This is a genomic window from Streptomyces sp. NPDC057743 (assembly GCF_042798755.1).
Lineage (GTDB): Bacteria > Actinomycetota > Actinomycetes > Streptomycetales > Streptomycetaceae > Streptomyces.
Genome location: NZ_JBHVJX010000005.1, coordinates 111487 through 168951, shown reverse-complemented (window position 1 = coordinate 168951; position 57465 = coordinate 111487). Strand labels below are relative to the sequence as shown.

At 71.0% G+C, this 57465-nt stretch carries 45 protein-coding genes and 2 pseudogenes (2 of these 47 cut by a window edge); 31 read left to right on the top strand and 16 right to left on the bottom strand.

Annotation, left to right across the window (positions count from 1 at the left end):
• The 4 genes and pseudogenes from ACFVFQ_RS07600 to ACFVFQ_RS07585 form a co-directional block, all read left to right on the top strand.
• Positions 1 to 776, top strand: the final stretch of a protein-coding gene (locus ACFVFQ_RS07600) for an NACHT domain-containing protein (protein WP_383410390.1). Its footprint begins 1906 nt before the window's first position; the window shows 776 of its 2682 coding nt (coding positions 1907-2682); the start codon falls outside the window, past its left edge; it ends in the stop codon at positions 774 to 776.
• Positions 704 to 949 (top strand): annotated as a pseudogene (locus tag ACFVFQ_RS07595) (RHS repeat domain-containing protein); the annotation flags it as partial. The gene ACFVFQ_RS07600 and the pseudogene ACFVFQ_RS07595, both read left to right, overlap by 73 nt.
• The gene (locus ACFVFQ_RS07590) at positions 888 to 1583 is read left to right on the top strand and encodes a hypothetical protein (protein ID WP_383410386.1); all 696 of its coding nucleotides are present in this window, start codon (positions 888 to 890) and stop codon (positions 1581 to 1583) included. The pseudogene ACFVFQ_RS07595 and the gene ACFVFQ_RS07590, both read left to right, overlap by 62 nt.
• Complete coding sequence (locus ACFVFQ_RS07585) at positions 1538 to 2425, top strand: SAM-dependent methyltransferase (RefSeq protein ID WP_383410383.1); 888 nt, start codon at positions 1538 to 1540, stop codon at positions 2423 to 2425. The genes ACFVFQ_RS07590 and ACFVFQ_RS07585 overlap by 46 nt, the downstream gene beginning before the upstream one ends.
• Positions 2426 to 2664: 239 nt before the next feature.
• Here the strand turns inward: ACFVFQ_RS07585 and secD are convergent, their stop codons facing one another.
• Positions 2665 to 5004, bottom strand: coding sequence for a protein translocase subunit SecD (gene secD, locus ACFVFQ_RS07580; protein ID WP_383410380.1), 2340 nt, complete (start codon positions 5002 to 5004; stop codon positions 2665 to 2667).
• A gap of 683 nt (positions 5005 to 5687) precedes the next feature.
• Between secD and ACFVFQ_RS07575 the strand changes: the two genes are divergently transcribed.
• Entirely contained in the window at positions 5688 to 6530 is an 843-nt protein-coding gene (locus ACFVFQ_RS07575; RefSeq protein ID WP_383410377.1) for an SAM-dependent methyltransferase, read from the top strand.
• A 159-nt stretch (positions 6531 to 6689) separates the two neighbouring features.
• On the opposite strand, the gene ACFVFQ_RS07570 is transcribed toward ACFVFQ_RS07575, so the two are convergent.
• Positions 6690 to 7232 carry an ATP-binding protein gene (locus ACFVFQ_RS07570; protein ID WP_383410374.1) on the bottom strand — a complete coding sequence of 181 codons (543 nt, stop codon included), beginning with the start codon at positions 7230 to 7232 and terminating at the stop codon, positions 6690 to 6692.
• Between the two features lie 197 nt (positions 7233 to 7429).
• Here ACFVFQ_RS07570 and ACFVFQ_RS07565 point away from each other — a divergent pair, with 197 nt between their 5' ends.
• Positions 7430 to 7666, top strand: a complete 237-nt coding sequence (locus tag ACFVFQ_RS07565) for a DUF397 domain-containing protein (protein WP_274917907.1) — start codon at positions 7430 to 7432, stop codon at positions 7664 to 7666.
• 182 nt (positions 7667 to 7848) lie between these two features.
• Positions 7849 to 8760, top strand: coding sequence for a helix-turn-helix domain-containing protein (locus tag ACFVFQ_RS07560; protein ID WP_383410371.1), 912 nt, complete (start codon positions 7849 to 7851; stop codon positions 8758 to 8760).
• A gap of 88 nt (positions 8761 to 8848) precedes the next feature.
• Here the strand turns inward: ACFVFQ_RS07560 and ACFVFQ_RS07555 are convergent, their stop codons facing one another.
• Positions 8849 to 9838 (bottom strand): NADP-dependent oxidoreductase, encoded by a 990-nt coding sequence (locus ACFVFQ_RS07555; RefSeq protein WP_383410368.1) that lies wholly within the window; start codon positions 9836 to 9838, stop codon positions 8849 to 8851.
• Between the two features lie 70 nt (positions 9839 to 9908).
• On the opposite strand from ACFVFQ_RS07555, the gene ACFVFQ_RS07550 reads away from it, so the two are divergent.
• Entirely contained in the window at positions 9909 to 10895 is a 987-nt protein-coding gene (locus tag ACFVFQ_RS07550) for a GlxA family transcriptional regulator (RefSeq protein WP_383410365.1), read from the top strand.
• Positions 10896 to 11202: 307 nt separating this feature from the next.
• Positions 11203 to 11964, top strand: a complete 762-nt coding sequence (locus ACFVFQ_RS07545; protein WP_383410362.1) for an SDR family NAD(P)-dependent oxidoreductase — start codon at positions 11203 to 11205, stop codon at positions 11962 to 11964.
• Between the two features lie 167 nt (positions 11965 to 12131).
• Here ACFVFQ_RS07545 and ACFVFQ_RS07540 read toward each other — a convergent pair whose 3' ends face one another.
• Complete coding sequence (locus tag ACFVFQ_RS07540; RefSeq protein ID WP_383410359.1) at positions 12132 to 12620, bottom strand: hypothetical protein; 489 nt, start codon at positions 12618 to 12620, stop codon at positions 12132 to 12134.
• Between the two features lie 148 nt (positions 12621 to 12768).
• Between ACFVFQ_RS07540 and ACFVFQ_RS07535 the strand changes: the two genes are divergently transcribed.
• Entirely contained in the window at positions 12769 to 13302 is a 534-nt protein-coding gene (locus ACFVFQ_RS07535; protein ID WP_383410357.1) for a DUF1648 domain-containing protein, read from the top strand.
• A gap of 87 nt (positions 13303 to 13389) precedes the next feature.
• On the opposite strand, the gene ACFVFQ_RS07530 is transcribed toward ACFVFQ_RS07535, so the two are convergent.
• Positions 13390 to 13917, bottom strand: coding sequence for a CGNR zinc finger domain-containing protein (locus ACFVFQ_RS07530; protein WP_383410354.1), 528 nt, complete (start codon positions 13915 to 13917; stop codon positions 13390 to 13392).
• A gap of 166 nt (positions 13918 to 14083) precedes the next feature.
• Here ACFVFQ_RS07530 and ACFVFQ_RS07525 point away from each other — a divergent pair, with 166 nt between their 5' ends.
• Positions 14084 to 14998 carry an NAD(P)-dependent oxidoreductase gene (locus ACFVFQ_RS07525; protein WP_383410352.1) on the top strand — a complete coding sequence of 305 codons (915 nt, stop codon included), beginning with the start codon at positions 14084 to 14086 and terminating at the stop codon, positions 14996 to 14998.
• A 3-nt stretch (positions 14999 to 15001) separates the two neighbouring features.
• On the opposite strand, the gene ACFVFQ_RS07520 is transcribed toward ACFVFQ_RS07525, so the two are convergent.
• On the bottom strand, positions 15002 to 15676 hold the full coding sequence (locus ACFVFQ_RS07520; RefSeq protein WP_383410349.1) for a class I SAM-dependent methyltransferase: 675 nt from the start codon (positions 15674 to 15676) through the stop codon (positions 15002 to 15004).
• 261 nt (positions 15677 to 15937) lie between these two features.
• On the opposite strand from ACFVFQ_RS07520, the gene ACFVFQ_RS07515 reads away from it, so the two are divergent.
• From ACFVFQ_RS07515 to ACFVFQ_RS07505, 3 genes are all read left to right on the top strand, one after another.
• On the top strand, positions 15938 to 16414 hold the full coding sequence (locus ACFVFQ_RS07515; protein ID WP_383410347.1) for a GNAT family N-acetyltransferase: 477 nt from the start codon (positions 15938 to 15940) through the stop codon (positions 16412 to 16414).
• 170 nt (positions 16415 to 16584) lie between these two features.
• Positions 16585 to 17277: a sensor domain-containing protein gene (locus tag ACFVFQ_RS07510; protein WP_383410344.1), complete on the top strand. Its 693-nt coding sequence runs from the start codon at positions 16585 to 16587 to the stop codon at positions 17275 to 17277.
• A gap of 131 nt (positions 17278 to 17408) precedes the next feature.
• Positions 17409 to 17663 (top strand): MerR family DNA-binding transcriptional regulator, encoded by a 255-nt coding sequence (locus ACFVFQ_RS07505; RefSeq protein WP_383410341.1) that lies wholly within the window; start codon positions 17409 to 17411, stop codon positions 17661 to 17663.
• Positions 17664 to 17831: 168 nt separating this feature from the next.
• On the opposite strand, the gene ACFVFQ_RS07500 is transcribed toward ACFVFQ_RS07505, so the two are convergent.
• Both ACFVFQ_RS07500 and ACFVFQ_RS07495 read right to left on the bottom strand, forming a co-directional pair.
• Entirely contained in the window at positions 17832 to 18032 is a 201-nt protein-coding gene (locus tag ACFVFQ_RS07500) for a DUF397 domain-containing protein (RefSeq protein WP_383410338.1), read from the bottom strand.
• Positions 18029 to 18859, bottom strand: a complete 831-nt coding sequence (locus ACFVFQ_RS07495; RefSeq protein ID WP_383410335.1) for a helix-turn-helix transcriptional regulator — start codon at positions 18857 to 18859, stop codon at positions 18029 to 18031. Before ACFVFQ_RS07495 ends, ACFVFQ_RS07500 begins: the two co-directional genes overlap by 4 nt.
• 111 nt (positions 18860 to 18970) lie before the next feature.
• On the opposite strand from ACFVFQ_RS07495, the gene ACFVFQ_RS07490 reads away from it, so the two are divergent.
• Both ACFVFQ_RS07490 and ACFVFQ_RS07485 read left to right on the top strand, forming a co-directional pair.
• Positions 18971 to 19186 (top strand): hypothetical protein, encoded by a 216-nt coding sequence (locus ACFVFQ_RS07490; RefSeq protein ID WP_383410332.1) that lies wholly within the window; start codon positions 18971 to 18973, stop codon positions 19184 to 19186.
• A gap of 91 nt (positions 19187 to 19277) precedes the next feature.
• Positions 19278 to 19505, top strand: coding sequence for a hypothetical protein (locus tag ACFVFQ_RS07485; protein ID WP_383410329.1), 228 nt, complete (start codon positions 19278 to 19280; stop codon positions 19503 to 19505).
• 426 nt (positions 19506 to 19931) lie between these two features.
• Here the strand turns inward: ACFVFQ_RS07485 and ACFVFQ_RS07480 are convergent.
• A pseudogene (locus ACFVFQ_RS07480) lies at positions 19932 to 20138 on the bottom strand (VOC family protein); the annotation flags it as partial.
• Between the two features lie 138 nt (positions 20139 to 20276).
• Between ACFVFQ_RS07480 and ACFVFQ_RS07475 the strand changes: the two are divergent.
• Entirely contained in the window at positions 20277 to 21050 is a 774-nt protein-coding gene (locus ACFVFQ_RS07475; protein ID WP_383410325.1) for a CPBP family intramembrane glutamic endopeptidase, read from the top strand.
• 79 nt (positions 21051 to 21129) lie between these two features.
• On the opposite strand, the gene ACFVFQ_RS07470 is transcribed toward ACFVFQ_RS07475, so the two are convergent.
• The 3 genes from ACFVFQ_RS07470 to ACFVFQ_RS07460 all read right to left on the bottom strand — a co-directional run bounded on the left by ACFVFQ_RS07470 (position 21130) and on the right by ACFVFQ_RS07460 (position 26023).
• Positions 21130 to 22344: an MFS transporter gene (locus ACFVFQ_RS07470; RefSeq protein WP_383410318.1), complete on the bottom strand. Its 1215-nt coding sequence runs from the start codon at positions 22342 to 22344 to the stop codon at positions 21130 to 21132.
• Positions 22341 to 23261 carry an NAD(P)/FAD-dependent oxidoreductase gene (locus tag ACFVFQ_RS07465; RefSeq protein ID WP_383410315.1) on the bottom strand — a complete coding sequence of 307 codons (921 nt, stop codon included), beginning with the start codon at positions 23259 to 23261 and terminating at the stop codon, positions 22341 to 22343. The genes ACFVFQ_RS07470 and ACFVFQ_RS07465 overlap by 4 nt, the downstream gene beginning before the upstream one ends.
• A gap of 152 nt (positions 23262 to 23413) precedes the next feature.
• Positions 23414 to 26023, bottom strand: a complete 2610-nt coding sequence (locus ACFVFQ_RS07460) for a LuxR C-terminal-related transcriptional regulator (RefSeq protein WP_383410312.1) — start codon at positions 26021 to 26023, stop codon at positions 23414 to 23416.
• A gap of 378 nt (positions 26024 to 26401) precedes the next feature.
• Between ACFVFQ_RS07460 and ACFVFQ_RS07455 the strand changes: the two genes are divergently transcribed.
• The 7 genes from ACFVFQ_RS07455 (at position 26402) to ACFVFQ_RS07425 (ending at position 46439) form a co-directional block, all read left to right on the top strand.
• Complete coding sequence (locus tag ACFVFQ_RS07455; RefSeq protein ID WP_383410309.1) at positions 26402 to 30595, top strand: amino acid adenylation domain-containing protein; 4194 nt, start codon at positions 26402 to 26404, stop codon at positions 30593 to 30595.
• Between the two features lie 35 nt (positions 30596 to 30630).
• On the top strand, positions 30631 to 35166 hold the full coding sequence (locus ACFVFQ_RS07450) for an amino acid adenylation domain-containing protein (protein ID WP_383410306.1): 4536 nt from the start codon (positions 30631 to 30633) through the stop codon (positions 35164 to 35166).
• A 6-nt stretch (positions 35167 to 35172) separates the two neighbouring features.
• Complete coding sequence (locus ACFVFQ_RS07445; RefSeq protein WP_383410302.1) at positions 35173 to 36756, top strand: GMC family oxidoreductase; 1584 nt, start codon at positions 35173 to 35175, stop codon at positions 36754 to 36756.
• Positions 36753 to 37532 carry a thioesterase II family protein gene (locus tag ACFVFQ_RS07440; protein ID WP_383410299.1) on the top strand — a complete coding sequence of 260 codons (780 nt, stop codon included), beginning with the start codon at positions 36753 to 36755 and terminating at the stop codon, positions 37530 to 37532. Before ACFVFQ_RS07445 ends, ACFVFQ_RS07440 begins: the two co-directional genes overlap by 4 nt.
• Positions 37529 to 45214 carry a type I polyketide synthase gene (locus ACFVFQ_RS07435; protein WP_383410296.1) on the top strand — a complete coding sequence of 2562 codons (7686 nt, stop codon included), beginning with the start codon at positions 37529 to 37531 and terminating at the stop codon, positions 45212 to 45214. The genes ACFVFQ_RS07440 and ACFVFQ_RS07435 overlap by 4 nt, the downstream gene beginning before the upstream one ends.
• A 103-nt stretch (positions 45215 to 45317) precedes the next feature.
• Complete coding sequence (locus ACFVFQ_RS07430; RefSeq protein WP_383410293.1) at positions 45318 to 45968, top strand: TetR family transcriptional regulator; 651 nt, start codon at positions 45318 to 45320, stop codon at positions 45966 to 45968.
• Between the two features lie 15 nt (positions 45969 to 45983).
• Complete coding sequence (locus tag ACFVFQ_RS07425; protein ID WP_383410290.1) at positions 45984 to 46439, top strand: DUF5990 family protein; 456 nt, start codon at positions 45984 to 45986, stop codon at positions 46437 to 46439.
• Here ACFVFQ_RS07425 and ACFVFQ_RS07420 read toward each other — a convergent pair.
• Positions 46414 to 47904 (bottom strand): amidase, encoded by a 1491-nt coding sequence (locus ACFVFQ_RS07420; RefSeq protein ID WP_383410287.1) that lies wholly within the window; start codon positions 47902 to 47904, stop codon positions 46414 to 46416. The genes ACFVFQ_RS07425 and ACFVFQ_RS07420 overlap by 26 nt on opposite strands.
• Before the next feature lie 93 nt (positions 47905 to 47997).
• On the opposite strand from ACFVFQ_RS07420, the gene ACFVFQ_RS07415 reads away from it, so the two are divergent.
• Positions 47998 to 48660, top strand: a complete 663-nt coding sequence (locus tag ACFVFQ_RS07415; protein WP_383410284.1) for a TetR/AcrR family transcriptional regulator — start codon at positions 47998 to 48000, stop codon at positions 48658 to 48660.
• Positions 48661 to 48700: 40 nt separating this feature from the next.
• Here the strand turns inward: ACFVFQ_RS07415 and ACFVFQ_RS07410 are convergent, their stop codons facing one another.
• Entirely contained in the window at positions 48701 to 49597 is an 897-nt protein-coding gene (locus ACFVFQ_RS07410) for a LysR family transcriptional regulator (protein ID WP_383410796.1), read from the bottom strand.
• Between the two features lie 179 nt (positions 49598 to 49776).
• Here ACFVFQ_RS07410 and ACFVFQ_RS07405 point away from each other — a divergent pair, with 179 nt between their 5' ends.
• Positions 49777 to 51003 (top strand): MFS transporter, encoded by a 1227-nt coding sequence (locus ACFVFQ_RS07405; protein WP_383410278.1) that lies wholly within the window; start codon positions 49777 to 49779, stop codon positions 51001 to 51003.
• A 293-nt stretch (positions 51004 to 51296) separates the two neighbouring features.
• Positions 51297 to 51494, top strand: a complete 198-nt coding sequence (locus ACFVFQ_RS07400; protein ID WP_383410275.1) for a 4-oxalocrotonate tautomerase family protein — start codon at positions 51297 to 51299, stop codon at positions 51492 to 51494.
• Between the two features lie 113 nt (positions 51495 to 51607).
• Here ACFVFQ_RS07400 and ACFVFQ_RS07395 read toward each other — a convergent pair whose 3' ends face one another.
• The gene (locus ACFVFQ_RS07395; protein WP_383410272.1) at positions 51608 to 52156 is read right to left on the bottom strand and encodes a dihydrodipicolinate synthase family protein; all 549 of its coding nucleotides are present in this window, start codon (positions 52154 to 52156) and stop codon (positions 51608 to 51610) included.
• Here ACFVFQ_RS07395 and ACFVFQ_RS07390 point away from each other — a divergent pair.
• Positions 52075 to 52689 (top strand): type 1 glutamine amidotransferase, encoded by a 615-nt coding sequence (locus ACFVFQ_RS07390; RefSeq protein ID WP_383410269.1) that lies wholly within the window; start codon positions 52075 to 52077, stop codon positions 52687 to 52689. The genes ACFVFQ_RS07395 and ACFVFQ_RS07390 overlap by 82 nt on opposite strands.
• 229 nt (positions 52690 to 52918) lie before the next feature.
• Positions 52919 to 53683, top strand: coding sequence for an alpha/beta hydrolase (locus ACFVFQ_RS07385; protein WP_383410266.1), 765 nt, complete (start codon positions 52919 to 52921; stop codon positions 53681 to 53683).
• A gap of 181 nt (positions 53684 to 53864) precedes the next feature.
• Here the strand turns inward: ACFVFQ_RS07385 and ACFVFQ_RS07380 are convergent, their stop codons facing one another.
• Entirely contained in the window at positions 53865 to 55214 is a 1350-nt protein-coding gene (locus ACFVFQ_RS07380) for an FAD-dependent oxidoreductase (protein ID WP_383410261.1), read from the bottom strand.
• A 471-nt stretch (positions 55215 to 55685) separates the two neighbouring features.
• Here ACFVFQ_RS07380 and ACFVFQ_RS07375 point away from each other — a divergent pair, with 471 nt between their 5' ends.
• Both ACFVFQ_RS07375 and ACFVFQ_RS07370 read left to right on the top strand, forming a co-directional pair.
• Positions 55686 to 56849: an alpha/beta hydrolase gene (locus ACFVFQ_RS07375; RefSeq protein ID WP_383410257.1), complete on the top strand. Its 1164-nt coding sequence runs from the start codon at positions 55686 to 55688 to the stop codon at positions 56847 to 56849.
• A gap of 98 nt (positions 56850 to 56947) precedes the next feature.
• On the top strand, positions 56948 to 57465 hold the 5' portion of the coding sequence (locus tag ACFVFQ_RS07370; RefSeq protein ID WP_383410793.1) for an ABC transporter ATP-binding protein. The gene runs 238 nt beyond the window's last position; the window shows 518 of its 756 coding nt (coding positions 1-518); the start codon lies at positions 56948 to 56950; its stop codon lies off the right edge, out of view.

The following is a 57465-nucleotide window of genomic DNA, read 5'->3' as shown; positions in this document are numbered from 1 at the left end:
CACAGATCAGGTTCCAGCGGGCGCGGATGGCTCCCTCCTCGGACAAGAACGGGCGGCGCAGGCTCCCTCTCCGCCGCGTCCTCCTCGCGCGATCGTGTCTGGACCACGCCCCCGAGGTGGATTCCGTACTCCAAGAGTCCATAATGTCGCTCACTCGTGGCCTTTTGCCGCCGAGCAATCTCACGGCGGCCCGCCGTCTGGCCGAGTACGGCGGGCCGAACGTCGTGTCGATGTTGCCCGGGCCGGAAGACCTCGACGAGGGCCAGGCCGAGGCGTGTGTCGTCACCGCCACCCGGCTGGTATCCAACGCCGCTATCGCCTACCTGGCGCTCTTCCGGAGGCACCCGTCGCTGGCCGTTCGTCGCCAACTGGCCTGGTCATGGCACCGTTTCGACTGCTCGACCTATGCCGAGGAGATCATCTCCCACCTTCCGGAGGACGGAGAGCTCTACTTCACCGCCGCGAGCGCCGAACACCTCAGTGCCCTGCGGGCGTTGGGCGGCCGTGCACGCATCCAGATTCTCGGCATGCACCACCCGCGCGACCTCGCGTCGCAGATTCCGGCGGAGCGCCTGACGCACCTGTGGCTGCGCGAGGGTTACACATCTGTCCTCCACGGCATGAACTGGCTCGCTTGCTTCCCCCACCTCCACACCCTCGTCCTCCCGAGGCCCCCGCACCCGCTCGACGCCCACACCATCCCGTGTTCCGTGAAGATCGTCATTGCAGAGAGGAACGAATCCCAGCTCTTGGGGCCGGGAAAGATCACCGACTAGGCTCCGGCTACACCTACGACGCCCAGGGCAACCCCGTCTCGGTCACCGACCCCACCGGCGCGACGACCCACTACGCCTACGACCCGGCGGGCCGCCTCGCCGTGGTCACCGATGCCGAGGGCGGGTCCTGGCGGATCGGCCACGACGCGGCGGGCTACCCGCTGTCCGTCACCGACCCCGGCCGGCGCAACGGCGAAGACGCGGTGGATGCCCAGCGGTCAACTCGCCACTGTCACGGATCCGTTGGGCCGGCAGATCACGCACCGGCGGGACACCCGCGGCCGCATCACCGAGACCGTCGACCCGCAGGGCGGCATCACCCGCTCCGCCTACGACGCGAACGGCCGCCGCATCGCGGTCACCACCCCGGTCGGCCTGACCAGCCGCACCGAGTACGACCCCGCGGGCCGGGTGATCGCCACGGTCGACCCCCGTGGCTGGATCACCCGCTCCGCATACAACGCCCGGGGCGAGTTGACGGCCCAGACCAGTCCGAGCGGGGTGACCACGCGCCGTCGTTACGACGCGGCGGGCAACGTCAACAACCGAGCGGAAGCCTGTGCACCGAGGCTCGGCTCCGATGGGGTCCAGATGCCGGGCACGGATGACCACGAACCCTGCTCTTCTCGTCCCCGCACGGCCGGCGGCAGCGTGACCACGAGCCCTGGGTGCTTGCGCGCACCCGTTGGGCGGGTCAGGGTGACAGGGGTTGAGGTGGGTCCGATTTTTCTTGTGCGTCCGCATTCGTGGAGGAGTCCTGCATGGCGGAGTTTGAGCAGTGGGACATTGTTTCCGGGGTGGGGCTGACCGCGCTGGGGGTGGCCGCGGGGCGGGCGTTGGAGAGCGAGCGGGACGATCGGCTGGTGAGCGATCCGTATGCCGGACAGTTCGTGGCGGCGGCGGAGGAGACGCCGGTGCCGGTGCCGCGGCGGGTCGGTGAGCTGGCCCAACTGCCCGAGCGCGCACGTGAGATGTGGGTCTCGTCGGCGGCGTATGTGGGCGTGCGGTCGCGGTTCTTCGATCGGTTCTTGATGGGGGCGGTGGCTGGGGGGATCGCGCAGGTGGTGGTGCCGGCCGCGGGGTTGGATGCGCGGGCGTTCCGGTTGGACTGGCCGGCGGGGGTGGAGTTGTTCGAGATCGATCAGGTGCGGGTGTTGGAGTTCAAGGAGGGGGTGTTGGGTCGGCTCGGGGCGCGCCCCAGGTGTGGTCGGCATGTCGTTCCGGTTGACCTGCGGGGTGACTGGCCGGCGGCGTTGCGGGGTGCCGGGTTCGATCCGGGGCGGGCGACCGTGTGGTTGGCGGAGGGGTTGTTGCCGTTTTTGCCTGGGGAGGCGGAGCGGTTGTTCTTTGAGCGCATCGGTGCGTTGTCCGCGCCTGGTAGTCGGTTGGCTGCGGAGCATGTGGCGGCGAGTGTCCGACCGGTGGTGGAGGACCCGGAGTATCGCGTGGTGACGCGGCAACTCGGTGTTGATATCGCGGAGTTGTGGCACTTCGAGGGGAAGGGGGATCCCGATCGGCAGCTTGCTGCCGCGGGGTGGGAGGTTCGGGCGGTGCCGGTGCCCGAGGCCGCCGCGGGGTACGGGCGGGAGCTTCCCGGGATGATGGGGCGCACCGCGGTGCACGCCCGCTTCCTCACCGCCGAGCGGTAGCGATAGCCGGTAGGCGGTACCGGTTGCGGTGGTCGGGGTGAGGAAGCGTGGGTCGTGCCTTAGCGGTTAGGGGGTTAGGGTCTGTCCGACGGGTCATGGCCGGGGCCGGGGCGCCTGGCACGGCACCTCGCGGCGTTGCCGAACCGTCCCAATAGCTCCGCTATCAGGCCGCTTTGGCGCCTTGCGATGCACCGCACCAGACGCCCCGGCCTACCCGACCCTGACCCATCGGACAGACCCTAGACGCGGGCGCCGGTGTCCCGTGGGTCCCTGCGGCGGGCCGTAGGGCGGCGTGACCGTCGTGGTGCGGTGGTGTTGCCGTTGCCGTGTTGGGTGAGGGTGATGGCCAGTGGGGTGGCGGTGAAGAGTGACGAGTAGGTGCCGACGGTGATGCCGATCAGCAGGGCCAGGGCGAAGTCGGTGAGGGTGTCGCCGCCCAGCACGGCGAGTGCGGCGAGGATGAAGACGGCTCCCATGCCGGTGTTGACGGTGCGTGGCACGGTCTGGAGTACGGCGTGGTTGGCGAGGTCCGGGAACGGGGTGCCGCGGGTGGTGGTGCGTAGTTCGCGGATGCGGTCGAAGACCACGACGGTGTCGTTGACGGAGTAGCCGATCACGGTGAGGAGGGCGGCGAGGAAGACGACGTCGATGGGTTTGTCGAGCCAGGCGAAGACTCCGACGAGGACGAGCACGTCGTGTGCCATGGCGATGACGGCGGACAGGGCGAAGGCCCATTGGAAGCGCACCGCTAGGTATGCCAACTGTGCGGCCAGGGCCAGGCCGAGGGCGATGAGGGCGCCGCGGCGCAGTTCGTCGCCCAGGCTCGGGCCGATGAGCTCGTCTCGTGTCTTGTCTGCGCCGTTGCCGAGTTCGTTGACGATGCGGTCGGTGGTGGTGAGTTGGGCGGGCGTGAGGCGTTCGGTGCGTACCGTCAGGGAGCGGTCGCCGGAGGTGGTGACGTGGGCGCGGTCCAGGCCGGCGCTGCCGAGGGCGGTGCGGGCGTGTTCGGCGTCGACCGGGCGCGAGGTGGTGTACTCGATCATGCGGCCGCCGGTGAACTCCACGCCGTAGTCGAGGCCGCGGACGGCGATGCCGGAGGTGGCGAGCAGGACGGCGGCGCCGCTCAGCGCCAGCCAGCGGCGTCGGTGGCGCATGAGGTGGGGTTGGCGGTGGGTGAGCCAGGTGCGGATGCGGCCGAGGCCGGCCAGGCCGGTCAGTCGGGGGCGGCGTTGCACCGGGCCGCGGGCGACGGCGTATTCCGCGAGGACGCGGGTGATCAGTAGCGCGCTGACCATGGAGGCGGCCACCCCGATGCAGAGGGTGACGCCGAAGCCGCGCACCGGCCCGGAGGCGAAGGCGAAGAGCAGGCCCGCGGCGAGGAGGGTGGTGATGTTGGTGTCCGCGATGGCGCTGAGTGCGTTGCGGAAGCCGGCCGTTAGGGCGCTGCGGAGGGTGCGGGGGCGGGTGCCTGGGCCGGCCGCGTACTCCTCCCTGGCGCGCTCGAAGACCAGGACGTTGGCGTCCACGGCCATGCCGATGGCGAGTACGAATCCGGCGAGGCCGGGGAGGGTGAGGGTGGCGCCCAGGGCCAGCAGGGCGGCGTAGGAGATGAGTGCGTAGCAGGCGAGGGCGAGCGTGGCGAGGGCGCCGAGCAGGCGGTAGATGACGGTGAGGAAGAGGGCCGTCAGGGCGATGCCGATGGCTGCCGCGGTGGCGCTGGAGGCGATTGCCTGGGCGCCCAGGGTGGGGCCGACGGCGCGTTGTTCGACGAGGTCCACCGGTACCGGCAGTGCCCCGCCGTTGATGAGGAGCGCCAGTTCTTGGGCCGCGTGTTGGTCGAAGCCGCCGGTGATTTGGGTGTGGCCGCCGGTGATGCCGGTGCCGCAGGCTACGGACGGTTCGACGGACGGCGACGAGATGATCTTGTTGTCGAGGACGATGGCTGCGCGGCGTGCCGGGTCGTGTGGTGCGGCACAGGCTGTCTGGCCGGTCAGCCGGGCCCAGGCACGTTCACCGGTGCCGCGCAGTCCGAGGCCGACGGACCAGCCGCCGCCGCGTTCCGCGTCGAACTCGGCCTCGGCGCGCTGCACTTCGGCTCCGGTGAGGGCGGCGGGACCGAGGCGTAGTGGGGTGCCTGATTCGTCGGGGAGGAGGACGGTGTTGGGGTCGGTGGTGCGGTCGCCGTCGGCGGGCTTGGTGCCGTTGGGGGCGGTGCCCAGGACCGGGTGGATGGTGAGTTGGGCGGTGCGGCCGAGGACCTCGGCGGCCTCGTCGGGGTCGTGGACGCCGGGCAGTTCCACGACGATGCGGTGGTCGCCGGCGCGGGTGAGGTGGGGTTCGCTGACGCCGAGGGCGTCGACGCGTCGGCGGAGCACTTCCAGGGTGCGGTCGGTGGCGTCGCGATCAGCGGTTGCGGTGGGGGAGTCCCGGGTTTCCAGGACGAGTTGGGTTCCGCCGCGCAGATCGAGACCGAGCCGGATGGGTTGGGTCAGCGCGAGGAAGGTGGACAGGGCAAGGATCGCGAGCGCGAGGAGCGCCCGCACCCTTGTGGCGCGGGTCAAGGTGCCTCCAGCAGGCATGCGCGGGCCGCGGGTGCGGCCCGGTGGGATGGGTGGATGAGGGGGCTGGAGGCGGGGGCGGGGCGCGGTCGCGGCACCGGCCGGCGTAGTTGGGGGAGTCGGGGGCGGTGGTTGTGGGCGGGGCGGACAGTCGCGCGTGGCGCGGTGGGCCCGTCGAGCGGTTTGCCGGGAGGGTGGCCGCTGCCGGTGCGGGGAGGGGGAGAGGACGGGGTGTCGGGACGGTGAGGCGGGGGAGATCGTGCGGGTGCCCCGCGGCGTCGTCGGAGGCGGCGGGGCGCGCACAGGCCGTCGGGCCGGACGGTGCCACAGTGGCGGTCGCCGTGGCGGGCGATGTCGCGTGGGTGGTCGTCGTGCCGGGCACCGCCGCGTTGGCGGTTGCCGTGGCGATTCCCGTGAGCCCGGGGACGAGCAGGGCGATGGTGGTGAGGAGGGCGAGCAGCGCGGAGCGGCCTCGCCGAGCCATGTGAGCAGACACAGTACGCAAACCCTCCCTTACCGACACTGTGCCATGGCGGCGCTCCCGATGCTCGCCAGCGGTCGCGCGTTACGCACGTCAGCGGCGCTGTCGCGGCCTCCTCCTCCGGGTGGCCCGACGCTGTAGGGCAACGCGCTTTCCGGTCAACGGACTAAGCTGGCGGGGAAGTTGAACGATCGGTCGGTAGTGGACGGAAGGTGGCCGAAACATGGCGGTGCCGGAGGACTGGATGGGGGCGCGGCCGCAGGAGCCGGTCGAGCTGCACACGGATCGGCCGCATGCCGCCCGGGTCTACGACGTGTTGCTCGGCGGCAAGACCAACTACCCGGCGGACCGGGAGGCGGCCGAGCGCACGCTCGCGGCGCTGCCGTTCGCGGCCACCATCGCCCGTCAGAACCGTGGCTTCATGCACCGCGCGGTCCGTCACCTGTCCGCCGAGGCCGGTATCCAGCAGTTCCTGGACATCGGCACCGGCATCCCGACCCCGCCCAACCTCCACGAGATCGTCCAGGTGGGGGCGCCGGAGTCCCGCGTCGTCTACGCCGACAACGACCCGATCGTGCTGGCGCATTCGCGGGCGCTGCACACCAGTCACCCGCAGGGTCGAACCGCCTACATCCAGGCCGATCTCACCCGCCCCGGCGAGATCCTGCGGAACGAGACGCTGCAACGGACGCTGGACCTGAGCCAGCCGGTGGCCCTGACCCTGATCGCGGTGTTGCACTGGCTCCCGCCGGAGTGCGACCCGTATGCCGTCGTCGGGGAGTTGATGGACGCGTTCGCGCCGGGCAGCTATCTGGCGCTGACGTATGTCACCGGTGACTTCGAGCCGGAGGCGCTCCAGGAGGTCTCGGACAACTTCGAGTCCAGGGGTTCCCACGTCAACGCGCGGAGCAAGGGCGAGGTGCTGCGCTTCTTCGACGGCCTCGAACTGGTCGAGCCCGGCCTGACGTTGGTCCACCGTTGGCGTCCGGACCCGATGGAGTTGGGCGCGATCACCTGGTCCGATGCGGATGTTCCGCTGTATGCGGGGCTCGGCCGCAAGGGGTGAAGCGCTAGGGCGAGCAGAGCGAAGGGCCCTCATTCGCACGGGTGTTGCGGGTGGGGGCCCTTCGTCTGTGCCGTGGGGACGCTGTGCCGTTGGGTGCATCGAGCGCGTTGGGCGGGTCGGGCGCGTTGGGTGTGTCCGGCGGGTGGCGCGTCCGGTGGGTCAGTCCGCGGCCGGTAGCGCTGCCCATACGGCCTTGCCGTCGGCGGTCGGGGTGGTCCAACCCCACGAGGAACTCAGGCAGTCGATGATGTGCAGCCCGCGGCCGCTCTGGGCGAGGTGGTCGGGCTCCCGCAGTACCGGAACGTCCGGGCTGTGGTCGCAGACCGTACACAGGACGAGGTCCCGGCAGCGCAACAGGCCCAGCCAGAGCGGGTGCGGGACGGTGTCGCGGAGGTGCCCGGCGGGCTTGGTGAGTCCGTAGCGCAGGGCGTTGGTGAGCAGCTCCGTGACGACCAGGACGGCGTTGTCGACCACGGGCTTGAGGTTCCAGCCGCTGAGCGTGGTGTGGGTGAACCGGCGTGCCTCCGCGGCCGCTTGGCCGTCCGCCGCGAGCGCGCGGGCGGCGAGCCCGTCGGGGTGGCCGTCGGGGTGGCCGGTGCGGTCGTCGGTGAGCGGGAGGATGCCCGGTGCCTGCGCGAGCCAGTGGCCGAGGGGCAGGGTGGGGAACGGGGCGGCAGTCGATCCTGCCGGGCGGATGGTCATCACGAGCTCCGTGGCGCCTCTCAGACCTTCGTCACGAACGGTGATCCTGAACCACTATCCCTGGCCAGCGCTGGCGCTGCAAGTGCATCTGCAATTACATTCGAGACGAACGTAATTGCATCGGTAAGTGCAGCCGCACGTGCGGCAGTTCGTGATGCTGGATGAGAAGCCTGTACGGAGAGCGAGGGAGCAGCGGGATGCAGCAGTTCGACAACGGTGTGTCCGCGGACCTGATCGAGGGCGCGGTGTGGAGGAAGAGCAAGCGCAGCGCCCCCGGCGGCGACTGCGTGGAGGTCGCCAAGCTGGCCGACGGCGGCTTCGCCGTCCGCAACTCCCGTGACCCGCACGGGCCGGCGCTCATCTACACCCGTGCCGAGATGGTCGCGTTCGTCGGCGGCGCGAAGGACGGCGACTTCGACGCGATGGTGGCCTGAAGCGCCGCCTGAGGGCGGGCCCACCCGGGTGGGCCCGCCCCGCATGACCGCCCCAAGTGCCCCAGGGGCGTCATCTCACCCCTCATCTCACCCTTCCCGGCGGGAGGATGGCGCGATTCTGTACCTGACGGCCGGTAAGTGCGACACTTGGCGTATCAACACTGACGCTTACGGGAGTTGGGATGACCGCCATGATGCGGCCGGAGGGCGAGCTGTCGATAGCGCGCTATCTGCAGGAGCCCCAGGTGGGGCCCACTGCGGCGCGTATCGTGCTGGGCGCCCAACTCCGGCGGCTGCGTACCGCGGCCGGTATCTCGCGTGAGGATGCGGGCCGGACCATCCGTGGTTCGCACGCCAAGATCACCCGTCTTGAACGGGGCCAGGTCGGTTTCAAGAGACCGGATCTGGCCGATCTCCTCACGCTCTACAAGGTGCTGGACCCCGAGCGCCGCGCCGAGTTCTTCGAGCTCGCCGACCAGGCCAACTCGCCCGGCTGGTGGCACGAGTACAGCGACGTCCTGGAGGACTGGTTCGAGCTCCACCTCGGCCTGGAGGAAGCCGCCGCGCTGATCCGCACCTACCAGGTGCAGTTCCTGCCCGGACTCCTCCAGACCGAGGACTACGCCCAGGCCGTCACGCGCATCGGCTACCCCAACGCACCGCAGGAGAAGGTCGACCGCATGGTCGCGCTGCGGATGGAGCGCCAGAAGCTGCTCAACCGGCCCGAGGCCCCGCGACTGTGGGCGGTGGTCGACGAGGCCGTGCTGCGCCGCCCCTTCGGCGGCACCGAGGTGATGGCCGCCCAGTTGCAGCACCTCCTCAAGGCGGCGCAGATGCCCAACGTGACGCTCCAGATCGCCCCGTTCAGCGTCGGGGCGAACGCGGCGGCCGGCGCGCCCTTCAGCATCCTGCGCTTCTCCGAGCCGGAGCTGCCCGACAAGGTCTACCTGGAGCAGCTCACCAGCGCCCTGTATCTGGACAAGCAGGAGTCGATCGACCAGTACACGGCGGTGATGGACCGCCTGTGCACGGAGGCCAACACCCCGGAGGAGACCGGCGACTTCCTGAATGCGCTGATCGACCAGATGACGTGAGCTGGGCGCCGGGAGCCAGGTGATCTGAGATGGCGCGCCGCCCGTTACGGTCCCCAACGGGCGGCGTTGCATGGACGGTGATTTTCGGTCACGGACGGGCGGTGAGCACCAGCTTGCCCGTGACGCGGCCCGTTTCACCTTCCGCGTGCGCCTTCGCGGCCTCGCCGAGCGGGTACGTACCGGAGACGTGCGCGCGCAACTGACCGGACTCGACGAGCGCCGCGATCGCCGCCATGCCCGCCTGGTCGTGCTCCACGATCATGACCTTACTCCGCACGCCCAACTCCCGTGCGCGCTCCGGCACTTCGGCCACCTCGCCGGGCAGGATCGACACCATCATGCCGCCGGGCCGCAGCACCTCCAGGGAGCGCAGGGCGTTCTCGCCACCCAGTGCGTCGAGCACCACGTCAACGTCGGAGACCGCCTCGGTGAAGTCGACGGTGCGGTAGTCGATCACCTCGTCCGCGCCCAGACCCCGCACGAAGTCGTGCTTGGCGGCGCTGGCCGTGCCGATCACATACGCCCCCCGCGCCTTGGCGATCTGCACCGCGAGGTGCCCCACGCCCCCGGCCGCCGCGTGTACCAACACCCGCTGCCCCGGCTCCAGTTGAGCATTGTCGACCAGTGCCTGCCAGGCGGTCAGGGCCGCCAGCGGTAGCGCGCCGGCCTCGACGTGGCTCAGTGCGGCGGGCTTGGGCACGAAGGCGCGGGTGGGCCCGGTGACGTACTCGGCGTGCGAACCGGCGCCGTGCGGGTAGGGCAGCATGCCGAACACCTCGTCGCCGGGTTGGAAGAGCGTCACGCCGAGCCCGACGGCCTCGACGGTGCCCGACACGTCCCAGCCGAGCGTGAACGGGGGCTCGCCCAGGAAGATGCCGTGCCTGCGGTGCTTCCAGTCGGTGGGGTTGACCCCCGCCGCATGGACCGCGACGAGGATCTGGCCGACGCCCGGCTCGGGGCGCGCGGTCTCGACGAGCTCAAGGACGTCGACGTCGCCGAGGGCGTGCTGGCTGACGGCCTTCATCGTCCTGACGGCCTTCATCGTCGGGGCGGGGGTGGAGGTGGTGTTCTCAGTCATGTAGCCAGCCTGCCGGGGCGCCCCTGACCTGGGCAATGGCAAGATGGTCACTTTCTGATAGAATCGTGCCATGACTGTTGAGCGCCGCCCGCACCGCGTCGTCGTCCTCGCCCTCGACGGCGTCTACGCTTTCGAGCTGGGCATCCCCAACCGGATCTTCCCCCTGGTCCCCGGTGATGCGTACGAGGTCGTGACGTGCACGGTGAGCGACGACCGCACGGTGGCGACCAACGCCGACTTCACGATCACCGTCGAGCACGGGCCCCAGGCATTGGAAACCGCGGACACGGTCGTCATCCCGCCGTACGACCTCCGGCTCCTCACCCGCGAGCTGCCGGACCCGGTGCGCGACGCCCTCGCCCGGGTCAGGCCAGGCACCCGCATCGTCTCCATCTGCACCGGCGCCTTCGCGCTCGCCGCGGCCGGACTGCTCGACGGGCGGACGGCTACGACGCACTGGGCACTGGCAGACCTCTTCCGGCAGCTCTTCCCCCAAGTCGCCCTGGATCCCGAGGTGTTGTTCATCGACGACGGCGACATACTGACGTCGGCGGGCGCCGCCTCCGGCGTCGACGTGTGTCTGCACGTGGTGCGAAGCGACCACGGCAGCGCGGTTGCCAACCACGTTGCCAGGCACTGTGTCGTGCCGCCGTGGCGCGAGGGCGGACAGGCCCAGTACATCGAACAACCCATGCCACAGGAGGAGACCAGCAGCACCGCCGCCACCCGTGCCTGGATCCTGGCGAACCTCGACCGTCCCCTGGTCCTACGGGAGTTGGCGACGCACGCCGGGATGAGCCCGCGCACCTTCGCGCGACGCTTCCAGGAAGAGACCGGCACGAGCCCCGGCCGGTGGCTGATCCAGCAGCGCGTGCACCGGGCCAGGCACCTGCTCGAATCCAGCGACCTCTCGGTCGATCGCATCGCGGCAGAGGTCGGCTTCGCCACCGGCACGTCGCTGCGGCAACACCTACAGTCGGCGATCGGGGTTTCGCCGCAGGCATACCGCAGAACGTTCCGGACGGGGGCGGAAACTCGGGCGGCAGCCGGGGCGTAACGCCGGTCCGGGGCAGACTGTAGGCGGGTCATGGCGCACACTGTGACCCGGTTGCCCCTGGTGAACGCTCCACCGCAGAGGGGCAGTTGCCCATGGACCCAGGTTTACCTATCAGGAGGTTCCCCATGTCACCCCGTTCCGTTGCCGCATCGGCCGCATCGGCCGCATCGGCCGCATCGGCCGCATCGGCCGCATCGGCCGTGCCGGTCCGTCGGCGCATGCCGCCGCGCCAGCAGCACCGCCATCGCTTCGCACGCCGGCCGCGCCCCGCGGGGCAGCTGCGCGGCACGTGTAGGGCGGTCGCTCGATGAGGGCCGTCCTGGTGACCGGCGGCTCGCGGGGCATCGGTCGAGCCGTTGCGCTGGCGTTCGCCCGGGGCGGCGACCGGGTCGCGGTGCAGTACGCGGGCAACCGCGCGGACGCCGAGGAGACTCTGCGACAACTGCCCGGCGAGGACCACGTGCTGCTGCAGGCCGACCTCGGCGAACCGAACGCCGCCGAACAACTCGTCTCGCAGACGGTTGCCGCCCTGGGATCGATCGACGTCCTGGTCAACAACGCCGGTGTGGCGCCGACGGAAACCAACCGCCATCCGGTCGCCGACACACCGCTCGGTGACTGGCAGCGCGTGTGGCGACGCATGGTGGAGGTGAACCTGCTCGCCCCGGCCGACCTGTGCTGGGCGGTCGCCCACCACCTGATCGACCGTGGAGCAGGGGGCGCCATCGTCAACGTCGGCTCCCGCGGCGCGTTCCGGGGAGAGCCGGACTTCCCGGCCTACGGGACGACCAAGGCCGCCCTGCACGCGCTTGGCCAGTCACTGGCTGTCGCGCTGGCGCCGCACGGCATCGCGGTCACCTCCGTCGCGCCGGGGTTCGTGGCCACCGAGCGCCAGGCGGCCAAACTGGCCGGACCGGATGGTGAACGCCTGCGCGCGGAGAGCCCGTTCGGCAGGGTCGGCACACCGGACGAGGTCGCCGCCACCGTGCACTTCCTGGCCTCGCCCGCGGCGATGTGGGCATCGGGAACCATCGTGGACCTCAACGGCGCATCCCATCTGCGGACTTGACTTCTGCCTGGCAGATCCGGCGCGGCGGACGAGGCCGGTGCGCTTGATAGCGCCCGGCGGCGCCGGGCAGCGGCGTGCGTCTCGATGTCCGTGATGCGGGTGTTGCCAGTAATTCCAGTAATTCCAGTGATGCCAGTGACACCTGTGATGATGCCGTCCGGTGGCGTCTAGCCGCAGGTGTGGGGACGGTGTTCGGCGACCGAAGCGTGGCAGAGTACGGGTTCTGCCACGTCCTCGGTGTTGAAGACGAAGATGGCGCCCGATGCGGGGACGCGGATCGCGGACTGGTCAGCATCAGTCAGCGGCTCGTAGCTTTCCCAGGGGCACCCGGCCTCGCTCAGGGCCCGCAGGACTTCGCGGTACGTGGGGTACCCGGCGAACGTCTCCGACCGGCCAGGCTCCTGCGACGGCCATTCCATCGTGGTCCAGTCTGTCTGGACGACGATCGACTCGATTGCCTGGCAGTGGGCGTGACAGGTGGCGAACTCCAGGCAGCCGTAGGCGTACAGATACGGCAGCCCGTCGGCTCCGGCCGAGGAGCCGCAAGCCCACGGAGGTCCCAACACCTCGGTGACGTCCTTGAGTTGAGCCCCTACGCGGGCCGCTCCAATGCGCGCAGTCTGGGCGAAGGGCGTAAGGATGTCCAGAACGTGCATAAGGTGCAGGATTTCATGGTGATATCCGTCCGGTCCAATGCCGTGATGGCGGGCGCCTCCGGGCGCCTCGGAGGCGGTGCGTGGCGGTCTCCCGCCGTCGTCCCATACATGCAGGGGTAGCTCTTCGCCTCTATTGGACAATTGACCCATGGTCTTCTCCTCTCCCGTCCGGTTGTGGCTGCTTCCCAATGCCGCATTGCTCGCCGTGCTGACCCTCTGGGGCGTCCTTCGATACCCGCACCTGCCGAACCGCATACCTCGGCACATCGGCCTCGACGGAGTGGATGCCTGGACGGAGCGGTCCATCGGCAGCGCGTTTGTGTTGGTGTTCGTGTACCTCGGTGTGACGGTGCTGCTGACCGCCTGCGCCGAACTGACGTTGCGGGTGACGCCACAGGATGAACTGCCCAAGGACGCGGCATCGTTCGGCAACGGACTGGCCGGAGCCTCGCTCAACCGTCCCCGCACCCGTGCGTCGGCACTCCGCGCCGCCCGGGCCTTGCTGGTACTGAACGCCTCCCTGGGGATTTCACTCCTGGTTGGCTGCGGGGTGTTGTGGCGCTCCAGCGCCGATCAGGAGGTGTCTGCCTGGCTGTTCGCGGCGATGCTGCTGCCGCTGCTCGCAGGCACCGGTGTGACGGTGGCGGCCGCGCTGCACGATCGGCGCACGTCTGCGAACTGAACACACGGACGGACGGGGTTTTCCTTTCCCGGGTTATCGGTTGAACACGACACGACACGACACGACGCGACGCGACGCGATACGTACCTAACGCCGTGCTGCCCGCCGGGCTCGGTGTCGCCGTACCGCATCGCGGTTGGCGCACGCGTGGCAGCAGTAACGTTGCCGGCCGCCCCTCGTGAAGTCCGCGTACACGCGGCCGCATTCGGCCAGCGCGCAGCGGCCGAGGCGGTCCATGCCCCGCCCGGTCAGGTGCAGGGCCGTGCCCACGCTGACCACCGCCCGGACCACGGCGCCCAGGCCGAGGCCGTCGTCGCGGTAGTGGATATGCCAGCCCCCGTCGGCGTGGTCGGTCACGCGTGGGTGTGCGGAGGCGGAGGCCAGCAACGCGTTGAGCAGGGTGGCCCGTTGGGCATCGGTGCCGGCGTCGGCCACGGCCAGCCACCGCGGGATGAACTCCAGGACCTCCGCCAAGTCCCCCTCGCTCACCGGGCGGTCGATGGCCATCCCCGCCGCCAGGCAGCGCTCCGCGAGCTCCTCGGGAGTGCGCGGCGGTGTGGTCGCAAGCTGGACCATCAGTCGCACGGGATCTTCTCCGTAAGGGTTCTGCTGCATAAGAGCATTACAGCACCCTGGTGCGGTACGGCCCTTTGAGGAGGAGAAGGAGAAGGAGAACGGAATGGAGCAACCTCGAACGCAAGTCGGGACCCCGGACGCAACCCCAGTCGGGAACGCAGTTGGAGCCGCAACTGTTGGGCAACGGCCCCGTACACCCGTATCCGTGCTGGGACTCGGCGCGATGGGGCGGGAGTTGGCCCGCTGTCTGTTGGCGGCCGGCCATCCGACCACGGTGTGGAACCGCACGCCCGCCAGGGCCGAACCGCTCCTCGCCCGGGGCGCGTTACGCGCGCGGACGGTCGCCGACGCGGTGACCGCGAGCCCGTTGGTGATCGTGTGCGTACTGGACTGCGATGCCGTCCTTCGGATCCTGGAGCCGGTCGGGGCGGAGCTCTCCGGCCGGGTGTTGGCCAACCTCACCTCGGACACCCCCGAACGCAACCGCCAGGCAGCCGCGTGGGCGGCCGGGCACGGCATCGCGTACCTCAGCGGCGCCATGTTGGCGCCGCCCACCCTGCTCGGCAGGCCCGAAGCGACCATCCTCTACAGCGGTTCGCGCCGCGCCCACGAAGAGCACGAGGCCACGCTCAAGGTCCTGGCCGGCCGGGCGCCCTACCTCGGCCCGGACGCCGGAACCGCCACGGTCTACGACGTGGCGTTGCTCAGCCTCTACTACGCCGGCCTGGCCGGAATGGCCAACGCCTTCGCCCTGGCCGGTGCGCAGGGCGTTCCGGCCGAGGACCTCGCACCGCACCTCGACGTCATCCTGAGTCAGTTCCCCGCCATCGGGGCGCGCATGGCCGGGGACATCGACGCCAGGCACTACTCCAAGGACGCGGACGTCCTCGCGATCCACACCTCGGGCCTTGCCCACATCATCAAGACCTCCCAGGACCACGGGGTCAGCACGGACGTACTGCGCGCGGTCAAGGGCTTCGTGGACCGGGCGATCGCGGCGGGGTACGGCGACACGGAGTTCGCCAGCGTGGTGGAGGTGCTGCGGGGGAGGGCGGCGTCGGAGGGAGCGTCTATCGACGGGCCGTCAGACTGCCTGCCTGGTGGTCCAACTGACCGGTGACCGCTACGTGTTCGTCGGGCGCACGCCTTGGAAGTAGGTCAGCCAGGGACGGATATCGCCGTGGCCCACCAACTCGAATCCGGTGTCTGTGAGGAGGTCCCCGAGAAGGTCCACTCCGGAGTGCTCCATGGCGTGACCCGCCAACACGTGGACGAGGCTGCGGCCCAGGCGGCCCGTGGGGGGCCTGAATTCGGCGACGAGGAGGCGCCCGCCTGGCCGCAGCACGCGGTACATCTCGGCCAGGGCCACCGGGCGCAGCTCCTCCGGGAGGTGGTGCAGCATGAGGCTGTTGACCACGACATCCATCGAGGCGTCGGGCACGTCCAGCGACTCGGCGGTCCCTTCCTGGTACGCGACCGCGGCGGCGGTGATCCTCTGGTCGAGGCTCTTGCGGCGGGCGTAGGCGAGGACGGACGGCGAGGGGTCGATGCCGAGCATCGTCCCTTCCGCGCCGACCCGTTGGGCCATGGGCCGGGTCAGGCCGCCCGTGCCGCAGCCCACGTCGAGGGCGTGGTCGCCGGGCTGTGCGCCGCTCAGCGCGGCGAGTTGGGCGAAGGCGCGCCGCCGCCGGCCGGCGAAGCCGATGGCGCTGAACAGTTCGTAGGCGTGGGCCGGGCCGATGGTGACACCTGGGGTATCGGACCGCGGCGTGCCGTGCAGGAATCTTCCGAGGGCCATGCCTCTCACCTTGCAACTTAGTGACGGCTAAGAATGCAGCTAACTTAGTCGCGACTAAGAAAGCTCGCAAGCGGGGGCTGTCGGCCTGGGTGTGGCGGGTCTGGGGTCGGCGGGGATGGTGGCCCTCTGGCCACCGCAGCGCGCCGGCATGAGATGACGCTGTGTCAAGTTCCATCAAGCTGCGTCAACCGGTGCGGTGGCCGGAACCAGTCGCCGGATATCCGTTGGATGGGGTCTCGGTCGGCCTTGTAGGTTCCTGGCGTGACCGATGGCAGCAGCAAGGTGAGCGTGCGACGTGCGGACGCGGCGGACGCGGCGGTGATCGCGCGCATCCACAGGGACTCTCGGGCTGCGGCGATGCCGTACCTGCCGCCTCAGAAGCGCAGCCACGAGCAGGTGGCCCGATGGGTCGAGGACGTCCTGCTCAGGGAATGTCGCACCTGGGTTGCGGTACGCGGCCCGGAGGTTCTCGGGTACGCGGCCGTTGAGGGTGACATGCTCGAACACCTCTATCTGCGACCGGACTTCCGGCGCCAAGGCATCGGTACGCTGCTTCTCGACGAGGTCAAGCGGCACAACCCCGGTGGGGTGTCCCTGCACGTCTTCCAGCAGAACACCGAAGCTCGCGCGTTCTACCAGCATCACGGCTTCACTGTCCTCGACTCCAGCGACGGCAGCCGCAACATGGAGAACCTGCCTGACATGACCCTTCGTTGGGCGCCAGGCAGCACGCAGTGACCCGCGTTCCGCCTCGGAGATTGGGCGCTCGCCCTGACGGATGGGCGTCTGTCGAAAAGGTGGGGATAACCCCAGTGATCCCGTGGTGTCCCTCCTGGGACAATGATCGTGCAGCGGTACGCCGGACCGGGCGTTGCTGCATCGAGCGACCAGGAACGGGGACAGGGGACATGGCAGACCACGTCGCGTACGAGGCGGAGCCGCATGTAGGGACGCCGAGGCCGCGGGCCGAGGCGGAGCGTTGGCGGCCGACCGTGCTCGACCGCTTGTTGGCGCCCTGGCGTGGATTGGCCTTGCTGGGCCTGGGCGTGGCCTCCGCGGTGGTGTCCTGGCTGCTGCTGGTCTCGATGTGCCTGCTGTTCATCTGGCTCGGCTTCGCGCTGGTGCCCGAGGCGGCCCGCGCTCTGCGCGTCCTGGCGAACCGTCAACTCGAACTGGGCCGCCGGTGGTACGGCATGCCCGCGACCGCGCCGGGTGGCTCCAACGCCGCCCCGTCCACCTCGCGTTCCACCCCGCCGTTCGTGCGGCGCGTCCTGTCCGTGCTCCGCAGCCCGGCCACCTGGTGCGACCTGGGCTGGGCCCAACTCGCCGTCACCTTCCTCGGGTTCCTCGCGCTGCTCCCCTTCACGCTGCTCGTCCATGGCGCGTTCGGCATCGCCCTGCCGTACCTCTGGGATTCCGTGGCCCCCGCCTTCGACGGAAGCTGGTTCGTGTTCGTTCCGTTGAGCAGTCACACCACGCACCTCGCAGCCGGGGTGGGAGTGGCGGAGATCCTCCTCGGCCTGTGGGCGGGGCCGTACATCCTGCGTGCCCAGACCCGTCTCTCGCAGACCCTGCTCTGCCCGTCGGGCACACGGCAGTGATCCGTGCCGGGAGCGGTCTCATCATCCGTCGGCCGGGCCGTTCGTGCCCCTGTAGTCACCGCGCCTGACCATTGCTTGGGCTGCTCCTCGGCTTGACCCTGACGCTAGCGTCAGGGTTTTAACGTCCCACCATGTTGAAGGAGATCGAGATGCGGATCGGAGAGCTGGCCGACCTCACCGGCGTCAGCCCCCGATCCCTGCGCTACTACGAGCAGCAGGGCCTGCTGGCCCCGCAGCGCGCGGACAACGGCTACCGCGCGTACGGCCCGTTGGATGCCGTACGGGTCGCGAACATCAAGGAGCTCCTGGGCGCGCCGCTGCGGCAATCCCCCTTCTTCTCCGAGGAGTTGAGTATGGCCACCGATCGGCTGGCCACGCGGCGATAGTCCGCCAACAGGCGCTGGTCCAGCGCGGGTTGACCACCTTCGAGCGCCCCCCTTGGCCCCGATGGCTGTCCCGCTGTGGGGTGGTTGTCGGGGGTCTTCGGTGTTCAAGATGCTTCTGCCCCCGCCACTCAGTGCGGCGGGGGCAGGAGGGGTGTGTGGTGAGGCTGGTCAGCCCTGCGACTTGGCGAAGGCGACGAGCCCTGCGAACGCCGAGGGGGTCAGCGTGAGCTGCGGGCCGTTCGGGTCCTTGCTGTCACGGACCAGGACCTCGCCCGTGGCCACTGCGTGCTCCGGCGCCCATTCGACGCAGGTGCCACCGTTGCCACCGCTGTAGGAGGACTTGATCCAGTTGAGGGGTTCGGTTGTCACGGGGTGCCCTTTCGTGCCTGCTCGATCATGGCAACGGAATCCGCTTGGGAGAGCGCTTCGGTCTGTAGCTGATGGTAGGCCCTCACCAGCGGCACCACGGAGGCGAGTTCGCGGTCTAGGTGTCCTTGAGTTTGCGACTCGACGTAGGAGACCACGGACCGGTCCGCCAGCGTGAGCAGGTGCACCACCCTGCGGAACGGCTGTCGCTCACCCATGGTGAACGGAGCCACCTGTAGCGACGTGTTCGGTTCCTCGGCGAACGCGATCAGACGGGCCAACTGGCGCTCCATGACTGCGGGGCCTCCGACCGGCCGTCGGATGCAGCTCTCGTCCAGTACCACAATCACCAATGGAGCCTGGGGGCGGACGAGCGCTGTTTGCCGCTCTATCAAGAAGTCCACCCGCTCTGCGGCCTGATCGGCAGTGAGATCCCCCCGCTGCACGTTGACGGCCTCCAGAGCTTCCGCGTACTCCCGTGTCTGAAGCGGGCCGGGGATTACGCCCATTTCAAAGAGTCGGATCTCCGCGGCCTGGCTCTCGTGCCTGAGGTACTCCGGGAACCCCTCCAACAGGCTGCCGTGCTTGATCTCGCGCCACTCGCGCTCGAACAAGTCGCCGGTCCCAAGAGCCTTGTCGGCGCCTACCGCAAACCGTTGAGTTGGTGGCCTCCGCCCAGTTTCGACGGCAGAGACATGCGCCCCGGTGCACCCGATACGCTCACCCAATTCGTCCTGCGTCCAGCCCCGTTCGTCTCGTAACCTGCGCAATCGTTCCCCGAAGCGGGCAGCGGGTGATGCTTCGGGGGCCAACTCCTTGCGGTTCACCATGGTCAGCCTCAACTCAGCAATCAGGTTTCCCTAGTTGATGGGTGCACCGACTGTAATCCACGCTGAGGCAACCCGGTAGCGGAATGGCTACTGAGAGCCAAGGAGGCATCCGTGCGTGCGACCCCCGAACCGGCCCGGCTGACGGTCGAAGGGCTGTGCAAGCGTCTTCACGACGCCCTCAAGGCCGCTGGCATCCTCGTTGACCCGCCCTTGATCGCCACCATCGGCACCCGCAGCGGTGAGTTGGTGGACGTGGTGGCCCCGCCCCTGTTCGACCTGGAGCAGGCGGAGTTGCTGTGCGAGATCGTCGAGGAGGGGCAGCAGTGAGCGGCAGTACCGAGGACGTGGGTAAGAAGAACGCCGAGAAGAACAGGCAGTCGTCGAAGACCACCGACAGCGGCAAGAACACGAAGCGGACGTGGTAGCGGTGGCCGACTACGTCCCTGATGAGTTCCGCGCCCAGGAAGAGCCCGTAACGCTGCGCGAACTCGCCGGGCTGAACCCGAGCCCCAACGCGGGCTGCAACAAGTGCGGGTCCTGGGCGGAGAAGCGTCAACAGGCGCGTGCCCGCAACGACTACGCGGCGGCTGCTGTTGCCAGCGAGGAGATGTGGCGACACCAGCTCAGGGCAAGGTGCTATGGCTGAGTCCAGAGAGCTTTGCGGCGAGCCGGAGGGCTACGTGCTGCCGGGCGTCACGTTCGTCCCCAAGGCCAAGGGAGCGCCCGTTGCTACGTGTCCGTTCCCGTGCCAGCTCTGCACGGAGAGGGGGCGGTATGAGCGAGCCGGAGCACAAGGTCAGCGGGTGTCCCAGGTGCGACGCTTAGGCACATGAGGCGCCGGTGGAGAAGCGAAACCAGCAGGAGGCAGAAGAGCGTGTTCTCTCGGCTGGCCTCGTAGTAGCGGCCTGTGTCGTTCTGCTGGGCTTGTGGGTTGGCGGGATGGTCCTGCTGTCCGGCATCAAGTGGTGAGAGGTGCGACACCGGCCCCGTCGTGCACTGCCCCGTGGTGGTGTGTGGCGGGGCTTCTCTATGCGCTGACCAGGGCAGACCCGTAGAATTCGTAGTCCGGCGTGTTCGGATCGGCGAGGACCGTCCACGGCACGGGGGCGACGTCGACGCAGACGGCGACCGGGTCCGGCCAAACGAGACCCCCGGCGGGGCCGACGTAGGTGGTCACGCCGGGACTGTAGGCACTCCAACCGAGCGCCTCCGCCCAGAACCGACCGACCGCCGAGGCGTCGAGGGCCTTGATGTTCACCTGAACTGGTCGCAGTGCCATGCCGACGATCCTATGCACCCGCTCCGCGATGCCCGCAGGCTTGGTTCGCTCGCGGCTGGCTTGTGAACCGAAGTCCCTTACGGCGTGGGCAAATTCGCAGTCCGCGACCGGGCTACGCCCTTGAGATGATCCGGAGTCATGACCAGGTTCTTTGTGCTGTTGTTCGCGTTGTCCCTGCCGTTCTGGATAGCCGGGGCCGTCTTCCAGGGGCCCGGCTTGCTGCCCATGGGCATGCCGGTGAGCGCCTTCCAGTTCGTCCTGCCGTTCGTCGTGGCGTCGGTTTGCAGTTGTCGGGAGGAAGGGTTGCGCGGGGTGGCGGCGCTGTTGAGGAGGGTGTTCTCCGTCCCCCGTCGTGGGCAGCGGGCCTGGTGGGTTCCCGTCGTCTTGCTGGTGCCTGCCACGATGCTGCTGTCGTACGGGTTGTTACCGCTGGCCGGTGTGCCGCTCGACGGGCCGCATGAGCCGCTCGCGGCGGTCCCCGTGCTCTTCGCCGTGTATGCCGTCGCCGCGCTCTGCGAGGAGGCGGGGTGGATGGGCTATGCCCTGAGGCCCCTGCAACACCGGTGGGGAGTTCTCGGGGGCGCTGTGGTCCTGGGGGTGGTGTGGGCGGTGTGGCACGTTGTGGGATATGCGCAGGGGGGCCGCGCCGTGGGGTGGATTGTGGGTCAGTGCCTGAGCACAGTGGCGCTTCGGGTTCTCATGGTCTGGCTGTTCCACCGCACTGGCCGAGCCGTGCTCACGGCGGTCGTCATCCACACCCTGATCAACGTCGCCCAGTCGGTGTCTCCCGGTTACCCCCAACGCCCCGCCGCTGCCGTTGCGTTCGGCCTCGTCACCGCCGCCACGGCCACGACCGTGGCCCTCGTGTGGAGCGCGCGGACGCCGATCGGCTCGCCGGGCGACCGCCCGTAAGCGCCCGGAGCCGGTGCGAAGAAGTAAGAAGAAGGAGAAGGGCCGGGCAGCTCCCCCGAGGTTGCCCGGCCCTTGGTGCTCAGGTTTGGGCCGCCGGTGAGGTGGTGAACCGGGGGCGGTACCCGAGCAGATAGAGGGCTAGCGCGAGCAGTTGGAGGACTGCGCCGACGAGGGGGAGGGCGAAGACGCCGAAGCCGGTGAGGAGGGCGCCGCCGCCGGCTCCGCCGATTGCCGTGCCCAGGTAGATCGCGCTGCTGTAGAGGGCCATGGCCTCGTTTCCGGAGTCGCCCGCGAGGGTCAGCAGGCGGAGTTGGGTGGGGGGATAGGCGCCCCAGGAGGTGATGGCCCAGGCGGCGCCGAGGGCGCAGAACAGTACGGCGGGGGTGTGTCCCCAGGCGATCGCGCCCGCGAAGGCGAACAGCACCAGGGAGCAGCCGGCGAACGCCGTGGTCATGGTGGGGCGCGGCCCATTGGAATCGGTGAACTTGCCGCCGATGAGCGGGCCGACGAGTCCGGCGACGCCGGCGACGGCGATGATGACGGCCAGTACGCCCGAGGTGGCGCCGGCGGCTTCCCGTGCTGCCGGGGCGATGTAGGTGTAGAACATCAGGCCGCCGCTGGTGGCGACCGCGGTGCCCAAGAGGCCGGCGACGAGGGGGAGTCGGGCGAGGCCGCCCAGTCGTTGTCCGGCGGAGGAGTCGGTCGCGGTGGCGGGGACCGAGGGGAGGAAGACCAGGGCGGCTGCGAGGACGAGGAGCGAGACGGCGCCCACGAAGGTGAAGGTGGCTCGCCAGCCGTAGGCGCCGCCGATCCAGGTGCCGACGGGTACTCCGGCGATGAGGGAGGCGGTGAGTCCGGCGGAGACGGCGGCCAGGGCTCGGCCTCTGCGCTCGGGTGGGGCCAGGGTGCCCGCGGCGGCCAGGGCGGCGGGCGTGGCGGTGCCGGCGGCCAGTGCCGCCAGGACGCGCCAGATCAGCAGCGGGCCGTAGGAAGAGGCGGTGGCGCAGAGGAAGTTGGCGAGGGCGAAGACCGCCAGGCCGGATGTGATGAGGGTCTTTCTCGGGAGTTTGCCTGTGGCGATGCCGAGGACGGGGGCGGAGAGGGCGTAGACGATGGAGAAGACGCTGACCAGTTGGCCGGCGACCGCCTCGCTGACCGCGAGCCCCTTGGCGGTTTCGGGGAGGATGCCGGCGACGACGTAGTCGCCGGTGCCGAAGACGAAGGTGCTGGCGAGCAGGACGATCAGCCAGGGCGGCATGGCGCCGGCCTTGGTCTGTGGTGCGGTGTTGCTCATTCCCACGGCAGCTTTCCGTAGACCAGTTCGGTGTCGATGGCGACGGCGGCGGTGGCGCCTTCGGCGGCGGCGAGGGCGACTTGGGGGGTGGCGATGGGGATCTCCGGGCGGCGGGCCATGTCTCCGACGGCGTAGACGCCGGGGATGGAGGTGCGGGCGAAGTTGTCGACCCGTACGGAGTCGTCGTCGAGGATCTCGCAGCCCAGCAGGCGGGGAAGGTCGCTGCGCTGTTGCGTGGGTGGTTTGAGGAAGAGGGCGCCGCGGTCCAGGGGTGGGCCGGAGGCGAAGGCGATGCGCTGGAGTTCGCTGCCCTTGCCCTCCAGGCGGGCGATGGGTTCGGGGCGGACCCGGACGTTGAGGGAGGCGAGCAACGCGCTCTGGTCGTCGGGGAGTTCGTCCTTGCCGTTGAGGCAGAGCACGACGTCGGGGCTCCAGCGCGTCAGGTGCGCGGCGAAGTAGGCGTCCTGGGGGCGCATGGCGAGGACGGCGAAGGGGCGGTCGCGGACCTCCCAGCCGTGGCAGTACGGGCAGTGCACGGCGGTGCGGCCCCAGAGGGGGCCCAGGCCCTCGATGTCGGGCAGGACGTCGACGACCCCGGTGGCCAGGACCAGGCGTCGGGCGCTCTCGGCGGTGCCGTCCGAGAGGCGGACGGTGTAGCCGCCTTCCTGGCTGATTGCCGCGACGGCCTCGGCGGGGCGGACCTCGACGGTCGGGTACGCCGCGAGTTCCCGCAGGCCGATGGCGCGTAAGTCCTCCGGTGGAGTGCCCTCGCGGCTGAGGAAGTTGTGCACCTCGTGCGCCGGTTCGTTCCTGCCCGGGCCGCCGTCCAGCAGGAGCACGGAGCGTCGGGAGCGGCCCAGGGTGAGGGCGGTCTGTAGCCCTCCCGGGCCGGCACCGATGACGATGGCATCCAGCACAGCAACCTCCAGTGTGCGCAGGCGCGGGTCGGTCGACCGCGGGGTCGACGTACTTAGTCGTGACTAAACTTAGTGACGGCTAAGTAGAGTGCGCAAGGAGGTTTCACTGGACGGAATGCCGGCGGGGAGCGGGTGCCGGCCCGGGGGAGCGGTCAGCTCGCGGGTGCGTAGTCGCCCGTGATCAGTACGGCCAGCTCCCGGCGGGAGTGCACGCCCAACTTGTGGTAGGCGCGCTGGAGATGGGATTCGACGGTCCGCCGGGACAGATGCAGCCGGGCGGCGACCGCCGCGGAGGAGAACCCCTCGCTGACCAGGCGGCCGATCTCCCATTCGCGTTGCGTGAGCCGCTGGAGGAGCTGCGCGGCTCGGCAGGCCCGCTCCTTGGCCGGTAGCACCGCGTCGGTCGCCGCTCGGTCGAGGGTGTGTGCGGTCTCCTCGATGTCGGCCGCGAGCCGGTGGAAGCCGAGTCGGTTCAACTCGGCCGCGCAGGAGGAGCGTTGCTCCGAGTCCGGGTCGGCCAGTGCGGCTGCGGTGCAGGACCAGGCCCTGATGACCGGGCCCTGGGCGAGCCGGGAGATCTCGGCCAGTGGCGCGGCCACCTGGGAGGCCACTCCCATCCGGGCGAGTTCGAGCAGTGCGGTGGCGCTCAGCAGCAGGGCGCCGGAGGCCCGGTTGAACGCGGCGGTGCGCCACAAGCGCTCCTGCGCGGCCTGGTGTTCGCCCTCGACGGCCGAGAGCCAGGCCCGGGCGATCTCCACGCTGGCCACGGGCGCCGTCGGCCAGGAGGCTTCGGGGCGCGCCAGGGTCCGCGCGGCGCCCTCCGCGTCGCCCGCGCCGAGTTGGGCGCGGGCCAGTCGTCCCAGGCAGCCGGCGACGATCTCCGGGCAGAACGCGGTGCCCAGTCGGCGCGGCAGCTCGAACGCTTCGAGCAGGGAGCGGACCGCGTTCTCGTGGTCGCCGAGGACCAGGCTCAGATGCCCTTCGGTGTGTGCCCACACCGCCCGGCTGAGGTCGGCGCCGTCGTCGGCCGCCCGGGCGTAGCCGGTCCGTACCAGCTCCACGGCGCGCTCCCGGTCGCCGGCGTAGCACAGTGCCAGCGCGAGCGAGGAGGTGTCGAGGCCGATGCGGTAGCGGTCAAAGTCCGCGTCGCGGCGGGGAGTTCGCTCGTCGAGGGCCAGGGCGTCCAACGGGCGGCCCGCGGTGTAGAGCGCGGTGATGCGGGCCCCGATGAGGGCTTCGCCCTGCTGTCGTTGGCCCTCGCCCTGCTGCTTCATCAGGTGCAACGCGAGGGTCACATCGCCGGTTTCGAGGTGGGAGAGGGCGCGCAACGCCACCGCCGATTCGCTCAGTGGGCTGGTGGGGCCGGTGTGGTGGGTGAGGTCGACGAGGGCGTTCTCCGCCTGGGCGGAGGCGCTGGCGCTGACGGTGAGCGGTGCGTCGTTGGTGGTCGCCCGGCTCGGTGACCGGGGTGTGGGGGCTTCGGTGCCGTCCTGGCCTGCGGGGTGGAGGCGTAGGGCGTAGTTCTTGGCGCGTTGGGGGTCTCCGGACCAGAAGGCGGCGGCGGTGGCGAGGTGGAGGAGTTCGCTCGATGCGTCGGCGGCGTCCACGCCCGCCTCGTGGGCCAGGTCGAGGGCGAGGTGGTGGCGGCCGCTGCGGGCGGCCGCCGCGGCCGCGCCGACGAGCATGTCGAGCGGGCGCTTGCTGCCGGCCTCCTGTTGCCATCGGGCGGCCCGGAGCAGGTCGGCCTCGGCGAGCAGTCCGGTGGAGGTGGCCGCGTCGGCGAGCCGGCCGTACGCCTCCCTGGCGGCCACCAGCGGCAGATCGTGTCGGAGCAGCATCCCCATGACGGGGTCATGCAGGGTCACCACCGGTTCCTCGGAGCCGCTGATCCGTAACAGGCCCGCGGCCTCGGCGTGCGCGATGTCCTCGGTGTCCACCAGGGCCTGAAGCCAGGAGAGCATCAGGTGGTTGTCCGCCAGGGCGACGAGTTCGGCGGCCTGGCGGGCCCTCGGGGAGCAGTGCGGCAGGCGCATCCGGGCCAGTTTGAGGAGCCGTGTGGACAGGGGGAGTTGAGGGGTGGCGAGGTGCCACAGGCCGCCGTCGGCGCGGGTCAGGGCGTTCTCGTCGTGGGCGGAGCGGATGAGTTCGCGCAGCCAGAGGGGGAGGCCGCCGGAGAGCCGGTGGAGCTCCATGGCGAGCGCGCCGTCAATGGGCCCTTCCAGCAAGGCGTGTGCCATCTCCGCAGTGGCCCCCGCGGCCAGCGGATGCAGCTCCACCCAGTGGGCGCCGTAGTCCTTCCACAGCGGTGCGAGGAGTTCCTCTTGGTCGCAGGTGCTCGGCATGGTCACCGCGATTCCGGCTTTTCCCTCCGCGGCGAGCAGGGTGAGCAGGGCGACGGACTCCGCATCGAGCAGATGCGCATCGTCAACTGCCAGCACGAGATGGCGTCCGGTCGGGCCGCTGGTGCCGAAGTGCCGGCGCATCTTCTGGAGAATTACCGGTACGGAGTTCTCCTCAATGCCTGGCGGGAATTCCCGTAACAGTGGCCCGAAAGGTACTTGCGTGAGGGTCGAGGTGCCACATATGTGCAGGGTGGGGTGACCTTCGGAGGCGAGAAAGCGAAGGCTTTCCTCCAGGGCCCGTGACCTGCCGACCCCCGGCCTTCCGGTGATAACCGCCAGGGGAGTTGACCGCTTGCGTACCGCCTGGACTACTTGGTCTATTTCCTCGGAACGTCCTATTGCCCAACATCGTTCGCGCATGGCGCGTATCTACCCGACTCCCTGTTCGGGGTAACCCGCACCGTCGGGCGCGACCGGGCCGCTCTCCGCGCCCGGGCGGGTCTCTTCGGGGTTGGGCGGATTCGCCGGGCTTGGCCGCGTTGTGGCCGGTAGGCGTGGTGCGCCGCAGCGCCGTCGGCCGGCGGGAGCCGCGGTCGTGGCCCGTAAAACGCTTACTTACTGAGGGCGTTCGGGAGCGTCGCCGTAGGCGTCGGCGGTGATTGCGTAAGCGAGTACGTACCGATTACGGACGACGATCCGATCCGGTCCGAGCTTAGGCTGCCGAGCAGGCGCCATAACCAGGATCGACCCAGGCGATCCCACCTCCCCCTTCATCTCTCCTCGTCGTCGGAGGAATGCGTGACCGACACCGGACTGCTGCCGTCCTTACTCGCCGAACTAGCGCAGCTGGGCATCAAGTTGCGGGTCGTCGAAGACCGGCAACTCGAAGTCAGCGCGCCCAAAGGCCGGATCTCCGCCGAACTGCGTACGCGGCTGGCACGGCACAAGGCCGAGCTGATTGACGAACTGCTGCGGACGGCGGCCACGGAGACGACTCCGGTGGAACTCCCCACCCTCACGCCCGATGCGGCCGGGGCCCGGGAACCCTTTCCACTCTCGGACCTGCAGACCTCATTCCTGATGGGCAGCCAGGACGGAATCGAATATCCGGTACGGCCGCACCAGTACATGGAAGTGGAATTCAATTCACTCGACCCGGCCCGCTTCGAGGCGGCGCTCAACCGCAGCCTGGCGCGGCAGCGGGACAACCTGGTGGTGCTCACCGAGGACGTACAGCTGCAGGCGGTACGGGAGTTCGTCCCCGTCGAGGTGAAGGTCCACGATCTGCGGGCTCGGTCCGGTCCGGAGATCGACGAGGCGATCGCCGGTATCCGGGAGGCCATGCAGCGGCGGGAACTGCCGCTGGACCGCTGGCCCTGGTTCGAGGCGGAGATCAGTCTCCATCCGGGCGGCGGGGCGCGGTTCCACTACAACAACAACAACTTCTTCAGCGACGGCATCGGCAGCAACAAGTTCCTGGAGAGCGTGCTGCATCACTACCACCACCCGGACGAGCCGCTGCCCGAGCTGGAGTTGAGCTTCCGCGACTGCGTCCGCGCACTGGCGGAGCTGGAGGAGTCACCGCTCGGCGAGGCGTCGCGCAAGTACTGGATGGACCGGATCGCCGACTGGCCCGACGCACCGGCCGTCCCGCTGGCCGTCGGGGCCGACTCACGTCAGCGCTCCCGCCTCAGCCGGCGGGAGACGGTGTTCCCCGCGGACCTGTGGCAGGCGCTCCAGCAGCGGGCCGAACGCCGCGGCCTCACCCCGTCCAACGTGCTGTACGCGGCCTACGCGGAGGTCCTCGCCCAGTGGGGCGGTTCCCGGCACTTCCTGCTGAACAACATGGTCACCCACCGCATGCCGCTGCACCCCCAAATCGGGGAGGTGGTGGGGAACTTCGCCTCGCTGTACCCCCTGGAGGTCGACTGGCGCGCGGACGAGCCGTTCGCGGAGCGCGCCCGGCGGCTCCAGGGCCAGGTGATGTCCGACATGGAGCACACGTACTGGAGCGGGGTGAAGGTACTCCAGGGACTCAATCAGGTGCGGGGCACCCCGGGGCGCGCACCGTGTCCGTTCGTCGTCACCAGCGGGCTCTACATGGGACGCATGGACCGTCCCGTTTTCAGCACGCTGGAGACCCCGCAGGTGGTGCTCGACTGCCAGTTCTGGGAGCAGCACGACGGAAGCCTCTGGGTGGCCTGGGACCTGATCGAGTCGATGTTCCCCGACGGCCTGATCACGGCGATGCACGCCGGATTCCGGGCCGTGCTGGAGGCGTTGGCGGAACAGGACGCCGCCTGGGAGCGGTCGGCGCTCGTGGGGCTGCCGGACGAGCAGCGGCGCCGGCGGGAAGCGCTCAACAGCCCGGTCGGTGCGACGTCCGCGCGGCTACTGCACGACGCCCTGGCCGAGCGGGCGGCGGACCGTGCCGATCAGCCGGCGGTCGTCTCGGCGGAGGGGGCCCTGTCGTACGCGGAGGTGCACGCGGAGGCGGAACGCCTCGCCGGGCGGGTGCGGGCCGCGGGCGCCGAGCCCCACACCCTGGTCGCCGTCGTCATGCCCAAGGGGTCCGGGCAGATCGTCGCCGTGGCCGGAATCATGGCCACTGGCGCGGCCTACGTCCCCCTCGACCCCGGTTGGCCGGACGACCGGCTGCGGCAGCTGTTGCAGGACGCCGGTGCCGGTGTGGTGCTCACGGTGCGCGCCGAACGCGACCGGTTGCGGGGCCTGACCGAGGCCCGGGTGTTGGTGGTCGACGAACCCGCCGTCGAGGAACCGGCCGCGCCACCGGCCGCCCCGCGGACGTCGGACGACCTGGCGTACGTGATCTACACGTCCGGTTCGACCGGGCGGCCCAAGGGCGCGATGCTCAACCACCGCGGCCCGCTGAACACCATCGGCGAGATCAACCGGCGCTTCGGCATCGGCCCCGACGACGTGTTGTTGGGCGTCTCGTCGCTCTGCTTCGACCTGTCCGTCTACGACGTGTTCGGGGCCTTCGACGCGGGCGCGACCCTGGTCCTGCCCGACCCCGCCACGACCCAGGACCCCGCGGCCTGGATCGAGCTGATCCGCGCGCACGGCGTCACGGTGTGGAACTCCGTGCCCGCCCTGATGCAACTCCTCGCCGAGGAGGCCCAGTCGACCGGGGTCCGCCTGCCGTCCCTGCGCACCGTCCTGCTCAGCGGCGACTGGATCCCCGTCGACCTGCCGGGGCGCATCCGGGACATCGCCCCGCACGCCACCGTCGTCAGCCTCGGCGGCGCGACCGAGGCGTCCATCTGGTCGATCTGCCACCCCATCGACCACGTGGACCCGCAGTGGCCGAGCATCCCGTACGGACGGCCGCTGGCCAACCAGACCTGGCACGTCCTGGACGCCAACGGGAACGACGCCCCGGACTGGGTCGCCGGGGACCTCTACATCGGCGGCGCGGGGCTGGCGTTGGGGTACTGGAACGACCCGGAGAAGACCGCCGCCGCCTTCCTCTCCCATCCCGTGACCGGGGAACGGCTGTACCGCACCGGCGACCGGGGCCGCTATCTGCCCGGTGGGGACATCGAGTTCCTCGGCCGGGCCGACTTCCAGGTGAAGATCCAGGGCTTCCGCGTCGAACCCGGCGAGATCGAGCACGCCCTGGCCGCCCACCCCGACGTGCGGCGCGCCTCGGTCGTCGTCCGGGACTCGGCCTCCGGGAAGCAACTGGTCGCCTTCGCCGTCGCGTTGGACGACCGGCCCGCGCCCGACGCCGAGGAGCTGCGCGCCTTCCTGGCCGAGCGGCTGCCGTCCTATCTGCTGCCCGCCTCGGTGACCGTCCTCGACCGGCTGCCGCTCACCGCCAACGGAAAGGTCGACAGCCGGGCGCTCGCGGTGCTGGGATCCGCCGCCCCGGACCGAAAGCGCCCGTACACCGCCCCGCGCACCCCGTTGGAGTCCGCCCTGGTGGACATCTGGCGGACGGTGCTCGGCGTCGAACGCGTGGGCGTGCACGACGACTTCTTCGCCCTGGGTGGGCAGTCGTTCGCCGCGCTCCGCGTCATCGCGAAGATCGCCCAGCGGTTCGGGCAGCGGCTCCCGCTCAGCGCACTGCTCAGGGGCGGGACCGTCGCCGACCTGGCGGAGCGCCTGCGGGAGCCGGCCGACGACTGGACACCGCTGGTGACGCTGAAGGAGGAGGGCGAGGGCACCCCGGTCGTCTTCGTGCACCCCTCCGGCGGGCAGGTGCTGTGCTACCGCCTGCTGGCCGACCAGCTCCCCCGACCGTCGTACGCCCTCCAGGCCCCGGACCCGGCGCTGGGCGGGCAACTACCGGCATCGGTGGAGGAGTTCGCGGAGCGCTACGTCCAGGCGCTGCTCGATGCCCGGCCGCACGGACCGTACGTCCTGGCCGGCTGGTCGTCGGGGGCGGTCCTCGCCTTCGAGGCGGCCCGCCAGTTGGAGGCCCGGGGCGAGACGGTCGCACACGTCGTCGTGCTCGACTCGCCTGCCCCCACCCGCGAGCACAACGGCGCGATCGACGAGACGGCGCTTCTGCTGTGGTTCATCGAGGACACCGGCATCGGCTTCGACCCCTCCGCGATCGGCGCGCAGGACGCCGCCCGGCTGGCCCGGATGCCGGAGGCGGAGCGCCTGGACGCGGCACTCGACCTGGCCCGCGAACAGGGCGTGCCGGCCGACGGCCTCGACGCCGCCCAACTGGCCGACGCCTTCGCGGTGTTCCGCAGCGTCGTGCTGGCTTGCAACGCCTACGAACCGCCCGTCATCGCCGCGGACCTCACCGTGCTGCGCGCCCGGGACGGCAGGGTGAGCGAGTTCGCCGACCACCCCCGCGGCCGGGACACCGACTGGGGCTGGGCCGCGCACACCCGCGGCACCGTGCGCGCCACCACGCTGCCCGGCACCCACCACACCCTCCTCATGGAACCCCAGGTCGCGGCCGTGGCAGTGGAGTTCGGCCGGCTGCCGGCCGGCGACCGTTCCGCCCGGTGACCCCACCCGTACACCTCAGGCAGGAGACGTACCCGATGAACCAGGACCTGCTGCTCGAACTGCGCCGGCGGGGCATCCGGTTGCGGCTGACCGACGGCCACCTCGACGTCGTCGCACCGGCCGGAGCGCTGACCGCAGAGTTGCGCGAGGCGCTCACCCGGCACCGCGACGAGCTCATCGCCGACCTCGGCCGACACACGGACGACGAGGCCCTTCCGCAGATCACCCCGCAGCCGGCCGCACGGAACCAACCGTTCCCCCTCACCGACATCCAGCACGCGTACTGGGTCGGGCGCAGTCCCGCCGTGGAACTCGGCGGGGTGTCCACCCACCTCTACCTCGAACTCGAAGGCGGCGGGCTCGACCTGGACCGCCTCGCCGACAGCCTGCGCAAGGTCATCGACCGGCACGACATGCTCCGGGCCGTGATCGACCCGGACGGCCGGCAGCGCATCCTGCCCGAGGTCCCGCCGTACGAGATCGCCGCCCAGGACCTGCGCGGGATGACCGAGGAGCAGCGGGCCTCGGCCATCGAGGGGACCCGGGCGGAGCTGGCGGCGCAGGTGATCCCCGCCGACCAGTGGCCGCTGTTCGAGATCCGCGCCTCCCAACTGGCGGGCGACCGGCTGCGCGTGCACTTCAGCCTCGACTTCCTGATCGTTGACGCCTGGAGCGTGAACCTGCTGTTCGCGGACTGGCGGCGGTTCTACGAGGAGCCCGACTGGTCCCCCAAGCCGTTGACGCTGTCCTACCGGGACTGCGTCCTGGCCGAGGAGGAGCGCCGATCCAGCACGCGCTACAAGAAGGCCGAGCAGTACTGGACCGAGCGACTGGAGGCGCTGCCGCCGGCGCCCGCGCTCCCGTTGGCGCTCCAGCCGGCCCAGTTGGAGCGCCCCGACTTCACCCGGCGCACCGGCGTGGTGGAGAAGGGGCGTTGGGAGCGGTTGAAGGAGCGGGCGCGGCAGCACGGCGTGACGCCGTCGTCGGTCCTGATGTCGGCCTTCAGCGACGTGCTCGGGGTGTGGTCGCGGCAGCCGCACTTCACGCTCAATCTGACCCTGTTCGACCGGGCACCGGTCCACGGGGAGATCGACCAGGTCGTCGGGGACTTCACCACCCTCAATCTGCTCGCCGTGCAGCCGTCGCCCACGAGCTCCTTCGCCGAGCGCACCCAGCAGTTGACCCGTCAGCTGATGGAGGACCTGGAGCACCTCGAATTCAGCGGCATCCGCGCCCTGCGGGAACGCGCCCGGAGGGTGGGCAGCGGGCCGGCCGCGGCGATGCCGATCGTCTTCACCAGCGCGCTGGGCGTGGGCCGGGAGGGAAGCCTGGCCGGTGCGCGGGACTTCATCGGCGACATCGTCCACGGCATCAGCCAGACGCCCCAGGTCTGGTTGGACCACCAGGTGATGGAGGACCACGGCGACCTGGTATTCCACTGGGACGCCGTCGAGGCGCTCTTCCCGGACCGGATGCTTGACGACATGTTCGCGGTGTACCGCGGGCTCCTGGACCGGCTGATCGACGACGAGGCGTACTGGGGCGACGACCGGGCCGGGGTGGAGCTGCCGGACTGGCAGCGGGCCGAGCGCCGCGCGGCCAACGCCACCGGTCAGGACATCCCCGAACGGACCCTCTGCGGACTGGTGTTGGCGCAGGCGGGCCGCACCCCGGACGCGGTGGCGGTGGTCGACGGGGCGGGGGAGCACTCCTACCGGGACGTGACCGGGCGCGCGGCCCAACTGGCGCGCTGTCTGGCCGAGGACGGGCGCCCGCTGCGCAACACCCTGACCGCCGTGGTGTTGGACAAGGGCTGGGAGCAGGTGGCCGCGGTCCTGGGCGTCAACCTCGCCGGCGCCGCCTACCTGCCGATCGACCCGCAGTGGCCCGCGGCCCGCCGGGACGACCTGCTCGACCAGGGCCGGGTGCACACCGTCGTCACCTCCGCGCGGCTGCGCTCCGAGCTGACCTGGCCCGCCGGCACCCGCCTGGTGACCCTCGACGACCCGCAGGTCACCGCCGCCGCCACCGAACCCCCGGGTTCCGGCCCGGCGCCCGAGGACCTGGCGTACGTGATCTTCACCTCCGGCTCCACCGGCCGGCCCAAGGGCGTCATGATCGACCACCGCGGCGCCGCCAACACCGTCCAGGACATCAACGACCGCTTCGGCATCGGCCCGCAGGACAGCGTGCTCGGCCTCTCCGCGCTCAGCTTCGACCTGTCGGTGTACGACGTCTTCGGCCCGCTGGCGGCCGGCGGCCGGATCGTCCTGCCGACGCCGGGCCGGCAACGCGACCCCGCACACTGGTCGGAGCTGATGGCCGCGCACCGGGTCACCGTCTGGAACTCCGTACCCGCCCTGATGCAGGCGTGGTTGGACGCCACGGACGGCAGCGCCCAGGCCGGCGGCGAGCAGCTGCGCCTGGCGCTGCTCAGCGGGGACTGGATCCCGGTGACGCTGCCCGACGCGCTGCGCGCCCGATGTCCGAAGACGGCGGTGATCAGCCTCGGCGGGGCGACCGAAGCCTCCATCTGGTCGGTGCACTACCCGATCGCCGAGGTGCCCCCGCACTGGTCGCGGATCCCGTACGGCAAGCCGCTGGCCAACCAGACCATGCAGGTCCTCGACGCCGCCCTGCGGCCGTGCCCGGTGTGGTCGACCGGGGAGATCCACATCGGCGGGAAGGGCGTCGCGCTGGGGTACTGGGCCGACCCGGACAAGACGGCCGAGCGGTTCGTCACCCACCCCGTCACCGGGGAGCGGCTGTACCGCACCGGTGACCTCGGGCGGTATCTCCCGGGTGGCGACATCGAGTTCCTCGGGCGCGAGGACCACCAGGTCAAGATCAACGGCTACCGGATCGAGCTGGGCGAGATCACCGCCGCGCTGGAGCGGCAGGCCGGGATCGGTCAGGCGCTGGTCACGGTGGCGGACGGTCCGCACGGCGGCCGCAAGCAGCTCGTCGCGTACACCGTGCCGGACGGCGAGGCCGCTGGTGAAACGGGCAACGAGGAGGGCGCCACCGAGGGCTGGCAGCGGCTCGTGGCGGCGGGGGAGCGGGAGTGCCGCACCGCCGGCGCCGAACTCGCCGAGGAACTGGGGGCGTTCACCCACGTCTGGCAGGTGCTCGAAGACCTGTGTCCGGACGTCATGGAGCGCACCCTGGCAAGGCTGGACACCTTCACCTCGCCGGGCGAGGAGGCGAGCGCCGAGACCATCGTCGCGGCGCACGGCATCAAGGACCGCTACGTCGGGCTGGTCCGGCAGTGGCTCGCGCTGCTGGCGGGGGCCGGACGGCTCAAGGCCGCGGGGGAGGGGCGCTACCAGTGCGTGGCGCCCCTCGACGCCGAGGCGGCGGACGAGCGGGTCCGCTCCGGCCTCGCCGCGATCCAGGGCGGCGACGCGTACCGGGTCTTCGTCGACTACGTCGCCCACTGCGCGGACCGACAGGTCGAGTTGTTGCTCGGGCGGTCGAACCCGCTGGAGCTGCTGCTCCCCGGCGGCAGTTCCGAGGTCACCGACATGCTCTACGCCCGCAATCCGGTGTCGGCGCTGCAGAACCGGGTGGCCGGGCAGGTGGCCCGGCAGTTCACGGACGGGTCGACCGCGGAACCGGTGCGCTTCCTGGAGGTCGGCGCGGGAACGGGCGCCACCACGGCCGCCGTCCTGCCCCAACTCCCCGCCGACGGGGTCCGCTACCGCTTCACCGACATCTCCACCTACTTCGTCCGGCGCGCCGAACGGCGCTTCACCGCCTACCCGTTCGTCGACTACGGCGTCTGCGACCTCGACGACGCCGGCCCGCACACCCTCGCCCCCGGCTCGGCCGACTGCATCATCGCCGCCAACGTCCTGCACGACGCCAAGGACCTGCACCGGACGCTGGAGGGCCTGCGGGACGCCCTCGCCCCCGGTGGCCTGCTGCTCCTGGTGGAGGGCACCGAGAACTCGCCGATCCAGATGATCACCGTCGGCTTCATCGAGGGCTTCGCGCACCAGGGCCGCGAGCTGCCGCTGCTCGGCGTCCAGGAGTGGCGGACGGCGCTGCGCTCGGCGGGTTTCGAGGGCTTCGCCGCGCTCCCGGCGGACGGCCCGGTCACCGGTGCCATGGCGCAGCATGTGCTGCTCGCCCGGGCCACCGGCCGGCGGGCCGGCCCGGACCCGGCCCAACTGCGGTCCCGGATCGAGGCCGTGCTGCCCGAGTACATGGTGCCGCACCACTACGTCACCCTCGACCGGCTTCCGCTCACCCCCAACGGCAAGGTCGACCTGCACGCGCTGCCGCTGCCCTGGGAGGGGGAGGGCGCACGCGAGCGCACCATGCCCCGCACTCCCACCGAGGAGACCGTCCACGGCATCTGGTGCGAGGCGCTGGAGCGGGACGACTTCGGCGTCGACGACGACTTCTTCGACCTGGGCGGCGACTCGTTGCACGCCATCCGCATCCTGGAACGCCTGCGCCAGGAGTTCGGCCTCCAGGACGACGCGGAGCAGGGCCTTGCGCGCCTCTTCGGCGCACCGACCATCGCCGAACTCGCCGAAGCCCTGGACGACGAGAAGGGGGCCTGAACGACCGTGCTGGAAACCGCGACCGAAGCCGGACCGGCCGGGGTGCCGGACATCGTCTGGGACGACGTCATCGTGGGAGGCGGGTCCGCCGGCTGTGTGCTGGCCGCCCGGCTCTCGGAGAATCCGGAGCGGCGGGTGCTCCTGTTGGAGGCGGGCAGCGACACCACCCTCGCCCCGCCGCCCCAGGCCCTGCTCGATGCGCACGCCCCGGTGCTCGACGGCCACAACTGGGACCACGCCGCCTACACGGGGCCCGCCTCCGAGCGTGGCCGACGCTATCCCTACCCCACCGGGAAGGTGGTCGGCGGCTCGTCGGCCGTCAACGGGGCGATGGCCGTGCGCGCCCTGCCCGACGACTTCGACGCCTGGGCGCGGGCCGGTAACCCGGAATGGGCCTGGGACCAAGTGCTGCCGTATTTCCGGAAGGTGGAGAGCGACCACGACTTCAGGGGAGAAGCCCACGGCGACTTCGGGCCGATCCCCATCCGCCGCCCGCGCGCCGATCGCCTCGGCCCGCTTCCGCAGGCGTTCGTCAAGGCATGCGCGGACCTGGGGCTGCCCTTCGTACCCGACCTCAACGCCGACGCCCGCAGCGGATGCGGCCCGACCCCCACCAACGTGGCGGACCGGCAACGGGTTTCCACCGCGGGCGCCTATCTGGCGCCCGCCCGCTCCCGGCCCAACCTGACCGTGTGCGAGCACAGCCAGGTGGACCGCGTCGTGCTGGACGGGCGGTGCGCCGTCGGCGTCCGCGGCCGCCGCGGGGGCCGCTCCTTCCGGGTGCGGGCGCAACGCGTCACCGTGTCGGCGGGCGCCCTCGCGACGCCCGGAATCCTGCAACGCTCGGGGATCGGCGACCCAACGACCCTTCGTGCACTCGGCGTTGCCCCGGTGGCCGCCCTCCCCGGGGTGGGCGAGAACCTCGTCGATCACCCGGCCGTGGTCTTCTGGGCGGTGCCGGCCCCGGGGGCCTGCCGGGACGGCGAACCGTGGCACCAGGTCCTGGCCCGCGCGGCAACCACCCCCGGCCCGCCGGACTTCCAGATCTACCTGCTCAACAACGTGGCGACCGACCAACTGCCCATCCTGACCGGCCTGTTGGGCGCCCCCATCGCGGCGGCCGTCTCGGCGATGCTGCTCAACCCCGTCTCCCGCGGCGCGGTCCGGCTGCCCAACGCGCACCCGGACACCGCGCCGGTCATCGACCTCCAGCTGGCCTCCGCCCCCGCCGACGTGGAGCGGCTGATGGCCGGCGTCCGCCTCGCCTGGCAGATCGTGCGGTCCGGGCCGATGGCGGACCTCCTCGACCGGGTGCTGTTGTGGAACGACCGAATGGTCGAGGACGACGCCCGGTTGAGGCGCGCCGTCACCTCCTTCGTCTCCCCGACCTGGCACGCCGCCGGCACCGCCCGCATGGGGCCGGCCGGCGACCCCCGCGCCGTGGTGGACCCGCACTGCCGGGTGCACGGGATGGACGGGCTGCGGGTGGTGGACGCCTCCGCCATGCCCTCGCTCCCCAGTGCACCCCCCAACCTCAGCTGCATCATGCTCGCCGAGCGGGCCGCGGAATGGATGGACACCGAACGATGACCACCACGCCGGACGTCACCCGCACCCACGCCTGGTTCGAGCGCTTCCGACCGTTGCCGCGGGCCCGGCTGCGGCTGTTCTGCCTGCCGCACGCCGGCGGCGGCGCCTACGCCTACCGTTCGTGGGCCCGGCGGCTGGCCCCGCACATCGAGGTGGTCGCGATCCGGCCGCCGGGGCGCGAACGCCGCTACGGCGAGGAGCCGTTCACCAGCCTCGACCGGCTCGTGCCCGCCCTGGTCCGCGCCCTCGGCCCCTGGCTGGATCGGCCGCACGCCTACTTCGGCCACAGCATGGGCGCCCTCACCGCCTTCGAGGTCTGCCGCACCGCACGCCACATCGGCCTGCCGCAACCCGAGCGCCTGCTGGTCTCCGGCACCCCGGCGCCCCAACTACCCCGCAACCGGCCACGACTCCACGACGCCCCCACCGACGCCTTCGTCCAACGACTGCGGGACCTCGGCGGCACGCCGCCCGAGGTCCTCGCCGACGCCGACGCCCTCTCCGCCATCCTGCCCACGCTCCGCGCGGACTGGTCCGTCGCCGAGACCTACGCCTACCGGCCCGGACCACCGCTCACCTGCCCGCTCTCGGTCTTCGGTGGTACCACCGACCCGCAGGCGACGGCCGAGGAGCTCCGCGCCTGGCGCGCGCAGACCGAGGGCGACTGCACCCTCCGAGAATTCCCCGGCGGCCACTTCTTCCTCAACACCCACCACACCGAAGTCCTGTCCGCCGTTTCCCACGACCTCGCACCGGCCCCCACGGAGGAACGATGAGCAGCGCAGTCCGGGACGACCACCGCTCCCACCGCCAGACGCTGGTCCACGTCCTGCGCGCACACGCACGCGGAAACGGCGACCACATCGCGTTGCGCGACCTCCCCGACGGGGAGACCGAGACCGCACACCTCACCTACGCCGAACTGGACCGCCGCGCCCGATGTCTGGCGGCCGACCTCCAACAGCGCGGCCTCGCCGGCGAACGCGTGCTGTTGCTGTTGCCCTCCGGCGCGCACTACGCGATCGGCATGCTCGGCTGCCTGTACGCCGCGGCGATCCCGGTGCCCCTCAACCCGCCGACCCGCGGCTCCCAGGCCAAGCGGATCGAGCACGTCCTCGACGACTGCGCGCCGGCCCTCGCCCTGCTGATGTCCGAAGCGAGGGACACCTTCGGCGAGACGTTCCAGCGGGGCGGCTGCGCTGTCGAGGCCATCGACCAACTCACCCTGCCCGACGCCGAGTCCTGGACCGATCCGGAACTCGACGGCAACGACCTGGCCTACCTCCAATACACCTCCGGCTCCACCAGCGACCCGCGCGGCGTGATGGTCAGCCACGGCAACCTGCTGCACCAACTCAACCTCTGGTGCGACAGCCTCGACCTGAACGAGGAGGACATCCACGTCACCTGGCTGCCCCTCTTCCACGACCTCGGCCTGATCGCGGGCCTGCTCGCCCCGCTCCGCCTGGGCGGCACCACGGTGATGATGCCGCCCGCCGCCTTCGTCCAACACCCCCTCCGCTGGCTCTCCGCGCTCAGCCGCTACCGCGGCACCGTCAGCTTCGGCCCCAACTTCGCCCTCGAACTGTGCCGCACCCGCATCGAACCGGAGGAGCGCGCCGCGCTGGACCTGTCGCGCTGGCGCGTCGCGGCGATCGGCGCCGAACCGGTGCGCGCCGACTCCCTGGAGGGGTTCGCCGACACCTTCGGCCCGTGCGGATTCCGACTCGACACCTTCCGCCCCGGTTACGGCATGGCCGAGGCCACGTTGGTGCTCACCATCCGCAGGGGCGCCCAGCCCCTCACGGTCCTGGACGCCGACGCGGCGGCCCTGAGCGAGGGCCGACTCACCCCGGCCCCCGGCCCGGACACCCGACACCGTCGACTGGTCGCCAACGGACCCGCCTGCGGCGACACGGATGTCGTCATCGTCGACCCCCGGTCACACGTCCCGGTACCCGACGGCCGCGAGGGCGAGGTGTGGGTCCGCGGTCGCACCGTCGCCGGCGGCTACTGGCAGCGGCCTCAGGAGTCGGCCGCGACCTTCGGCGCCCAACTCGCCGACGGCAGCGGCCCGTTCCTGCGCACCGGTGACCTCGGCGCGCTCCGCGACGGCGACCTCTACATCACCGGCCGCCGCAAGGACCTGATCGTCATCCGGGGCCGGAACTACTACCCCCAGGACATCGAGACCACCGTTGCGGACTCCCACCCCGCGCTCGCCCGCGGCCGGGGCGCGGCCTTCCCCGTCGAATCCGACGGCGAGGAACGCCTGGTCGTCATCCACGAGATCAGGCGCACCGAACGCGGCCGGTACGCCCATGAGGACATCGTCGCCGCCGTCCGCCAGGCAATCGCCGAGGAACATGGCATCGGCGCCGAGGCCGTCGTCCTGCTGCGCCCCGCCTCGCTGCCCGTCACCACCAGCGGCAAGGTCCGCCGCCGACACTGCCGACACCTCTACGAAACGGGCGGACTCACCACCGACCACACCTGGCACCAGAACCCACCCCGCACCACCGAAGGAAGCCACGGGACCCCGGACGCCCCCCAGGCACCGGCCACCGTCGCCCCCGAACGCCAGCAGGAAATCGTCGACTGGCTCCGGGGCCGCCTGGCCCGCCTCACCCGCACCTCTCCCCAACGCCTCGACCTCCGCGCCCCGTTGGGGAGCTACGGCCTGGACTCGGTGAGCCTGACCGCGGTGTCGGGCGAGCTCCAACGCTGGCTGGGCATCGCCGTCGACCCCGTCATCCTCTACCGCTACCCGACCATCGAACGCCTCGCGGAGGCACTCACCCGCCCTCCCGCCGACGAGCCGCCCTCCCGCTCGACGCCGGACCACCCGACCGAGCCGGCCTGTGAACCACTGGCGATCGTCGGCATGGCCGGTACCTTCCCCGGCGCCGCATCCGTCGAGGAGTTCTGGGAGCTGCTCGTCGAGGGGCGGGACGCGGTCACCGAGGTGCCGGCCGCGCGCTGGCCCGCCGACCGCTACTACCAGCAGGGTCCGCCCACCCCGGACCGGATGAACACCCGCTGGGGCGGCTTCATCGACGGAGCCGACGGCTTCGACGCGGCCTTCTTCGGCATCTCGGCCACCGAAGCCAGGAACATGGACCCCCAACAGCGCCTCGTCCTCACCACCGCCTGGCGGGCGTTGGAGGACGCCGGCATCGCGCCCGACTCGCTCGCCGGCAGCAACACCGGCGTCTTCGTCGGCATCAGCTCCAACGACTACCGCCAGCGCGGCACCCGCGAGGGCGCCGAACTCGACGCCTACACCGGCACCGGTACCGCGCTCAGCGTGGCCGCCAACCGGCTGTCCTACTTCCTGGACCTGCACGGCCCCAGCTTCGCCGTCGACACCGCCTGTTCGTCCTCGCTGGTCGCGTTGCACCAGGCATGCCTGAGCCTGCGGCTCGGCGAATGCGACACCGCGATCGTCGCGGGCGTGAACCTGCTGCTCGACCCCGACCTCACGGTGGCCTTCTCCCAGGCCGGCATGATGTCCCCCGAGGGCCGCTGCAAGACGTTCGACGCCTCGGCCGACGGCTATGTGCGCGGCGAGGGCTGCGGCGTCGTCGTACTGCGCCGCACCGCCACCGCGCACCAGGCGAACGACCGCATCCGCGCCCTGGTCCGCGGGACGGCCGTCAACCAGGACGGCCAGAGCAACACCCTCACCGCCCCCAACGCCTTCGCCCAACAGGCCGTCATCACAAGGGCGTTGGCCGACGCCGGCCTCCCCGCGAGCCGGATCGGCTACGTCGAGGCCCATGGCACCGGCACCAGCCTCGGCGACCCCATCGAGATCGGCGCCCTCAACGAGGTCTACGGAAGCGTCGAGGGCGAACCGCTGCACGTGGGCTCGGTGAAGACCAACATCGGCCACCTCGAAGCGGCCGCCGGTATCGCCGGCCTCATCAAGGTGGTGCTGTCCCTGGAACACCACACCATCCCGGCCCATCTCCACCTGCGGGAACTCAACCCCTACATCCAACTCGACGGAACCCGCACCCGGATACCGGACGGCACCCGCGACTGGACCGGCGGGGACCACCCCCGGGCGGCCGGCGTCAGCTCCTTCGGATTCGGCGGCACCAACGCCCACGCCATCGTCGAGGAGGCACCCGTCGCGGAGCGCCTGACGCCCGCGACGGCCGAGGTCGCCGGCGACGCATGGCACCTGCTGCCGGTCTCCGCGAAGAACGACCCGGCGCTGCGCACCCTCGCCGCCTCCTTCGCCGACCTGCTGGAGAAGGCCCCGCCCGCCGCCACCGGCACGCCCAGCGCCGACGCACCACCCCTCGCCTTCGCCGAACTCTGCCGCGCGGCCGGGGCGCGCCGCCAACACCACGCCCACCGCCTGGCGATCCTCGCCCGCACCGCCCCGGACGCCGCCGAGCGGCTACGGGCGTTCGGCAGCGGCGAGGAGGACGCACACGTCTCCACCGGCCTGGCCACCGGCGCCCAACGCCCCCGCGCCGGCTTCCTCTTCCCCGGCCAGGGCTCCCAACAGATCGGCATGGCAAAGGAGTTCTACTCCCGCTACGCCGCCTTCCGTGAGGCCGCCGACGCCTGCGACGAGATCGTCCAGGCGGAACTCGGCGTCTCCCTCCTCCCCACCCTCTGCGGCAGCCCCGGCGAACTCGTCGACCTGACGCAGATGCGCTACGCCCAACCCGCCCTCTTCACCGTCGAATACGCGCTCGCGTCGACCTGGCAGGCGTGCGGGGTCCGACCCGACCACGTACTGGGCCACAGCCTGGGGGAGTACGCCGCGGCCTGCGTGGCCGGAATCCTGGACCTTCCCGACGCCCTCCGCCTGGTCATGCTCCGCTCCCGCCTGATGCAGGACCGGACCCCGCCCGGCGCGATGTACGCGGTCCACGCGGACGACCCCCGGTCACTCATCGACGAACTGCGCGCCGCCGAACCGGAGACGGTGGCCATCGCCGCATTCAACGGCCCGCACGACTTCACCCTCTCCGGCGACGCCACCGCGGCGGAGAAGCTGGCCGGGCACTGGACCTCCCTCGGCGCCAAGGTCACCCGCCTCAACGTCACCCGGGCCTCCCACTCACCCCTCATGGCCGGCCTGATCGACGCATTCCGGCAACAGGCCGAGAAGGTGACCTACCACCCGGCCCGCATCCCCCTCATCTGCAACCTCACCGGCAAGACCCTCACCGACGCCGAGATGGGCGCCGACTACTGGGTGCGCCAGATCCAGGACCCCGTGCGCTTCGCCGACGGCATCGCCACCCTCGCCGCCCAAGGCTGCCGATACTTCATCGAGATGGGACCCGACCCCGTCCTCAGCGGACTGGGGCAGCAAACGGTCACCGACGGCCACTGGCTGCCCAGCGCCCACCGCGACGACGCCGACGACCGCCGCTTCCTGCGCAGCCTCGGCGAGTGGTACGCCCACGGCGGCACCGTCGACTGGTCCGGAGTGAGCACCGCACGCGGCGGTACGGGCACCCGCCCGCCCGAGTCGGTACCGCTGCCCCCCTACCCCCTCCGCCCCGCCCGTCACTGGTACCGCGCCGGCCGCTCCGACACCACGGCCGCCGCGACCACCACCCACCCACTGCTCGGCAGCCGCCTCGAACTCGCCGGCACCAACGGCCGTTGGTATGCCAACACCCTGACCGCGGACCGCCCTTGGTACGCCTCCCAACACCGCGTACTCGACACCCCCGTACTCCCGGCCGCCGCGATGGTCGAATGGTCCCTGGCGGCCCTCCGCGACGCCGCCCCGGCGTCCGGCCCGTGGGCCCTGCAAGGAATCACCTTCAACGAACTCGTCCCACTCCACGAGGACCAACCGACCGCGGTGCAGGCCCTGGTGGAGGACGCGGACGCCACAGACAACGCGGACGCCACAGACAACGTGGAGGCCAGGGGCGCCGGCGCCCGACGGGTCCGCTGTTTCGTCCGCGACGCCGACGCCCCCAACTCCCCGTGGACGGAGTGCGCCACGGTGACGGTCGCGTCGCCGCTTCGTCGGGAACCAGACGGCCCGGTGCCGGCGCCCGACGCCCTCACCGCCCAACTGCCCCGAGTCGACAGCGAAGCCGTCTACCGCAGGGCCAGCGGCTTCGGCGTCGCATACGGCCCGGCCTTCCGGGGGCTCACCCAACTATGGAGCGACGGCAACGAAGCCCTCGCCCGCATCGAGGTCACCGAACGCCGCGCCGGCGACGACGCCTACGCCCTCCACCCCGCGGCCCTCGACGCCTGCTTCCACATCGCCGCCTCCTTTCTCGCCCAACCCGAGGCCGGTAGCGCCAGCGACGCTACCCGTGCCGCCGACGCCGCATCCGTCTGGCTGCCGGCCGCCGCCGACCGCATCACCGTCCACGACCGCCTCACCGGCGACCTCTGGTGCCACGCCCGCTGGCACGGCACCACGGACACGGACCGCGAGTGCCTGGCCGACCTGGACATCCTCTCCACCGAAGGCAAGCCACTGGCCACCATCGAGGGCCTCCGACTCCGTGCGGTCTCCCGCACCCTCCTGCCCGACGCGACGGTGCCACCGCTGCGCCGCTACACCCTCGACTGGCAGCCGATCCCCGACCGAACAGCCGAGTCAACGGACAACTGGACGCCACAGCCCGGCACTTGGCTCATCATCACCCGCAACCCGGAGACCGGCCGCGCCTGGCGCAACGAGCTCGCGCGGGCCGGCTCCCGGCCCCTCCTGGCCGTGACCGACGCCCCGGACTTCGCCCCGGCCGACCCCGGCGAGTTCCGCATCCCCCCATCCGGATCCGAGGCGGCCTTCGCCGACGCCCTCACGGCAGCGACCACCACCACACCCCCACTGCGCGGCGTCCTTCTGGACGGCGCCCCGCCCCCCTCCGCCGCCCCGCAGTCGCCCTCCGACACCCCCGACCACCAGCCGCTCTACGCCCTCGCCGACGCCACCCGCACCACCCTCCGCTCCCTCCTCCCCACCTGCGTCGAGCAACAGGCCCTACTCGTCCTGTGCTCCCAGGACTCGGGAACGTCCCCCGAACCCACGGGCGTTGACGCCGCCGGCCACCGGATCGACATCGCCCAGACGGTCCTCACCGGCTTCGCCAAGGCCGTCGTCCACGAGTACCCCGACCTCAAGTGCGTCCAGGTCGACTCCTCGGCCGCGGACGGCGCGGTGCCCCTGGTACCCCTGCTCCGGCACGTCGACCAGCACCCGGGCTCCGGCCATCTGGCCGTCCGCGACGGCCGCTGGTACGAGGCGCGCCTCCACGAGACCGCGCTCCCGCAGACGCCGGCGGAGACCACACGCGTCCGGCCCGACGTCACCTACCTCATCACCGGCGGCTGGGGCGGCATCGGCCGCACCCTCGCCCAGTGGCTCGTACGGCGCGGGGCCACCGCCCTGGCCCTGGCCGGCCGCCGACCGCCCCGCCCGGTGCCGGCCTGGATCACGGCGCTCCGCGACCAGGGAGTACGGGTCGAGCTGTATGCCACGGACGTCACCGACCCCGCCGCGGTCCACCGACTCGTCGACCGCATTGCCGACCAACTCCCGCCGCTCCAGGGCGTGTTCCACGCCGCGGGAATCACCGACGACGTCCGCCTTGAGGACCTGGATCACGATCGCCTGGCCAAGGTCCTGGACCCGAAGGTCCGAGGTGCCTGGAACCTCCATCACGCCACCACCGACCAACCACTCGACCTCTTCGTCGTGATCTCCTCGATGGCGGCCCTGCTCGGCTCGCCAGGGCAGGCGAACTACGTCGTCGCCAACGCCGTTCTCGACGCCCTGGCCCACCGCCGCGCCGCGGAAGGGCTGCCGGCCCTGAGCGTCGCCTGGGGGCCCTGGGCCGACGACGGCATGGTGACACCGGAGCAACTCGACCGACTCGCCCGCATGGGCATGCACGGCATCCACACCCGCGAGGCCACCGACGCGTTCCCGATGCTCCTCACCTCCGACTCCACCCACTTCGGCCTGGCCAAGACCGACTGGGGCCGCTTCACCGCCACCGCACCCCGCCGCCTCCCCTACACCCTCCTCGCCGACCTGGAACCCGCCGAACAGCACCTCACCACGGACACGGACGCCGACCGCCTGCGCGAACTGACCCGCCTGGTCCTCGAAGAACCCGAGGCCGGCACCCAGGCAGTCATCTCCGAACTGCTGCGCCAGGTCGGCCTCTTGGTGGGCATGGACGCCCACGAGCGCGAGGAATTGCGCCCCACCTTCCCGCACGTCCGACTGAACGAGATCGGGTTGGACTCCCTCATGGCCGTCCAACTACGCAACCGACTGCTGTCCGGCCTGTCCGTCAACGTCCCCACCAAGCAACTGTTCGGCGCCGCCACGGTCTCGGACATCGCGGACCTGGTCTCCCGCCAGATCACCCTCCGCGCCGTCATGGACACGGACGAGCCGACGCCCGCGACCGCGGAGGAAGAAACCGAAGTCGTACGCCTCTGACCAGCCACAACCAACGGCGCCCGCCCTGCCACCCGCGCAGGGCGGGCGCCGCCCCACCCACTCGCCACCCAACCACCCACCTCCCCCCGGATACCCTGATCCCGTGACCAAACCCGAGCCGACGCCCGCACCAGCCACACCGCGACGCACCCGCATGTCCGCTGCGGAACGGCGTGCGACGATCCTCGATGCGGCGATCGAGGTCTTTGCCGAGTTGGGATACCAGCGAAGCAAGATCTCCACCATCGCCGCGCGCGTCGGCGTGAGCGAACCCGTGGTCTTCCAGAACTTCGGTTCCAAGTCAGCACTGTTCGCCGCCGTACTGGAACGCGCCGCCGACCAACTCGCCGACAACGCCCGGCCCGCCCTCGAATCGGACCGCTCGGTCCTCGCCTTCCTCACCGAGCAGATGTCCCCGCAGCACCTCGAAGCGCTGCACACCCACGGGTCCGCGGGCGTACTGTTCTCCGACGCCATGGGGCTCACCGCCGACCCCGAGGTGGCCGCCGCAGCCCGCTCCGCCGTCCGACGCGTGGCGGAGGTCCTCGCCGACCTCATCGACAAGGGCCAACAAGCCGGCGAACTCCGCCCGGACCTGGACCCGAACATCGGCGCCTGGTGGCTCCTCTCCATGCTCGCCGCCCACCGCTTCCGCGCCGCGGTCCTGGCAGACCACTCCGCCCTGGAAGAACAACTCGCCACCCTCTCCCTGGAAACCCTGACGGGCCCGACGCGCACACCGACGGTCGGCTGAGGGGAGGATGGACTCATGCAGATTCGGATCGAGGGATGCCAACTGCCGGGCCGCACCTGTGGTGCGAGCCCGGACTTCCCCGGCTACGACAACATCCACGTCGCGGTCCAACGACGCGAGCGGAGCGACGAGTTGCTCGACCGTCAGCCCGGTGATGCCCCGTCAGTGGCATGGACGCTGGACTGCACGGCGACGCCGACCGATACCGGCATCGACCTCAAGGGGCCCTATATCCAGGGGCGCCCCGGAGCCCGGTTCATCTACCTGTCCTGGGGCACCGTCGACGAGACGGGAGCCTTCACCCTGTTCCGTCGGGCAAAGCTGATGCTCGATGCCATCGCCCCGGACACCGTCGACGCCGCGACACGTACCGGCCGGCTCGTGGGCCGCCTGCGACTCACCGACGCCAAGGGCCACCCCCTGTGTGCCCAGGTCCGGCCACCACTCATCGAATGGTCCGCCGCGCCATGAACGGGGTTGAGGATCCGACCGGGGTCCCCGCCGTCAGCCCCCCTCGACTCGGTGTCTGCGCGGGGTCGAGTGGGGTCAGTACGCCCAGGCGCTCCTCGATCCGCTGTGCCGCGTCCAGGCACAGGTCCTCGCGGTACATCCCTGCCATGACCTGGACGCCCTGCGGCAGTCCGGCGGCGAGCCCGGTGGGCACGGCCACGGCCGGCACGCCCACATAGGTCGATGCGGTGAGCAGCCGCATCGGTGCGAACGTCGCCTCGCGCTCCTCCGCGGTCCGTGGCACCACGGGTGCGGGTATCGGCTGTGTGGACACCGGGCCCAGCAGCAGTGGGCAGTGCGCGAAGAGGCGGGCCCAGGCGCGCTGGACGCCGAGGCGTACGCCGGTCTGCCGGACGTACTCCTCCAGGCCGACGGCCGGGTGGCGTTGGGTGTCCAGCTCGATGTGGCGGGCGCTGTCGTCGGTCAGCAGTCGCCTGAGCACGGGCCAGGCAAGGGAGAACTCGGTCCGCAGCAGTGCGCCGTAGCCATCGAGGGCGTCCTGCAAGCGCGGGACCTCCACCTCCTCGACGGGGTGGCCGGCATCCTCCAGCGCTGCTGCCGCCGCCTCGATCGCCGCGCGCACGTCCGGGTGGACGTCGCCCCGTCCGCCGGGGTCGGTCACCACGCCGACCCGCACCGGAGCGTCGGGCCGCGGCCCGTACAGTGGCGCCGGAACGGCCCGCGGGTCCTGGGGATCCGTGCCCGCCAGGACCTCGTACGCTGCCCGCAGGTCCGTCACCGACCGGGCCAACGGCCCGTCAACCGGGAAGAGTTGGTGCCCCAGGACCGGCTCCTGGTCGTTCATCCGGTGGTCGGCCGGGAACCGCCCATAGCTCGGCTTCAGCCCCACGACGCCGTTGAACGTCGCCGGGTTGCGCACCGAACCGCCGGAGTCGTTGCCCAGGCCCAGCGGCGCCATACCGGTCGCCACCGCGACCGCGTCGCCGCCACTGGTGCCCCCGGGAGTGCGCTCGGGGTCCCACGGGTTGACGGTGTCGCCGAACAACTGGCTGACCGTGTGGAGTCCGGCGAGCGCCAGGTCGGGCATGTTGGTGCGGCCGATCGGTATCGCCCCGGCCGCGCGCAGCCGCCGCACCGGGGGTGCATCCTGCTGCGCGACCCAGTCGCGGAAGTACGGCACGCCGTGCGTGGTCGCCGATCCCGCGACGTGGATGTTCTCCTTCACCGTGAACGGCACCCCGGCCAACGGTCCCAACTCCTCGCCGGCGGCCCGGCGTTGGTCGATCTCGCGCGCGGCCTGCCGGGCGCTGTCGTCCAGCAGCCGGGTCACCGCGTTCACCTCCGGGTTCACCGCGGCGATCCGCTCCAGATGCGCCTCGACGGCTTCCGCCGCGGACACCTCCCCCGAAGTCACCAGCTGCGCAAGCTCCGTCGCCGCCAGCGCCCACAGTTCCCTCGCCCTCATCGGGCCTCCCCTCGTTCCGGGAGCTCAAGATACAGTTCTGTATCTGGATGCAACATTGAATATTTTGGCGGAGGTGCGTCGTAGGATGACGCTGTGACTCCCGCACGCAAGCGCCTGACCCGCGAAGAGAGCCGACGACAGACCCGCGATCGCCTGTTGTCCGCCGCTGCCGAGCTGTTCACCGAACGCGGTGTCAACGGCACCTCCGTCGAGCAGATCGCCGAACGTGCCGGCTACACCCGCGGCGCGTTCTACGGAAACTTCGAGGACAAGAACGCCCTCGTCGCCGAGGTGCTCCACAGCCGAACATCCCGCGAGGTCGAAGAAGTTCGCGCCCTCACCCAGGACGCCACTTCCCTCGCCGACGCCCTCGACAGGCTCCGGGCCTGGAACCGCGACCGCGCCCAGCACCTGCCCCAATGGCTCGCCCTGCGCATGGAACTCGTCCTGCACGCGCTGCGCAACGACGCACTCCGCCCGCGGCTCGCCGAGCGTGAACGCCTCGCCCGCAACGCCCATGCCACCGGCCTGGAGCAGGCGTTCGCCACCCGCGGCGTCGCACCACCCGCGGACCCCGCGTTCCTGGCGCTGATCGTCCACGCCCTGGAGGACGGCCTGCTCATCCAGCGTCTGTTGACCCCCGAGGGCATCCCCGACGACGTCGTCGTCGACGCCTTCGAGCTGCTCCTGCGCTCCTGGACCGCACTCGCACAGCATCCGACGGGGGAGGGCGGCGGCGATCAAGACCGGCCGTGAGCCTCCCAGGCTTCCGCGGGACCTGCCGTCAATCCCGCCGTCAATCCCGCAGCAGACGATCGCGATGCGCCAGCAGGAAGTCCCTGAACTCCGCCACGGGGACGGTGGGTTGGCGCCCGCGGAGCCAGATGAGGGCGATGTCGCGGACGGCGTTCGGGCCGTCGACGGTCAGTTCGGCGACGCCGGGGCGCGGTACCGCGGGGGAGGGGAGGAGGGCCACCCCCAGGCCGGCGGCCACCAGGCCGCGGAGGGTTTCGACCTCCTCGCCCTCGAAGGCGATCCGTGGGGTGAAGCCGGCCGCGGCGCACAGTCGGTCGGTGATCTGCCGTAGTCCGTAGCCCGAGGGGAGGGAGACGAAGGCGTCGTCCCGGACCTCGGCAAGCCGGGCCTGGCGGCGTCCCGCCAGCGGGTGACTGGCGGGTACGACCAGGCGCAGCCGCTGGCGGTGTACCCGACGGGCCGTCACATCGACTTCGTCGGGCGGTGGCGAGATGAGGGCGAGGTCCAACTCCCCGGTGCGCAACCGGGACAGCAGCGCGGCGCCGTAGTCCTGCATGAGTTGGAAGCGGATGCGCGGACGGCGTTCGCTGAACTCGCGTAGCAGGTCGGGGACGGTGGACGGACCGAGGGTGTGCGGGAAGCCGAAGGCGATGCGACCGCCGTGCGGGTCGGCGGTTTCCTGGACGGCGCGGCCGCCGCGTTCGGTGTGGGCCAGGGCGCGTTCGGCGTGGGTGAGCAGTGCCCGGCCGGCGGAGGTGAGCCGGACGCTGCGGCCGTGTCGGGAGAGCAACTGCACGCCGAGGTCCGCCTCCAGTCGGGCGATGGTGCGGCTCAACGTCGGCTGGGGGACGCCGAGTTCGGTGGCGGCGCGGGTGACGTGTTGGGACCGGGCCACGGCGACGAACTGCGCCAGTCGCGGTGAGAGGAGAAGCGCCATGGACTCGGGGGCCAGAGGGATCGGGGATGCTCCCGTTCCGACCGGCTCCTTCTCCGGGCCCGCTATCTCGCCGTCGCCGTGCTCTGGCACCCGCACTACCTCCACTGATGCAAATCCGCATCAGTATCGCACCGTTGTGCCATTGGACGCATCGATCGGCGCTGCCTAGCGTCGCCACCATGGTGCACTTCCGTACGGGGGCCCCTGCCCCCACTCCCCTTACCCCACCGGCCGACGCCAGCAAGCTGGTGCCTGGGACGTCGGCCTACCGCCGCGCCATCACCGCCCTCTTCGCCGCCGGCGTCGCCGTCTTCCTGTTGCTGTACGTCAACCAGGGCCTGTTGCCGGAGATATCCGACGAGTTGCAGGTCACCCCGGCAGTGGCCAGTCTCACGGTCTCGGCGACCACCGCAGCCGTCGCGCTGGCCCTGCTGCCGCTGAGCGCGCTGTCGGAGAAGTACGGGCGCACACGCGTGATGACCGCGGCGGTCTTCGCCTCGACGGTGATCGGACTGGCGCTGCCGTTCGCCACCGACATCCGCGTCTTCATCGCGCTGCGGGCCCTCCAGGGTGTTGCGGTGGCGGGTCTTCCCGCCACCGCCATGGCCTACCTGGCCGAGGAGGTCTCACCCAAGGCGGTCTCCTCGGCGATCGGTCTGTACCTGGCCGGCAACAGCATCGGCGGTATGAGTTCGCGCTTCGTGGCGGGCCTGGTCGCGCAGTGGAGCAACTGGCGTGTCTCGCTTGGGGTGTTGGGCGTCGTCGCGCTGCTGTGTGCGGTGGTCTTCCGCCTCACGGTGCCCGCCGCGGCCCACTTCCGTTCCGCGCCCATCAACCCAAAGGCGGTGGCCCGCACGGTCTCCGGTCACCTGCGTAATCCGCTGCTGCTGCGGCTGTACTTCCTCGGCGCGCTGTTCATGGTGGTCTTCGGCGCGGTGTTCACGGTGCTGGGGTACCGGCTGTCTGTGGCACCGTTCGACCTGCCTGAGGGCGTGATCGGCGCGTTCTTCCTGATCTATCTGGTGGGGACGGTGACCTCGACCTACGTCGGGCGGTTCGCCGAACGTTTCGGGCGCCGCACGGCCCTGTACGCGGGCATCGTGGTGGTCACCGCGGGCGTCCTGGTCACGGTCTTCGACAGCATCGTGGCGATCGTGGTGGGGCTGGTCCTGGTCACGGCCGGCTTCTTCACCGGCCATGTCGTTGCCTCCAGTTCGGTGAGCAGCAACGCCCCGACCGGTCGCGCCCAGGCATCCGCTCTCTACTTGACGATCTACTACGTCGGCAACAGCATCGGCGGCACGGTGGCGGCCGCCGCGTACCACGGCGTGGGATGGCTGGGGGTGGTCGTGGTGTGCCTGGCTTCGATGGGGCTGGCGGCACTGATCGCGGTGCGCAGGTTCTGACCCGTGCCCAGCTCCGCGGTTCCACACCGTTCCACGCGACGGCACGGCCACCAAGCAACCCAACGGCTCGACGTTCCAACAGCCTGGTGGCCCAGTCATCCGGCGCCCCAACGCCTCCCGGATACATCACGGTTCGTGATCAGTGTCAGCTCGGATTGTGCCTTGGACGGCGTCGGGTCCGGTGTTGGACTGGTCGCAGCGCCGCGGCCCCGAGCCAAGTCAACCGGGGTCGCGTGCGGTGAATCCCAGCTCGATGTCCCAGTCGAGTCCGTTTCGATACCCCGGAGAACACCATGCCGCTGATCCAGGTGCAGCAGACCCCCGGCAAGACCGCCGAGCAGAAGGCCGAGTTGGTCCGCGAGTTGACCGATGCGTATGTGAAGGCCACCGGCTCCAAGCCGGAGAGCGTATGGGTGACCGTTCAGGAGATCGACACCGACAGTTGGTCGGTCGGCGGCGAGACGCTGGCCGCGCGTGCCGCCAAGCGCTGATCCGGCCCGTCTGCCCGGCCGCCTGCTCGTCCGTCCGCCCATCGTGGCGGGCGGACGATCTGCGGCCCGGCTGACCGCGCCGCTGCTCTGCCCGGCTCGCCGGCCGGATGGGATCACCCGTCAAGCGCGGCCAGGCAGTCCAACGCCCGCGCCGTCGCGGCCTCGCTCGCGGGCAGCAGCGGCAGCCGTACCGCCGGTGTGGGAATCCGCCCTTGAGCTGCCAACACTGCCTTCACCACGGCTGGGTTGGGTTCGGAGAAGACCGCCTGGGCAAGCGTTGCCAGCCGGTGGCCGAGCGGGCGGGCGAACTCCACGTTCCCCTTGTCCCAGTCATCGAGCAGCTCGACGAAACACGGGGTGGCCAGGTGGCCGGTGGCGAGGACCCCGCCCGCCGCGCCGAGGGCGAGCAGCGGAGCGGGGAAGGCGTCCTCCCAGGCCGGCACGGCGAAGTCGGGCGGCAGGTAGCCCAACAGCTCAACGGCGTCCTGGTCCACCGAGCCGGTCGCCAACTTCGCGCCGACGACCCCGCGCATCAGGGCCAGTTGGCGCAGCGTACGCGCTCCGAGCGGCTGCCCGGTCGATGTCCCGCCGCACGCGCACCGTCCACCGTGCCGGCGCCGCCAACCACCCGGCCGCCGATGACCTGGCCGCCCATCCGGCACTCAAGCTGGAGCGGGAGCTGCTCGCCGAGGCGTTGCACTGCGGTACGCCGACGCTGGGCGTGTGCCTGGGGGCCCAACTCCTCGCCCGCGCCCAGGGCTTGACGGTGCGGAGCGGCGCCGAGCTCGGCCGGGAGAGCGAGATCGGTTGGAGCCCGTTGCGCGGCGTGGACCGTGACGACCCGGTCGTCGGCCCGTTGGCGGACGCTCCGGCCGTTCTCCATTGGCATGGTGACCGCATCGTGCCCGGCGCCGACACCCGCGTGCTGGCGCGTACCGACACCACCGAGTGCCAGGCATTCCGCATCGGCCCGGCTGCCTGGGGCCTCCAGTTCCACCTGGAGGTGACGCCGGGCCTCCTTGACGACTGGCTCGCCGAACCCTCGTTCGTCGCCGAGGCCACGGACGCCCTCGGCCCGCAGGCCGTGGACAGGCTGACGGCCGATGCCCGTACCGTCGCCCCGGCCCTGCGCCCGCTGGCCGAGCAGAGCTTGGCCCACCTGCGTGGCCTCTTCGAGGCCCGCGCCAACGGCTAGGACTGGCTGGGCCGTGATCACGTGACGGGGAAGAAGGAGACGGGGAAAAGGATTGGACGGGGTGACGCTCGGGCTTGTAGCTTTCCGTTGACCGTGACACCGCCCGAGGAGGTGAGACCCATGAACGCAGTATCGACGTGGGTGCTCCCCCTTCCCGTCACGGCCGGCGATTGACGTAGGTGTCGCCGGGAGCGCCTCGACCACAAGGCACTCCCGAAAGGCAACACCTATGTACTCTCTGCAATTCACCGCCGAGTCGTCGTCGAACGGCATCGTCGAGCGCGACTTCACCGTGGGCGACGTTCCCGGAGTTCTCTGGTCGCCGGCCTCCGGCGCCGATCGTGCGCCCCTGGTCCTGATGGGCCACGGCGGCGGCGCCCACAAGAGGCACCCGTCGATGCCTGGCCGGGCCCACCGTCTCGTGACCGGCTGCGGGTTCCACGTCGCCGTCATCGACGCGCCCGGTCACGGCGACCGGCCGCGCACCGCACACGACGAGCAGGAAATCGCCGAGCTGCGCAGGGCGCAGGCGGCGGGCGAGCCGGTAGGCCCGATCGTCGTCCGTTACAACGCCCGCCTGGCGGAGCTCGCCGTGCCCGAGTACCAGGCAACCCTGGACGCCCTTCAGGCACTTCCGGAGATTGGCGCCGAGGGGCCGGTGGGCTACGTCGGCATCGGTCTGGGCACCGGGATCGGGGTGCCGCTGGTGGCCGTCGAGCCCAGGATCACGGCCGCGGTCTTCGTCTCGACCTACCCCGATGTTCTGGTCGACAAGGCCAAGCAGATCACCGTCCCGATCGAGTTCCACCTGCAGTGGGACGACGAGCTCATCCCGCGTGAGGCCGGCCTCGCGCTGTTCGACGCCTTCGCCTCGAAGGAGAAGACGCTGCACGCCAACGCGGGCAAGCACCTGGAACTGCCCAGGTTCGAGGCCGACAGTGCGGTCCGGTTCTTCGCCCGGCATCTTGGCCAGGCGGCCACCTCAGCGGCCTGACGATGAGCGGCGGCGCCCGGTCCGCACATCGGGCGCCGCCGCCACCGCGGCCGGCGCGAGCACGGCCATGTGACGCCCGCGGAAGCCGAAGCCTCGGCATGGCCGGCCTCGCCCAGGTGGTGTCTGTGAGGGCAGTGTGCACGCCATGCGACACCATGCCGCGCGTGCCAACACCGCGAATTCAGACCGCCGTTGTGCGAGTGCCGCTGCTGCCTGCGCGCGGGCCGACGAGGACGCGGGAGAACAGGCGCGGGTCGGCCAGCGTCAGGGGCCCGGAGGTCATATGGAAGAGGCCGGAGAAGGCGGTGTAGATCTTCGGGTCGTGCGGGACGGTGTCGATCAGGCGATTCAGGAACCAGTTACCTGCCTTGACGGGCCAGGCAAGCCGCGACGTTTCCCAGGCACGGTCGGGGATGGTCGCCATCAGCCAGGGCGAGACGGTCAGGCGTGCCAACTGCTTCTGGAAGACCTGCCCGTCGAGGGGCGTACCGGCACGCCGGCCACGGAGCGTCCGCTCCAGGAGGCGGGCTTCGAGACCGGCGACGGTCATGCCCTGCCCGTAGGCGGGGTTGAAGGTGCACACCGCGTCCCCCATGGCGATCAGCCCTGCGGGCCAGCGAGGAAGGCGGTGGTAGGCGATCTTGCGGTTGACGGTACGGGCGTAGCGGCGCACGGCGGAGAGGGGGGTCAGGGAGCCGATGGTGCTGGCGATGGGGCCGGGCAGGGACTGGGCGTAGGCGAGGAAGTCGTCCTCGGTGTGCGGTAGTTGGGTACCGCCGGCTCCGTGCAGGGTGACGTGGAGCGTGTTGTTCTCGACCTGAATCGCGTAGCAACCTTTGTGGAATTCGGGGGCCCGGAGGGGTTGCAGCAAACCCATCCAGGAGGGCGGGGTCTGCCCTTCCGGGTAGGTGTAGATACGTGAGGCGTAGCCGATCTGGGCGTCCACGGTTGTCGTGCGGGGAGCGGGCAGGCCGAGCGCGGCCAGCCATTGCGGTAGGTGGGAGGAGCGTCCCGAGGCGTCCACGACGAGATCCGCGGCGATCTCGTCCTCGCTGTCGCCGTCCTTGACGCGCACTCCGGTGACCTTGCCGGGGCCGGCCGTGCGCAGGCCGGTGACGATCAGTCCGTCCCGCAAGGTGACGGGCTCCAACGCCGTCACCCGCTGGCGGAGAACATGCTCCAGGAGCGGTCGGGAGAAGGTCTGGATCGGCATGCCCATCGACGTGGGCTCCGGGATGCCGTTGGGTAGCACGGCGCAGAGGCCCTCGCCCCAGTCCCACACCGGCGCACCGGCGCGTTCCAACTCCGCCCGCAGGCCGGGGAAGTACCCCTCGAAGACCTTGGCTCCCAGGGCCAGAAGGGCATGGACATGGTGCCCCTGCGGCACTCCGACCCTGGGCCCGGACGCGCTCGGAAGCGCGTCGCGTTCGATGACGGTGACGGCCTCGAAACTGTCGGCCAGAACCCGTGCGGCGGCAAGCCCCGCCAGGCCCGCCCCGATCACCACGGCGTGCCGAACGTCGGTACCCATAGGCGTACTGCTTCCTCTCCCACTGCGGCCCGAACCCCCGCCGTTCCAGGGCTTGCCCGCTCGGCTTCCAGATAATCCGAAAGCCGTAACCCGCCGAGCACGCTCCGTGGCGTGCCGATCTTCGCTCCTGGAGTGCGCCTGGCGCCTACACCGCGAGACGGCAGGCCCTGCCGCTCGTCGACGCCTGCCGCTCATGAACTGGGCCTACCGCGGGGCCGGTGTCCTCGCCCGAACTCTCGACCCCGGCACGTGGACAGCGCTCCCCGGCCCCCGGGTAGCGCGCGGTTGCGGAGGGCCGTGCAAGGAATTGTGAACACTCCTCCACCGTGAAGTCGCCCGCACTACCGTCGAGTGGGGAAGTCGTCGTGCGGGCACGGGAGCCCGTCCGGGCGCTGCGCTGTCGACCGGGCGGCACGGCGCGGAGGTGCTTGTGCCACCGCACCTCGCCGAAAACGTCATAGGGGGATCGGCATGAACAGCCAGCGCACGGCGGTGTTACGCGGTCGGGCCGTTGAACTCGCCGCCCTGGTCACCTTGTTCGCCGCCATGCTCGTCCCCTCCGTCCCCGTTGCGCGTGCCGTACCCGCCGCAGGTGCGGCACCCGTCGCACGTGCCGCGTCCGCTGCGCGCGCCGGCTCCGTCGCGCATGTCGCAACCGCCCCGCCGCACTTCACGGACGGGTTCGGGCTCACCGTGGTCAGCCAGCCGGAGTGGGTGGCCAAGCGGACGTTCGTCCTCACCGTCAAGTCCACCGAAGTCCCGGTCTACGACGCGATGCAGGGTCAGGTCTCGGGCCAGCACGTCCTCATGGTCACGGTGCCGGCCGGGTACAACGCTGCCGCGGCCACCCGCTACCCGGTGCTCTACATGCTGCACGGCGCTCCGGAGCGGCCGAACGGCCGCCGGTACCTGGACCTGTCCGAACGGGCCACCCAGGGCCGCCCGTTGATCACCGTCACGCCGAACGGCGGCGGCCGCGGCTGGTATACGAACTGGGCGAACCCCGGCTCGCGGGGCCGGCAGAACTGGGAGAGCTTCCACCTCGACCAGGTGATCCCCTTCATCGACGCCAACGTGAAGACCATCCCGTCCAGGGCGGGGCGGGCGATCGTCGGGCACTCGATGGGCGGTTTCGGCGCCTTCCACTATGCCGAGGACCGGCCGGACCTGTTCGGCTATGCGGGCAGTTTCTCCGGGGACCTCGACCTCGATGATCCGGTGATGCGTGCCGCTGTGGTCGGCAGCGGTCTGCTTCCGGCGTACGGTGCGCCTCTTGAGACGCCTGGCGCGATCTTCGGGCCTCCGGTATGGCCCCTGGACGCCGGCTGGGACAAGGCGAGCCCCGCCCAGCACGTCGGAGCGCTGCGTGGCATGGGCGTGGCGATGTACACCGGCAACGGCGGGAACCTGACGGTCGATCCGGTCCTGGCCGTGGCCGAGAAGGCAGTCGAGCGGACGACCCTGAGGGCCGCCACCGCACTGCGCGCGGCGGGCATCCCGTACCACTTGGTCGACTACGGGAACGGCGGCGCGTGGGCTTCGGGCTGCACCGGCAAGCACAGCCAGGACGCATGTCTGCAAGCCGACATGAACGACTATGTGTCGCTGATCATGAAACATCTGCACCACCCGTGACGTGACCCTCCGTGGATGCCTGGGCGGGCTCCGGTCTCGCGGCCGGAGCCCCTTCCCCTCTTGGCGCGGGCCTCGCCGTGTGTAATATTCAACGCGTGATGAATTTTAATCGCGAGCCGGCGATCCGGGCGCGCGACCTGAGCGTCGTGCGAGGCGGTCGCACCGTCCTGGAGGGCCTGGACTTCGAGGTGCCGCGCGGCCAGATCACCGGCCTGCTCGGCCCGTCCGGCTGCGGCAAGTCGACGCTCATGCGCTCGGTGGTGGGCACGCAGGCCCACGTCAGCGGCGAGCTCACGGTGCTCGGCGAACCGGCGGGCAGTGCCCGGCTGCGCTCCCGCGTCAGTTACGTGACGCAGGCGGCCTCGGTCTACCGTGATTTGACTGCGCGTCAGAATCTGGAGCACTTCGCCGCCGTCCTCGGCATCCCGCGCCGCCGGATCCGCACCGAGGCCGAACGCGCCCTCGCGGACGTGGATCTGACCGCTCGCGCTGACGTCCTGGCGGGCACCCTCTCCGGAGGCCAGCTCGGCCGGGTCTCCCTCGCGGTGGCCCTGTTGGGCACTCCCGAACTGCTCGTGCTGGACGAGCCCACCGTTGGCCTGGACCCGGTGCTCCG

Excerpts from the sequence above, each read along its gene's own strand:
- ACFVFQ_RS07575 (WP_383410377.1), top strand. The coding sequence starts at position 5,688 with ATGGCGGTGCCGGAGGACTGGATGGGGGCGCGGCCGCAGGAGCCGGTC.
- ACFVFQ_RS07375 (WP_383410257.1), top strand. The coding sequence starts at position 55,686 with ATGAACAGCCAGCGCACGGCGGTGTTACGCGGTCGGGCCGTTGAACTC.
- ACFVFQ_RS07405 (WP_383410278.1), top strand. The coding sequence starts at position 49,777 with ATGGTGCACTTCCGTACGGGGGCCCCTGCCCCCACTCCCCTTACCCCA.
- ACFVFQ_RS07495 (WP_383410335.1), bottom strand. The coding sequence starts at position 18,859 with ATGGTGAACCGCAAGGAGTTGGCCCCCGAAGCATCACCCGCTGCCCGC.
- ACFVFQ_RS07550 (WP_383410365.1), top strand. The coding sequence starts at position 9,909 with ATGACTGTTGAGCGCCGCCCGCACCGCGTCGTCGTCCTCGCCCTCGAC.
- ACFVFQ_RS07460 (WP_383410312.1), bottom strand. The coding sequence starts at position 26,023 with ATGCGCGAACGATGTTGGGCAATAGGACGTTCCGAGGAAATAGACCAA.
- ACFVFQ_RS07435 (WP_383410296.1), top strand. The coding sequence starts at position 37,529 with ATGAGCAGCGCAGTCCGGGACGACCACCGCTCCCACCGCCAGACGCTG.
- ACFVFQ_RS07505 (WP_383410341.1), top strand. The coding sequence starts at position 17,409 with ATGTTGAAGGAGATCGAGATGCGGATCGGAGAGCTGGCCGACCTCACC.
- ACFVFQ_RS07400 (WP_383410275.1), top strand. The coding sequence starts at position 51,297 with ATGCCGCTGATCCAGGTGCAGCAGACCCCCGGCAAGACCGCCGAGCAG.
- ACFVFQ_RS07450 (WP_383410306.1), top strand. The coding sequence starts at position 30,631 with ATGAACCAGGACCTGCTGCTCGAACTGCGCCGGCGGGGCATCCGGTTG.
- ACFVFQ_RS07555 (WP_383410368.1), bottom strand. The coding sequence starts at position 9,838 with ATGACTGAGAACACCACCTCCACCCCCGCCCCGACGATGAAGGCCGTC.
- ACFVFQ_RS07535 (WP_383410357.1), top strand. The coding sequence starts at position 12,769 with ATGGTCTTCTCCTCTCCCGTCCGGTTGTGGCTGCTTCCCAATGCCGCA.
- ACFVFQ_RS07380 (WP_383410261.1), bottom strand. The coding sequence starts at position 55,214 with ATGGGTACCGACGTTCGGCACGCCGTGGTGATCGGGGCGGGCCTGGCG.
- ACFVFQ_RS07530 (WP_383410354.1), bottom strand. The coding sequence starts at position 13,917 with ATGCAGCAGAACCCTTACGGAGAAGATCCCGTGCGACTGATGGTCCAG.
- secD (WP_383410380.1), bottom strand. The coding sequence starts at position 5,004 with ATGCCTGCTGGAGGCACCTTGACCCGCGCCACAAGGGTGCGGGCGCTC.
- ACFVFQ_RS07470 (WP_383410318.1), bottom strand. The coding sequence starts at position 22,344 with ATGAGCAACACCGCACCACAGACCAAGGCCGGCGCCATGCCGCCCTGG.
- ACFVFQ_RS07520 (WP_383410349.1), bottom strand. The coding sequence starts at position 15,676 with ATGGCCCTCGGAAGATTCCTGCACGGCACGCCGCGGTCCGATACCCCA.
- ACFVFQ_RS07590 (WP_383410386.1), top strand. The coding sequence starts at position 888 with ATGCCGAGGGCGGGTCCTGGCGGATCGGCCACGACGCGGCGGGCTACC.
- ACFVFQ_RS07420 (WP_383410287.1), bottom strand. The coding sequence starts at position 47,904 with ATGAGGGCGAGGGAACTGTGGGCGCTGGCGGCGACGGAGCTTGCGCAG.
- ACFVFQ_RS07570 (WP_383410374.1), bottom strand. The coding sequence starts at position 7,232 with ATGACCATCCGCCCGGCAGGATCGACTGCCGCCCCGTTCCCCACCCTG.
- ACFVFQ_RS07390 (WP_383410269.1), top strand. The coding sequence starts at position 52,075 with ATGTCCCGCCGCACGCGCACCGTCCACCGTGCCGGCGCCGCCAACCAC.
- ACFVFQ_RS07545 (WP_383410362.1), top strand. The coding sequence starts at position 11,203 with ATGAGGGCCGTCCTGGTGACCGGCGGCTCGCGGGGCATCGGTCGAGCC.
- ACFVFQ_RS07425 (WP_383410290.1), top strand. The coding sequence starts at position 45,984 with ATGCAGATTCGGATCGAGGGATGCCAACTGCCGGGCCGCACCTGTGGT.
- ACFVFQ_RS07565 (WP_274917907.1), top strand. The coding sequence starts at position 7,430 with ATGCAGCAGTTCGACAACGGTGTGTCCGCGGACCTGATCGAGGGCGCG.
- ACFVFQ_RS07475 (WP_383410325.1), top strand. The coding sequence starts at position 20,277 with ATGACCAGGTTCTTTGTGCTGTTGTTCGCGTTGTCCCTGCCGTTCTGG.
- ACFVFQ_RS07510 (WP_383410344.1), top strand. The coding sequence starts at position 16,585 with ATGGCAGACCACGTCGCGTACGAGGCGGAGCCGCATGTAGGGACGCCG.
- ACFVFQ_RS07440 (WP_383410299.1), top strand. The coding sequence starts at position 36,753 with ATGACCACCACGCCGGACGTCACCCGCACCCACGCCTGGTTCGAGCGC.
- ACFVFQ_RS07540 (WP_383410359.1), bottom strand. The coding sequence starts at position 12,620 with ATGCACGTTCTGGACATCCTTACGCCCTTCGCCCAGACTGCGCGCATT.
- ACFVFQ_RS07560 (WP_383410371.1), top strand. The coding sequence starts at position 7,849 with ATGACCGCCATGATGCGGCCGGAGGGCGAGCTGTCGATAGCGCGCTAT.
- ACFVFQ_RS07385 (WP_383410266.1), top strand. The coding sequence starts at position 52,919 with ATGTACTCTCTGCAATTCACCGCCGAGTCGTCGTCGAACGGCATCGTC.
- ACFVFQ_RS07410 (WP_383410796.1), bottom strand. The coding sequence starts at position 49,597 with ATGGCGCTTCTCCTCTCACCGCGACTGGCGCAGTTCGTCGCCGTGGCC.
- ACFVFQ_RS07585 (WP_383410383.1), top strand. The coding sequence starts at position 1,538 with ATGGCGGAGTTTGAGCAGTGGGACATTGTTTCCGGGGTGGGGCTGACC.